General features: G+C 71.2%; 46 protein-coding genes. 25 read left to right on the top strand and 21 right to left on the bottom strand.

The window, feature by feature from the left end:
* A partial coding sequence (locus tag E1266_RS06160) for an HAD-IC family P-type ATPase (RefSeq protein ID WP_207945452.1) occupies positions 1-1,421 on the bottom strand: 1,421 nt, incomplete at its 3' end.
* A gap of 275 nt (positions 1,422-1,696) precedes the next feature.
* Here E1266_RS06160 and E1266_RS06150 point away from each other — a divergent pair.
* The 4 genes from E1266_RS06150 to E1266_RS06135 all read left to right on the top strand — a co-directional run bounded on the left by E1266_RS06150 (position 1,697) and on the right by E1266_RS06135 (position 4,134).
* Complete coding sequence (locus E1266_RS06150; RefSeq protein WP_132044626.1) at positions 1,697-2,392, top strand: 3-oxoacid CoA-transferase subunit A; 696 nt, start codon at positions 1,697-1,699, stop codon at positions 2,390-2,392.
* Complete coding sequence (locus E1266_RS06145) at positions 2,392-3,030, top strand: 3-oxoacid CoA-transferase subunit B (RefSeq protein WP_132044624.1); 639 nt, start codon at positions 2,392-2,394, stop codon at positions 3,028-3,030. Before E1266_RS06150 ends, E1266_RS06145 begins: the two co-directional genes overlap by 1 nt.
* A gap of 176 nt (positions 3,031-3,206) precedes the next feature.
* Positions 3,207-3,818 carry a hypothetical protein gene (locus tag E1266_RS06140; RefSeq protein ID WP_132044622.1) on the top strand — a complete coding sequence of 204 codons (612 nt, stop codon included), beginning with the start codon at positions 3,207-3,209 and terminating at the stop codon, positions 3,816-3,818.
* Positions 3,808-4,134, top strand: coding sequence for a hypothetical protein (locus tag E1266_RS06135; protein ID WP_132044620.1), 327 nt, complete (start codon positions 3,808-3,810; stop codon positions 4,132-4,134). The genes E1266_RS06140 and E1266_RS06135 overlap by 11 nt, the downstream gene beginning before the upstream one ends.
* Before the next feature lie 67 nt (positions 4,135-4,201).
* Here E1266_RS06135 and E1266_RS06130 read toward each other — a convergent pair whose 3' ends face one another.
* Complete coding sequence (locus tag E1266_RS06130; RefSeq protein WP_207945451.1) at positions 4,202-5,074, bottom strand: hypothetical protein; 873 nt, start codon at positions 5,072-5,074, stop codon at positions 4,202-4,204.
* Positions 5,075-5,239: 165 nt separating this feature from the next.
* On the opposite strand from E1266_RS06130, the gene E1266_RS06125 reads away from it, so the two are divergent.
* The 4 genes from E1266_RS06125 to E1266_RS06110 all read left to right on the top strand — a co-directional run bounded on the left by E1266_RS06125 (position 5,240) and on the right by E1266_RS06110 (position 13,411).
* A complete protein-coding gene (locus E1266_RS06125) occupies positions 5,240-5,830 on the top strand; it encodes a methyltransferase domain-containing protein (protein ID WP_243718258.1) in 591 nt (196 codons plus the stop codon).
* 108 nt (positions 5,831-5,938) lie between these two features.
* Positions 5,939-6,862, top strand: a complete 924-nt coding sequence (locus E1266_RS06120; RefSeq protein ID WP_132044616.1) for an ATP-binding cassette domain-containing protein — start codon at positions 5,939-5,941, stop codon at positions 6,860-6,862.
* A gap of 58 nt (positions 6,863-6,920) precedes the next feature.
* On the top strand, positions 6,921-7,769 hold the full coding sequence (locus E1266_RS06115; RefSeq protein ID WP_132044614.1) for an ABC transporter permease: 849 nt from the start codon (positions 6,921-6,923) through the stop codon (positions 7,767-7,769).
* 161 nt (positions 7,770-7,930) lie between these two features.
* Complete coding sequence (locus E1266_RS06110; RefSeq protein WP_132044612.1) at positions 7,931-13,411, top strand: carboxyl transferase domain-containing protein; 5,481 nt, start codon at positions 7,931-7,933, stop codon at positions 13,409-13,411.
* Between the two features lie 37 nt (positions 13,412-13,448).
* Here the strand turns inward: E1266_RS06110 and E1266_RS06105 are convergent, their stop codons facing one another.
* Genes E1266_RS06105 through E1266_RS06095 form a run of 3 tightly spaced genes read right to left on the bottom strand, consistent with a single transcriptional unit; the run spans position 13,449 to position 17,319 of the window.
* On the bottom strand, positions 13,449-15,368 hold the full coding sequence (locus E1266_RS06105) for a DUF6807 family protein (protein ID WP_132044610.1): 1,920 nt from the start codon (positions 15,366-15,368) through the stop codon (positions 13,449-13,451).
* Positions 15,365-16,411, bottom strand: coding sequence for a mandelate racemase/muconate lactonizing enzyme family protein (locus tag E1266_RS06100; RefSeq protein ID WP_132044640.1), 1,047 nt, complete (start codon positions 16,409-16,411; stop codon positions 15,365-15,367). The genes E1266_RS06105 and E1266_RS06100 overlap by 4 nt, the downstream gene beginning before the upstream one ends.
* A gap of 20 nt (positions 16,412-16,431) precedes the next feature.
* Complete coding sequence (locus E1266_RS06095; RefSeq protein ID WP_132044608.1) at positions 16,432-17,319, bottom strand: NAD(P)-dependent oxidoreductase; 888 nt, start codon at positions 17,317-17,319, stop codon at positions 16,432-16,434.
* Between the two features lie 145 nt (positions 17,320-17,464).
* Between E1266_RS06095 and E1266_RS06090 the strand changes: the two genes are divergently transcribed.
* The 7 genes from E1266_RS06090 to E1266_RS06060 all read left to right on the top strand — a co-directional run bounded on the left by E1266_RS06090 (position 17,465) and on the right by E1266_RS06060 (position 26,122).
* The gene (locus E1266_RS06090) at positions 17,465-18,433 is read left to right on the top strand and encodes a LacI family DNA-binding transcriptional regulator (protein ID WP_132044606.1); all 969 of its coding nucleotides are present in this window, start codon (positions 17,465-17,467) and stop codon (positions 18,431-18,433) included.
* Positions 18,430-19,446 (top strand): aldose epimerase family protein, encoded by a 1,017-nt coding sequence (locus E1266_RS06085; RefSeq protein ID WP_207945450.1) that lies wholly within the window; start codon positions 18,430-18,432, stop codon positions 19,444-19,446. The genes E1266_RS06090 and E1266_RS06085 overlap by 4 nt, the downstream gene beginning before the upstream one ends.
* Positions 19,447-19,654: 208 nt before the next feature.
* A complete protein-coding gene (locus tag E1266_RS06080; RefSeq protein WP_132044604.1) occupies positions 19,655-20,653 on the top strand; it encodes a sugar ABC transporter permease in 999 nt (332 codons plus the stop codon).
* A gap of 103 nt (positions 20,654-20,756) precedes the next feature.
* Positions 20,757-21,527, top strand: coding sequence for a carbohydrate ABC transporter permease (locus E1266_RS06075; RefSeq protein ID WP_229808409.1), 771 nt, complete (start codon positions 20,757-20,759; stop codon positions 21,525-21,527).
* Between the two features lie 44 nt (positions 21,528-21,571).
* Positions 21,572-22,831 carry an extracellular solute-binding protein gene (locus E1266_RS06070; protein ID WP_132044600.1) on the top strand — a complete coding sequence of 420 codons (1,260 nt, stop codon included), beginning with the start codon at positions 21,572-21,574 and terminating at the stop codon, positions 22,829-22,831.
* Positions 22,832-22,954: 123 nt separating this feature from the next.
* The gene (locus E1266_RS06065) at positions 22,955-24,238 is read left to right on the top strand and encodes a Gfo/Idh/MocA family oxidoreductase (RefSeq protein WP_132044598.1); all 1,284 of its coding nucleotides are present in this window, start codon (positions 22,955-22,957) and stop codon (positions 24,236-24,238) included.
* A 345-nt stretch (positions 24,239-24,583) separates the two neighbouring features.
* Positions 24,584-26,122 (top strand): pectate lyase, encoded by a 1,539-nt coding sequence (locus tag E1266_RS06060; RefSeq protein WP_132044596.1) that lies wholly within the window; start codon positions 24,584-24,586, stop codon positions 26,120-26,122.
* A 137-nt stretch (positions 26,123-26,259) separates the two neighbouring features.
* Here the strand turns inward: E1266_RS06060 and E1266_RS06055 are convergent, their stop codons facing one another.
* Positions 26,260-26,598, bottom strand: a complete 339-nt coding sequence (locus E1266_RS06055) for a HEAT repeat domain-containing protein (RefSeq protein WP_207945449.1) — start codon at positions 26,596-26,598, stop codon at positions 26,260-26,262.
* 138 nt (positions 26,599-26,736) lie between these two features.
* Here E1266_RS06055 and E1266_RS06050 point away from each other — a divergent pair, with 138 nt between their 5' ends.
* On the top strand, positions 26,737-27,015 hold the full coding sequence (locus E1266_RS06050) for a zinc ribbon domain-containing protein (protein WP_165965950.1): 279 nt from the start codon (positions 26,737-26,739) through the stop codon (positions 27,013-27,015).
* Positions 27,016-27,064: 49 nt separating this feature from the next.
* Positions 27,065-28,312 carry a formamidase gene (gene fmdA, locus E1266_RS06045; protein WP_132044592.1) on the top strand — a complete coding sequence of 416 codons (1,248 nt, stop codon included), beginning with the start codon at positions 27,065-27,067 and terminating at the stop codon, positions 28,310-28,312.
* A gap of 22 nt (positions 28,313-28,334) precedes the next feature.
* Here the strand turns inward: fmdA and E1266_RS06040 are convergent, their stop codons facing one another.
* Positions 28,335-30,359, bottom strand: a complete 2,025-nt coding sequence (locus E1266_RS06040; RefSeq protein WP_132044590.1) for a CocE/NonD family hydrolase — start codon at positions 30,357-30,359, stop codon at positions 28,335-28,337.
* Between the two features lie 36 nt (positions 30,360-30,395).
* Positions 30,396-31,670: a biotin carboxylase gene (locus E1266_RS06035; protein WP_132044588.1), complete on the bottom strand. Its 1,275-nt coding sequence runs from the start codon at positions 31,668-31,670 to the stop codon at positions 30,396-30,398.
* Between the two features lie 204 nt (positions 31,671-31,874).
* On the opposite strand from E1266_RS06035, the gene E1266_RS06030 reads away from it, so the two are divergent.
* Positions 31,875-33,434 carry a cellulose binding domain-containing protein gene (locus E1266_RS06030; RefSeq protein ID WP_132044586.1) on the top strand — a complete coding sequence of 520 codons (1,560 nt, stop codon included), beginning with the start codon at positions 31,875-31,877 and terminating at the stop codon, positions 33,432-33,434.
* Positions 33,435-33,703: 269 nt separating this feature from the next.
* Positions 33,704-34,186 carry a DinB family protein gene (locus E1266_RS06025; protein WP_132044584.1) on the top strand — a complete coding sequence of 161 codons (483 nt, stop codon included), beginning with the start codon at positions 33,704-33,706 and terminating at the stop codon, positions 34,184-34,186.
* Between the two features lie 209 nt (positions 34,187-34,395).
* Here the strand turns inward: E1266_RS06025 and E1266_RS06020 are convergent, their stop codons facing one another.
* The 3 genes from E1266_RS06020 to E1266_RS39255 form a co-directional block, all read right to left on the bottom strand.
* Positions 34,396-35,727 carry a potassium transporter TrkG gene (locus E1266_RS06020; protein ID WP_279436305.1) on the bottom strand — a complete coding sequence of 444 codons (1,332 nt, stop codon included), beginning with the start codon at positions 35,725-35,727 and terminating at the stop codon, positions 34,396-34,398.
* A gap of 188 nt (positions 35,728-35,915) precedes the next feature.
* Positions 35,916-37,535, bottom strand: a complete 1,620-nt coding sequence (locus tag E1266_RS06015; protein ID WP_132044580.1) for an HNH endonuclease — start codon at positions 37,533-37,535, stop codon at positions 35,916-35,918.
* Positions 37,536-38,198: 663 nt separating this feature from the next.
* Complete coding sequence (locus tag E1266_RS39255) at positions 38,199-38,345, bottom strand: Scr1 family TA system antitoxin-like transcriptional regulator (protein WP_243718255.1); 147 nt, start codon at positions 38,343-38,345, stop codon at positions 38,199-38,201.
* Between the two features lie 276 nt (positions 38,346-38,621).
* On the opposite strand from E1266_RS39255, the gene E1266_RS06005 reads away from it, so the two are divergent.
* The 5 genes from E1266_RS06005 to E1266_RS05985 all read left to right on the top strand — a co-directional run bounded on the left by E1266_RS06005 (position 38,622) and on the right by E1266_RS05985 (position 44,933).
* Positions 38,622-38,912 carry a hypothetical protein gene (locus E1266_RS06005; RefSeq protein WP_132044578.1) on the top strand — a complete coding sequence of 97 codons (291 nt, stop codon included), beginning with the start codon at positions 38,622-38,624 and terminating at the stop codon, positions 38,910-38,912.
* Positions 38,909-40,441 carry a hypothetical protein gene (locus E1266_RS06000; protein ID WP_132044576.1) on the top strand — a complete coding sequence of 511 codons (1,533 nt, stop codon included), beginning with the start codon at positions 38,909-38,911 and terminating at the stop codon, positions 40,439-40,441. Before E1266_RS06005 ends, E1266_RS06000 begins: the two co-directional genes overlap by 4 nt.
* Before the next feature lie 10 nt (positions 40,442-40,451).
* Complete coding sequence (locus E1266_RS05995) at positions 40,452-41,339, top strand: phosphorothioated DNA-binding restriction endonuclease (RefSeq protein ID WP_132044574.1); 888 nt, start codon at positions 40,452-40,454, stop codon at positions 41,337-41,339.
* A gap of 245 nt (positions 41,340-41,584) precedes the next feature.
* Positions 41,585-43,156: a cellulose binding domain-containing protein gene (locus tag E1266_RS05990; protein ID WP_243718254.1), complete on the top strand. Its 1,572-nt coding sequence runs from the start codon at positions 41,585-41,587 to the stop codon at positions 43,154-43,156.
* A 10-nt stretch (positions 43,157-43,166) separates the two neighbouring features.
* Positions 43,167-44,933, top strand: a complete 1,767-nt coding sequence (locus E1266_RS05985) for a glycoside hydrolase family 18 protein (protein WP_132044570.1) — start codon at positions 43,167-43,169, stop codon at positions 44,931-44,933.
* Between the two features lie 90 nt (positions 44,934-45,023).
* On the opposite strand, the gene E1266_RS37810 is transcribed toward E1266_RS05985, so the two are convergent.
* The 10 genes from E1266_RS37810 to E1266_RS05935 all read right to left on the bottom strand — a co-directional run bounded on the left by E1266_RS37810 (position 45,024) and on the right by E1266_RS05935 (position 55,112).
* Positions 45,024-45,908 carry a hypothetical protein gene (locus tag E1266_RS37810; protein ID WP_165965949.1) on the bottom strand — a complete coding sequence of 295 codons (885 nt, stop codon included), beginning with the start codon at positions 45,906-45,908 and terminating at the stop codon, positions 45,024-45,026.
* A 14-nt stretch (positions 45,909-45,922) separates the two neighbouring features.
* Positions 45,923-47,200, bottom strand: coding sequence for an MlaD family protein (locus E1266_RS05975; RefSeq protein WP_132044568.1), 1,278 nt, complete (start codon positions 47,198-47,200; stop codon positions 45,923-45,925).
* The gene (locus tag E1266_RS05970) at positions 47,197-48,210 is read right to left on the bottom strand and encodes an MlaD family protein (protein ID WP_132044566.1); all 1,014 of its coding nucleotides are present in this window, start codon (positions 48,208-48,210) and stop codon (positions 47,197-47,199) included. The genes E1266_RS05975 and E1266_RS05970 overlap by 4 nt, the downstream gene beginning before the upstream one ends.
* Complete coding sequence (locus E1266_RS05965; protein WP_132044564.1) at positions 48,210-49,241, bottom strand: MCE family protein; 1,032 nt, start codon at positions 49,239-49,241, stop codon at positions 48,210-48,212. Before E1266_RS05965 ends, E1266_RS05970 begins: the two co-directional genes overlap by 1 nt.
* Positions 49,238-50,269, bottom strand: coding sequence for an MlaD family protein (locus tag E1266_RS05960; RefSeq protein WP_132044562.1), 1,032 nt, complete (start codon positions 50,267-50,269; stop codon positions 49,238-49,240). The genes E1266_RS05965 and E1266_RS05960 overlap by 4 nt, the downstream gene beginning before the upstream one ends.
* 76 nt (positions 50,270-50,345) lie before the next feature.
* Positions 50,346-51,425 carry an MCE family protein gene (locus E1266_RS05955; protein WP_132044560.1) on the bottom strand — a complete coding sequence of 360 codons (1,080 nt, stop codon included), beginning with the start codon at positions 51,423-51,425 and terminating at the stop codon, positions 50,346-50,348.
* 1 nt (position 51,426) lies between these two features.
* Positions 51,427-52,461 carry an MlaD family protein gene (locus E1266_RS05950; protein ID WP_132044558.1) on the bottom strand — a complete coding sequence of 345 codons (1,035 nt, stop codon included), beginning with the start codon at positions 52,459-52,461 and terminating at the stop codon, positions 51,427-51,429.
* Complete coding sequence (locus tag E1266_RS05945; RefSeq protein WP_243718253.1) at positions 52,458-53,324, bottom strand: ABC transporter permease; 867 nt, start codon at positions 53,322-53,324, stop codon at positions 52,458-52,460. The genes E1266_RS05950 and E1266_RS05945 overlap by 4 nt, the downstream gene beginning before the upstream one ends.
* Positions 53,324-54,109 (bottom strand): ABC transporter permease, encoded by a 786-nt coding sequence (locus tag E1266_RS05940; RefSeq protein ID WP_132044556.1) that lies wholly within the window; start codon positions 54,107-54,109, stop codon positions 53,324-53,326. Before E1266_RS05940 ends, E1266_RS05945 begins: the two co-directional genes overlap by 1 nt.
* 352 nt (positions 54,110-54,461) lie before the next feature.
* On the bottom strand, positions 54,462-55,112 hold the full coding sequence (locus E1266_RS05935) for a nitroreductase family protein (protein ID WP_243718252.1): 651 nt from the start codon (positions 55,110-55,112) through the stop codon (positions 54,462-54,464).
* A 130-nt stretch (positions 55,113-55,242) separates the two neighbouring features.
* On the opposite strand from E1266_RS05935, the gene E1266_RS05930 reads away from it, so the two are divergent.
* On the top strand, positions 55,243-56,433 hold a 1,191-nt coding region (locus E1266_RS05930), incomplete at its 3' end, for an acyltransferase (protein ID WP_132044552.1).

Raw genomic sequence — 56,433 nt, 5'->3', positions numbered from 1 at the left:
GCCACCCCCAGTTCCCCGACGCCCTCCTCGGTCAGGAGGTAGGGGCCGCCGACCCGGACCCGCCGTCCGGCGACGGCGGCGGTGACGCCCAGGGCCGGGGACGAGCTGAAGTCGTCGGCCTGAGGCACGTCGAGTTGCCGCTCACCGGCGGCGCGGACGATCGCCTTGGCGAGCGGGTGCTCGCTCGGCGTCTCGGCGGCGGCGGCCGTCGCCAGAACCTCTTCCCCGGTGAGCCCGTCCACCGGTTCGACGGCGATGACGACGGGCTCGCCCCTGGTCAGGGTGCCGGTCTTGTCGAACAGCACGGCGTCCACGGTGCGCATGCTCTCCAGGGCCAGCCGGTCCTTGACCAGGACGCCGCCGCGCGCGGCGCGCTCGGTGGCGATGGACACCACCAGCGGGATCGCGAGGCCGAGGGCGTGCGGGCAGGCGATGACCAGGACGGTGACGGTGCGGGTGACCGCGTCGTCGGCGTAGCCCAGCAGCCCCCAGACCGCGACCGTGAGGACGGCCGTGCCGAGCGCGAACCAGAACAGCCACCCGGCGGCCGTGTCGGCCAGCCGCTGCGCCCGCGAGGTCGAGTTCTGCGCCTCCGCCACCAGGCGCTGGATGCCGGCCAGCGCGGTGTCCTCACCGGTGGCGGTGACCTCGACGCGCAGTCCCGAGTCGGTCGCGACCGTCCCGGCCACGACCCGCTCGCCGGGGCCGCGGCGGACGGTGCGGGACTCGCCGGTGACCATCGACTCGTCCATCCCGGCCTCACCGCTGACGATCAGCCCGTCGGCCGGGATGCCGCCGCCCGGCCGCACCAGCACCACGTCGCCGACCCGGAGGACGCTGGGATGGACGGTGACGAGCTCCTCGCCCTCGTAGCGTTCGGCCTCGTCGGGCAGCAGCGCCGCCAGCGAGTCCAGGGCGGAGCCGGCCCGCGCGAGCGACCGCATCTCGAGCCAGTGCCCGAGCAGCATGATCACGATCAGCAGCGCCAGCTCCCACCAGAAGTCCAGGTGCTCGGCGAGGAGGCCCAGCCGGGCGCCCCACGACGCGACGAAGGCGACGGTGATGGCCAGCGAGATCAGCAGCATCATTCCGGGCTTGCGGGAGCGCACCTCGTCGACGGCGCCGGTCAGGAACGGACGGCCGCCCCAGACGTACATCACCGTGCCCAGGAGCGGGGAGATCCACATCACCCAGTCCGCGTCCGGCAGCCCGTAACCCAAGATCGAGGCGAAGGCGCTGGAGAAGCCCACCACCGGCACGGCCAGGACGAGCATCACCCAGAACAACCGCCGGAACTGCCCCACATGGTCCCCGTGCCCCTCATGCCCCCCGTGCCCACCTGCATCGTGGACGTGCTCAGGGGCCGCCGCGGGCGGGGAATCGACCGTCCCTTGCTGGTGGTCGTGGCTATGGCCGGTCATGGACGCGCCTCTCTGTCCGTTATTGGTCGGCCGACTAGCACGGGCCGCGCTCCAGCCGCTGGATACCGGCATACCCCCGCAGGGTGGCACAAGCGACCCACCGGCCCCTCTCCCACCCTCGCGCACCGCGCCCTGCCGCCCCAAGACGCCTTCCACCTGCCGATAGGCCGTCCGGTTCGCCATAGGATCTACCGTGACGCCGCCCACCGGTCGCGGCTCGTGCTGCCGTTCACGAAGCCCACCGCGGCGGAGAACCCCTTCTCTGGAGGAGCAGCGTGAGCAAGGCCCAGATACTCGCGTCACCGGACGAGGCGGTGCGCGTCGTCAAGGACGGCGACACCGTCCTGGTCGGCGGCTTCGGCTTCGCCGGCATGCCGTTCGACCTGATCGACGCCCTGATCCGGCACGGCGCGGGCGACCTCACCATCGTGTCCAACAACGCCGGCAACGGTGAGGTGGGCCTGGCCGCCCTGCTGAAGGCCGGCCAGGTCCGCAAGGTCGTGTGCTCCTTCCCCCGGCAGGTCGACTCCTACGTCTTCGACGACCTCTACCGCCGCGGGGAGATCGAGCTCGACGTCGTCCCCCAGGGCAACCTCGCCGAGCGGATGCGGGCGGCCGGAGCGGGCATTGGAGCGTTCTACTGCCCGACCGGCGTCGGCACGCCGCTCGCCGAGGGCAAGGAGACCCGCACGATCGACGGGCGCGACTACGTCCTCGAATACCCCATCCGGGGGGACGTCGCCCTGATCACGGCGCACACCGCCGACACGATGGGCAACCTCGTGTACCGCAAGACGGCCCGGAACTTCGGCCCGGTGATGGCCACCGCCGCCGCGACGACCGTCGTCCAGGTCTCCTCGATCGTGGACGCCGGGCGGCTCGACCCGGAGGCCGTCGCCACCCCCGGCATCTACGTCGACCGCGTCGTCCAGGTCGAACCACGCCACTACACCGTGCAGGGAGCCCGCTGATGCCACTCGACCGTGACCAGCTCGCGGCCCGCGTCGCGCAGGACATCGCACCGGGCAGCTTCGTCAACCTCGGCATCGGCCAGCCCACCAAGGTCGCCGACCACCTCCCGGCCCAACTCGGCGTCGTCCTGCACACCGAGAACGGCATGCTGGGCATGGGCCCGGCCGCCACCGGCGACGAGGTCGACCCCGACCTCACCAACGCAGGCAAGGTGCCCGTCACCGAACTGCCCGGAGCCGCGTACTTCCACCACGCGGACTCCTTCGCCATGATGCGCGGCGGCCACCTCGACGTGTGCGTCATGGGCGCCTTCCAGGTCTCGGCGGGCGGCGACCTCGCCAACTGGGACACCGGCGCGCCCGGCTCGATCCCAGCCGTCGGCGGCGCGATGGACCTGGCGATCGGCGCCAAGCAGGTCTACGTGATGATGACGCTCTTCGCGAGGGACGGCAGCCCGAAGCTCGTACCGGCCTGCACGTACCCCCTCACGGGCGTCGGCTGCGTCAGCCGCGTCTACACCGACCAGGCCGTCTTCGAGATCACCCCCGACGGCGTCCGCGTCCTGGAGTCGTTCGACCTCTCCCTAGACGACCTCCGCACCCGCCTGGACATCCCGCTCCTGACCGCCCCCTCCTGACCGCCCCCGGCGAGCGCGTCCCCACATGACGGAGACGCGCTCGCCAACGCGGCACCGCTATACGCCATATCCCGTCGCCCAGGCTCCGATTCCGGCCGTGGCCGGAATCGTCCATGGCCTTCATATGGATGATATGTCAGCATTCCTGGTAGGTGCCGGTCGCGTGAGGTGAAGCGATGTCGCATATACCTCCCACCCCGCTCGGATATGCCGAAGCGGCGAAGGAAGTGCGGACGATCGCCGCGCCGCTGCTGACCGCGGCCGCCCTTTCGCTGACCGGAGTGGTGGCCGCGGCGAATGACGAGAATTTTCGCTGGCCGGGGCTTACCCTGCTGGTCCTCGTCATAGCGTCCTTGCTGTTCGTGGCCAGCATGCAGTTGCATTTCTACGCCCGCCAGTACCTGTACTCGATCGCCGACATAGAGGACTGGTACGGGAGCCGGATCTCCGGCGAGGAGCCCAACCTCTACGAGGCTCTGCTCGCCCAGCAGGGAGACGACTTCGGCAAGTGGAGAAGGTTCAACAACGGTGCGACCAACTCCTTCAACGCGGGCACTCTGCTGCTCGCCTCCGGCATCGCCCTCGCCCTCATACCGCAGGTGGGCAGGGAGATGGAGTGGAGATGGTCAGCGGTCGCACTGCTCGTGGCCTGCACGGTCATAGACCTGATCTGGATCGTCTACCTGTACTTCGAGAGCGGCAGGTACGCGTTCAAGGTCAGCGAGAGAATGCTTCGCGCGGTGAACCGAGATCCCGAAGTGGAACCAGGAGGCGACAATGAGCACTGAGGCCACCATCCTGCCGGGCTTCCCACCGCTTTCCGGGAAGGGAGCCGACTGCCGCGGCCGCAACTGCCCGATCAAAGTCGCCAAGCCGCTCAAGGGGGACACCATCGAGGCTTGGCACACGGCCCTCGAGAACGGCCAGGAGTCGGCGGCGGCCCACCTGCAGCAGTTCAATGCGCATGTCCAGCACAAGAATGACTGCAGGTTCCGCAACCTGCCTCCGTCCGTGCACCATTGGGCCCGCTCGCGAGGCAAAGGCTACGACGACCTCGTGAGAGAGGCGGAGCGGCTGGAGAGCATGGGTTACCACCTCTCCTGAGGCCCCGCCATCGGCGCTCCGGTGCGAATGAGCACGTCCGGGTCCGCCGGTGAGGCGCTTCCCATGGCTATGTCGTGCCGTCGCTCTCCGTCCGGCCGGGCCGGCCGTGATCGTAGGGCAGCTCGGCGGCACGGTCGGCCAGCACATCGGAGATGCGCTGGAAAAGGTCCCATTCGCCTTCGCGGTCCGGTAGCGGGTAGTGCATCGCCCGCACGAGGTCGAAGCGGTGCAGGTCGTAAACGACGTGCATCAGTTGCGCGTACGCCTGGGCGGTCGTCACCGCGCCCTTGTAGGCCAGGGCCGCCGCGCCGAGTGATCCGGCGGGCAGCCACCACACGCCGGATTCGTCGTACACGGCCGCTCCTGACGCGGCGGCGCAGGCCAGGAAGCTGTAACAGAGGTTGACGGAGGTGTCCAAGGTGTCGCGAGCGGAGTTCACCGCGGACGCGAGGGATCGGGAGATCTGCGGATAGATGCGGGGCCAGGACGCCAGCGTCGTCAACCCGTAACGTTCGCCCGCGCGCATCTCGCCCGCGCGCAGCGCGTTGCCGAGCGCCGTGGGGAGCAGCACCTCGTACGGCGGCAGGGCGGCCAGGCGGCGCGCTCCGTCGGCGCGCACCCGCTCGCGGCCGGCGTCCCGGACGATGCCCTCCGCCCGCCGCCACCTGCGGCGCTGGTACCGCACCAGCACATCGGCAAGGCGAGCCGCGGGCGCCCAGCGGCCCCAATAGCCCTCCAGCATCCGGACCGCCCGGACCTGGAAGGGGTGGAGGAGCAGCCCGAGGACGGCGGCGCAGGCGCAGATACCGAGGACGGTCCCGGCGATCCCCGCCGGGGTGTGCGGAGCGGCGTCCGTCCAGCGTCCGTGCCCGGAGAAGGCATCGGCCCGGATCAGCGTCCAGAGACACGCGACGAAGATGGCGTGCGGAACGAATCCCACCGACAATGCCCGTCGCACTGAGCCCGTCCTCCCCAGCCGTCACAGGAGGACAAGTTAGGTGATCAGGCGGCCCGCCCGTCAGGGCGCGGCATCCGCCAAGCCCGACTCCCCACCGGATGACGACCCGCTGCGCCTCCCGGTACCGCCCGTGCGATGATCAAGTGGATGACGAACTACGCCCGTATGTACCGGTTCGGGGTTGCGCCGTGGGAGCGCTATGGGAAGGCGGCCGCGGAGAGCATCGCGTCGCTTCTGGACCGTGAAGAGGCCGAGCGTCCCCGTCCCCCTGGCCGGGCCCTCGACCTCGGTTGCGGCCGTGGCCAGTTCACGCCGGAACTCGCGCGCAGGGGGTGGGACGCGGTGGGTGTCGACTACGTGCCCGCCGCGATCGAGGCCGCCCGCAAGGGCGGCGAGGGAGTCACCTACGTCGTCGGAGACGTGACCGATCTGTCCTCCGACCTGGGATCGTTCGACTTCTTCTTGGACATCGGCTGTTTCCAGGGGTTCGACACGGAGGGCCAACGGGCCGAGGGCCGCGGCGTCACCGCTCTGGCCAAGCCCGAAGCTACCCTTCTGATGCTTGCGTTCGGTCCTACCCGTCTGCGCTCGCGCATCGGCGGCGTCTCCCAGGCAGAGGTAGAGGCCGCCTTTCCCGACTGGGCCCTACTTGACGTCCAGCCCGCGGAAACCGCCGGCCTGGGCTGGCCCATGAACAAGACCGCCCCCCAGTGGTACCGCCTGCGCCACCGTTCCTGACTCTCCACCTCCGCTCGCCGGTGTGTCTTCGGGTACTTCGGGGGGCGTAGTCGGGGTGTCGTCCTCTGTAGGACGACTCTGAGGGGTGCCGGCGGTCACGATCGGTGCATGAGTGGGAATGTGGATGGCCAGGGTTCGGTGGCCGTGCGTACTGAGGGGTTGACCAAGAGGTACGGGGAGCAGGTCGCTGTTGATTCGGTGAGTTTGACCGTGCGGCAGGGGGAGGTCTACGGCTTCCTGGGGCCGAACGGGGCCGGGAAGACGACGACGCTGCGCATGATCCTTGGGCTGATACGGCCGAGTGGCGGGTCGGCGACCGTGCTGGGGCGGCCGGCGGGTGGCGCGGGTGTGAACCGGCAGGTCGGTGCGCTGGTCGAGGGGCCGGGGTTCTACCCGTATCTCAGCGGGCGCGACAACCTGCGGGTGCTGGCGCGCTATCGCGGTATCGGTGACGGCGGCGTCGGGCGGGTGCTGGAACGGGTCGGGCTCGCCGAGCGGGCGTCCGACGCGTTCAAGGCGTACTCCCTCGGGATGAAGCAGCGGCTCGGGGTCGCCGCGGCGCTGCTCGGTGATCCCGGGCTGCTGGTCCTCGACGAGCCCACCAACGGGCTCGATCCCGCGGGCGTCGGGGACATGCGGCGGCTGCTGACCGAGCTGGCCGCCGCGGGGCACACGGTGCTGCTGTCCAGCCACATGCTGAGCGAGGTCCAGGAGACGTGCGACCGGGTCGGGGTGATCAACCGGGGGCGGCTCGTCGTGGAGGCCACGGTCGGGGAGCTGCGGGGTTCCGGCGGCCTGCGGGTGCGGGCCGAGCCCATGAGCACCGCGCTGGACGTGAGCAGGCGGCTCGCCGGGGACGACGTGACCGTCGACGACGGGGCGCTGCTGCTGCGCGTCGACCCCGGCCGGGCGGCCGAGGTGACGCGGGCGCTGGTGGCGGCCGACGTCGACGTCCACGAGATACGCCCGGTCGAGCGCTCGCTGGAAGAGGTCTTCTTCGAGATGACCGCGGACCAGGAGGCGGCCCGGTGAGCACCCTGCCTTCGGCTGCGCCTATGACGACACAGACCGCGGACGAGGAGGTGGCACGATGACCGCGCTGACCGCGAGTACGCGTGCGGAGGTTCTGCGGCTGCGGCGATGGCCTGCCCTGTGGACGCTGGGCGGGGTGTGGCTGCTGCTGAACATCACCTTCGGTTACGTGTTCCCGTATCTCTCGTACAGGAATGGCGGCGGGTTCGCCAATGAGGGGGCCGACCCCAGGCAGTTGCTCGCCGACGTCATGCCGGAGAGCGTTCCCGTAGCGGTGGTGCAGGGGATGCCCATGTTCGGTGGGGCGATCCTGTTCGCGCTGGGCGCCCTGACCGCGGGCAGCGGCTACGGGTGGGGGACGTGGAAGACCGCGTTCACCCAGGGCCCGGGACGTTCGGCCGTGCTCGGCGGCACCCTCGCCGCTCTCGGCGGCGTCGTCGTCGCCGTCGTGCTCGGGACGTTCGCCATAGACCTCGGCATCGCCGCGTCGCTCGCCTCTGTCGAGGGTCAGGGCATCGTCTTGCCGGCCGCAGGGGACGTGGCGCGCGGGCTGGGCGGCGGTGCCCTGATCCTGGCCCTGTGGACGGCCGCCGGTCTGGCCGTCGGCACGCTCACCCGCAATCCCGCGCTCGCCGTGGCGCTGGGGCTGGTGTGGACGCTCGCGGTGGAGAACCTGCTGCGCGCGGTGTCGTCCCTGCTCGACTGGCTGGGGCCGATCACGGACGTCCTGCCGGGGACGGCCGCGGGGTCGATCGCCTCGGCGGTCGGGGGGAACCCGGTGTCGGAGGGCGGCTCCCCCGGCGTGGTCGACAACCTCGGCGGCGGCGCGGCGGTCACCGTGGCGCTCTGCTACCTCGCGGTCTTCGTCGTCGTCACCGGAGTGCTCGCGCGCCGCGACGTCGCGTGACCGCCCGCGGCGCTGCTTTTTGAAGGTTCTCCACAATTCGAGCGGCGCAGCATGAGTCGTGTCCGGCATGGCGCCGCGGCCGGGTGGACGGAAAAGTGATACCTGCCGCGACGGTCATGCCGCGGTGCGCGCAGCGTCGGTCTGGAGAAGGGCTCGGTCGGGTGTTCAGTCGTGTCGCCATCGTCAACCGTGGTGAGGCCGCCATGCGGCTCATCCACGCCGTGCGGGACATCACCGCGGAGACCGGGACGCGGATCGAGACCGTCGCCCTGCACACCGACGTCGACCGCACCGCCACGTTCGTCCGCGAGGCGGACCTGGCCTACGAGCTCGGGCCGGCGTCCGCGCGTCCCTACCTCGACATGAAGGTGCTGGAGCGCGCGCTGGTGGAGACCGGGGCCAACGCCGCGTGGGTGGGCTGGGGCTTCGTCGCGGAGGACCCGGCGTTCGCCGAGCTCTGCGAGAGGCTCGGCGTCACCTTCGTGGGCCCGAGCCCGGACGCGATGCGCAAGCTCGGCGACAAGATCGGCGCGAAGCTGATCGCCGAGGAGGTCGGGGTCCCGGTCGCGCCGTGGAGCCGGGGGCCGGTCGAGACGCTCGACGCCGCCCTCGCCGCGGCGGAGAAGATCGGCTACCCGCTGATGCTCAAGGCGACCGCGGGCGGCGGCGGCCGCGGCATCCGCGTGGTCGCGAACGCCAGTGAGCTCACCGACGCCTACGAGCGCACGAGCCAGGAGGCCGCGCGGGCGTTCGGCAGCGGCGTCGTCTTCCTGGAGCGCCTCGTCACCGACGCCCGGCACGTCGAGGTCCAGGTGATCGCCGACGGGCAGGGCACGGCGTGGGCGCTCGGCGTCCGCGACTGCTCGGTGCAGCGGCGCAACCAGAAGGTCATCGAGGAGTCGGCGTCGCCGGTGCTGGACGCGGCGCAGGCGGCGGAGCTGAAGGCGTCGGCGGAGCGGCTCGCCCTCGCGGTCGGCTACCGCGGCGCGGCGACCGTCGAGTTCCTCTACCACCCCGGTGACCGGCTGTTCGCGTTCCTGGAGGTCAACACCCGCCTCCAGGTCGAGCACCCGATCACCGAGGCGACCACCGGGTTCGACCTCGTCAAGGCGCAGCTGCACGTGGCGGCGGGCGGCCGGCTGGAGGGCGACCCGCCGGCGGAGCGGGGGCACGCGATCGAGGCCCGGCTGAACGCCGAGGACCCCGACCGCGACTTCGCGCCGTCCCCGGGCCGCATCGCGCGGCTGGACCTGCCCGCCGGGCCGGGCATCCGGGTCGACACCGGCGTCAGCGAGGGCGACACCATCCCCGCCGACTTCGACTCGATGATCGCGAAGATCATCGCCTACGGCGGCGACCGCGCCGAGGCGCTCGGCAGGCTGCGCCGGGCGATGGCGCAGACCACCGTGATCATCGAGGGCGGCGCGACGAACAAGAGCTTCGTGCTCGACCTGCTCGACCGGCCCGAGGTGATCGACGCCAGCGCCGACACCGGCTGGATCGACCGCGTCCGCGACGAGGGCGGGCTCGTCACGCACCGGCACTCCGCCGTCGCGCTGGCCGCCGCCGCCATCGAGGCGTACGAGGAGGAGGAGCGCGCCGAGCGGCAGCGGCTGCTGTCGACGGCGTTCGGCGGACGCCCCCAGGTCCAGCACGAGAGCGGGCGCCCCCTCGACCTCAAGCTCCGCGGCGCCGCCTACCGGGTGCGGGTCGCGCGGATCGGCGCCGACCGGTTCCGCGTCGGCGTCGAGACCGGGAGCGGCGGCGACGGCGCGGTCCGCACCGCCGACGTCGAGCTGGAGCGCTTCGACCGGCACACCGGGCAGATCATCGTCAACGGCACCCGGCACCGCCTGCTCACCGGCACGCACGGCCCGGTCCACCTGGTCGAGGTCGACGGCGTGACGCACCGCGTCAGCCGCGACGAGGGCGGCGTGATCCGCTCCCCCGCGCCCGCGCTGGTCGTGGACACGCCGCTGAAGGCGGGCGCCGAGGTCGAGGCGGGCGCGCCGATCCTGGTGCTGGAGAGCATGAAGATGGAGACGGTGCTGCGGGCGCCGTTCAAGGCGCGGCTGAAGGAGTGCGCCGTGTCCGTGGGCAGCCAGGTGGAGACCGGCGCGCCGCTGCTGCGGCTGGAGCCGCTCGCCGACGACGACGCCGAGACCGAGGACGTCTCGTCCGGGGCCGTCGAGCTGGACCTGCCCGCCGCGCCCGCGGAGGTCCCGGCCAGGGTGCGGCTCACCCGCGCCCAGGAGGACCTCCGCAGCCTGCTGCTGGGCTACGACGTCGACCCGCACGACGAAGGCCGGGTGCTGGACGAGTACATGGCCGCGCGCCGCGCCGCCGTCGCGGCGGGCCACCAGCCGCTGGCCGAGGAGCTCCGGCTCATCGACGTGTTCGCCGACCTCGCCGAGCTGAGCCGCAACCGCCCCGCGGGCCGCGACGCGGCCGCCGACGGGGAGGGCCACGTCCACAGCGCGCGGGAGCACTTCCACAGCTACCTGCAGAGCCTGGACGTCGAGCGGGCCGGGCTGCCGGAGGCGTTCCAGGCCGAGCTCGCCACGGCCCTCGGGCACTACGGCGTCACCGACCTCGAACGCTCCCCCGGGCTCGAGGCCGCGGTGTTCCGCATCTTCCTCGCGCAGCAGCGCGCGGCGGCCGACGCGGCGGTCATCGCGTCGCTGCTGCGCACCTGGCTGCGGGAGCCGCCGCCGGAGGAGGCGCTGCGCGAGCCCGCCGGCCTCGCGCTGGAGCGGCTGGTCGCCGCGACGCAGGTCCGCTTCCCGGTGGTGTACGACCTCGCGGCCGGCGTGGTGTTCGCGTGGTTCGCGCAGCCGCTGCTGCGCCGCAACCGCGCCCGCGTGTACGCCGACGTCCGCCGGCACCTGCGGCACCTGGACGCGCACCCCGACTCACCCGACCGCGCCGAGCGCATCGCCGAGATGGTGCGCAGCACCGAGCCGCTGGTGCGGCTGCTCGGCCAGCGCCTCGACCGCCACGACCGGGACAACTCGGTCATGCTGGAGGTCCTGACCCGGCGGTACTACGGCAACAAGGGCCTCACCGGCGTCCGCACAACCGAGTCCGCGGGCTGCGCGTTCGTGGTCGCCGAACGCGACGGCAAGCACCTCGTCTCCGCCGCGGTCGGCTTCGACGCGCTCGCCGGCGCGCTGCGCGGGCTCGCGGAGCTGGCGGGCGGCGTGGACGCCCTCGACGCCGACATCTACCTCTCCTGGGAGAACCAGCCGGAGGACTACGACGCGATGGCTGCGGCGCTGCACGACGTCATCAGCGCGCACCCGCTGCCGGAGAGCGTCCGCCGCGTCACCGCCACCGTCGCGGGCAGCAGCGGCGCGGTCATGCACCACCACTTCACGTTCCGCCCGTCCGCCGCTGGGATGGCCGAGGAGCGGCTGATCCGCGGCCTGCACCCGTACATCGCGCAGCGGATGAAGATGGAGCGGCTGAGCAGGTTCGACCTGACCCGCCTGCCGTCGTCGGACGAGGAGGTCTACCTTTACCGGGCGGTGGCGCGGGAGAACCCCTCCGACGACCGGCTCGTCGCGTTCTCGCAGGTGCGCGACCTGACCGAGCTGCGCGACAACGACGGCCGGCTGCTCACGCTGCCGACCGCCGAGTACACGATCGCGTCCTGCGTCGACTCGATCCGCCGGGCCCAGTCGCGGCGGTCGTCGAAGAACCGGTTCCCCACCAACCGGATCGTGATCTACGTCTGGCCGCCGAGCGGGCTCACCCGCGCCGAGCTGGAGACGCTGGCCAGGCGCGTCGTGCCGACGACCGCGGGCGCCGGGCTGGAGGAGATCCTGCTCATCGGGCGGCAGCGCGACCCGGCGACCGGCGAGCTGCGCAAGATCGCGGTGCGGGTCGCGTACGACGCCGCCGGCGGCACCAGGCTGCGGGTCGGCGAGCCGACGGACGACCCCGTCGAGCCGCTCGACGGCTACCGGCAGAAGGTGCTGCGCGCGAGCAGCCGCAACACGGTGTACCCGTACGAGCTGACCCGGCTGCTCGGCGACTTCACCGAGCACGACCTGGACGACGCCGGCGCGCTGGTCCCGGTCGACCGGCCGAAGGGGCGCAACACCGCGGCGATCGTCGCGGGCGTCGTCACCACGAAGACCCGGCTGCACCCGCGCGGCGTCACCAGGGTCGTGCTGCTCGGCGACCCGACGAAGGCGCTCGGCGCGCTGTCGGAGCCGGAGTGCCGCCGCGTGATCGCCGCGCTGGACCTGGCGGAGCGGATGCGGGTGCCACTGGAGTGGTACGCGCTGTCCGCGGGCGCCAAGATCTCCATGGAGTCCGGCACGGAGAACATGGACTGGGTCGCCGCCGCGCTCAAGCGGATCGTGGAGTTCACCCAGGACGGCGGCGAGATCAACGTCGTGGTCGCGGGCATCAACGTCGGCGCGCAGCCGTACTGGAACGCCGAGGCGACGATGCTGATGCACACCAAGGGCGTCCTCGTGATGACGCCGGACTCGGCGATGGTCCTCACCGGCAAGCAGTCCCTCGACTTCTCCGGCGGCGTGTCCGCCGAGGACAACTTCGGCATCGGCGGCTACGACCGGGTGATGGGCCCGAACGGCCAGGCGCAGTACTGGGCGCCGAACCTCGCCGCCGCGCGGGACGTGCTGATGTCGCACTACGCCCACACCTACGTCGCGCCGGACGAGGACGCACCGCGCCGGGCCACCACCACCGACCCGGTCGACCGCGACATCTCCGACTTCCCGCACGTCGTGCCGGGCAGCGACTTCGGCACGGTCGGCGAGATCTTCTCCGCCGAGGCCAACCCGGACCGCAAGAAGCCGTTCGACATCCGGACCGTGATGCGGGCGCTGTCCGACCAGGACCACCCGGTCCTGGAGCGCTGGGCCGGGATGGCCGACGCGGAGACCGCGGCCGTCCAGGACGTGCACCTCGGCGGCATCCCGGTGTGCCTGCTCGGCATCGAGTCGCGGTCCGTGCCGCGGCGCGGCTTCCCGCCGACCGACGGCCCGGACGCCTACACCGCGGGCACGCTGTTCCCGCGGTCGTCGAAGAAGGCCGCGCGGGCGATCAACGCGGCCAGCGGCAACCGGCCGCTGGTGGTGCTGGCGAACCTGTCGGGCTTCGACGGCTCGCCCGAGTCGATGCGCAAGCTCCAACTGGAGTACGGCGCCGAGATCGGCCGCGCGATCGTGAACTTCCGCGGGCCGATCGTGTTCTGCGTGATCTCGCGGTACCACGGCGGCGCGTTCGTGGTGTTCTCCAAGGCGCTGAACCCGAACATGACCGTGCTGGCGGTGGAGGGGTCGTTCGCGTCGGTGCTCGGCGGCGCGCCCGCCGCCGCGGTGGTGTTCTCCGGCGACGTCAACGCCCGCACCGCCGCCGACCGGCGGGTGCGGGACCTGGAGGCCCGCGTCGCCGTCGCCGGGGGTCCCGAGCGGGCCGTGCTGGCCGCCGAGCTTGAGGAGCTCCGCACGGTGGTCCGCGCGGAGAAGCTCGGCGAGGTGGCCGCGGAGTTCGACCGCGTCCACGACATCCACCGCGCGGTCCAGGTCGGCTCGGTCGACGCCGTCGTCCGCGCCGCCGAACTGCGTCCCCGCGTCATCGAGGCGATCGAGGCGCGCCTGAGCTGAGCACCCGTACCGAGAGCCCTGGCGTCATGCGAGGCGATCAGGGCCCGCCCGGTGACGGGGCGTGGGCGCTGACCGCTTCGCGGGCCTGGCCCGGGGTGAGCCGTCCGTCGGCGACGACGACGGTGAGCGCCCGGGTCAGGCTTTCCGCGACGGTCAGCGGCTTCTCCCAGGCCAGGGCGGGGCCGACGCCGGGGTACTGGGCGACGCGCACGAACCAGGGGTCGAGCCCGGCGGTCTGCACGAACACCAGGCTCCACACGTCCGAGACCAGTGCCAGCCAGGGCGTGACGCTGCCGTGCACGGCCTCCTCCCCGGCCGCCTCGCCGGTGAAGACGGCCAGCCCGGCGGAGTTCTTGGGCGCCCGCCAGAAGAACCCGCCGTAGCCCGCGCCGGCGCGGCCCTTGCACGCCGAGCTCTGCAGGACGAGGGGCTTCCCGGTCCGGCCGGTCAGCGTGAACGCGAAGTCGAGCGCCCACGCGTCTCCGGCGGGACGCGCGGTCAGCGTCCGTTCCTCGGCGGCGAGGACGGTGCCGTCCGGGCCGGCCCAGTCGAGGGCGTCGGCGTAGCCGCCCGGGATCGGCCGGAGCGTGCGGCGCCGCTGCCGCCCGTGATTGGGAAGCATCTTCGGCCCCTCGTCGCGGACGTAGGTGGAGCCGCCCCAGAAGTTGGCCCCGTCCACGTCGGCGATCGCGACGCCCGCCCCGAAGTGGTGGACGTGGTCGTCCGGCTGGGTCTCGGTGACGACGGTCCCGCCGAGGGTCCGGACGGGGTGCAGGTGGGGTCGCGGGGCATCGGTGGCCTGGAGGTCCCCGCGCTGGATGTAGGAGGCGACCTCCCGCGCGCCCACCCGCAGCGCCGTCTCCGGCCACGGTTCCCGGACCGCGCCGAGGCTGCCGGGGAAGCCCAGCTCGGAGAGGGTCGCGAGGTCCCGCGCCGCGCGGACGGCCAGGCCCTCGATGCCGGGGAGCACCAGCCGGGACGGTTCCGTCCGGACGAACCGCTCCCCGACCGGACGCGGTGGCGGGGCGAGCCGGATCGCGTCGAGCAGCCGGGTGAAGCCGCCGGTGCGCGCGAGCGGCACCAGGAGCGGCGTGCCGTCACGGATGTGCGCGAGGAGGTCGCCGAGCAGGTCGGTCCGGCCGAAACCGGTCCGGACGCCGTCAACCTCGATCTCGTCCAGGGTGTAGAAGAGCCGGATCGACCGGGTATCGCCGTGGAGGTGCAGGTAGGGCTCGGTGCGCCGGGCGGAGCAGAGCGAGACGGTGATCGCGATGACCGTCCCGTCCGCGAGGCGCAGCCGGGCGCTGGAGGTGTCGTCGGACTCGATCGCGTTGGCCCGGAACAGCTCCAGCTCGATGCCGCCGACGGAGTCGACGGTGTCCGCTCCGGCCACCGCCAGGGCGGAGGCGACGGCGTGGGCGAACGGGTTGGTGAGGGCGCCGTCCATGACGTCGACCCCGTCGAGCCGCCGCCGGCCCGCCCACGGCGAGCGGGTGAAGTACGAGAACGGCCGGGTCCACGCCCCCGCGACCCCGATGGCGCGGAGCGGCTCGCCCAGCAGCCCCCGCGCGGCCGGGATCGCGTGCGAGCCGAGCGACTGGAAGCCGACCTGGCAGCCGAGCCCGGTCTCGGCCACCGCGGCGGAGATCGCGCGGAACTCCGCGACCGACGGCGCGGGCGGCTTCTCCAGCAGCACGTGCGCCCCGGCGCGCAGCGCGGCCGCGGCCAGCGGCGCGTGGGTGTGGATCGGGGTGGCGATCACCGCCGCCTCGGCCCCGGTCTCCCGGATCAGCGCGGGAAGATCCGGCCCGCTCGGCACGTCCAGCCCCGGCGGCGGCGCGATGTCGCACACTGCGGCCAGCTCGGCCCGCCCGGCCGCCGCCAGCCGCCGGACGTTCTCCAGGTGGTTGCGCCCGTAGCCGTTGACCCCGGCGACGACGACCCGCACGGGCCTCACGGCGCGGCCCACCGGGTCGGCGCGCCCGTCGCCCGCAGCTCCGCGCCGGTGATCTCCACCGGCGGCGGGCCCGCGAGGAGCCCGAGATCGGTGAGCGTCGCGTCCTCCGGCACCTCCACCATCGCGGGATGGTGCAGGGCGAGGGCGAGCTGGCCCGACAGCTCGGTGAGCAGGTGCGGGTAGACCGGCACGCCGAAGACGCGGGCGAGCTCGGCGATGCGCAGGAACGGGGTGATCCCCCCGACCCGCACCGCGTTCGGCTGGACGACGTCGCACGCACCGGCGGTCAGCAGGTCGCGGAAGCCGTAGGTCGTAGTGACATTTTCGCCGACCGCGACCGGCGTGCCGATGCCGCGGCGCAGCTCGACGTGCGCGGCGAGGTCGTCGGCGGGCAGCGGCTCCTCGATCCAGAAGATGTCGAACCGCTCCAGCGCCCGCAGCGCGGTCCGGGCCCGGTGCAGGTCCCAGCGCTGGTTCGCGTCGATCATCAGCGCGGTGCCGGGGCCGACGACCTCGCGGACGGCCGCGACCCGCGCGACGTCCTCGGCGAGCGAGGGCCGCCCCACCTTGACCTTGACGGCCGGGTACCCGGCGGCGGCCCAGCGCCCGGCCTGGGCGGTCAGCTCGTCCAGCGGGTAGTGCAGGTTGATCCCGCTGCCGTAGACGGGGACGGCGTCGCGCCGCGCCCCGAGGACGTCCACCAGCGAGCGGTCACCGCATTCCAGGTCCCACAGCGCGAGATCGACCCCCGCCATCGCGATCGGGACGATCCCGGCCCGTCCCGCCTCGGCGAGATGCGCCGAGAGCCTGTCCCACACGACGCCGGGGTGCGCCGGGAGCCCGATCACCGCATCGCGGACATCGTGCTCCAGCAGCGCCTCCACCGCGTGCAGCCCGATCTGCGGCGTCCAGGAGATCCCGGTGCCCGACCGCCCGTCGTCCAGCGTGAGCGTGACGAACAGGACGTGGTTGCACGGCACGTCCGCGCCCCAAGGCCGGGCCAGCGGCACCGACCGCGCCACTACCGAAAGGTCCTTGATCATGGAAGTCACGGGCGCCGCCCTCAGACGAGCTCGGTGCGCCAGCTGCGCTTGGCGGTCCAGCCGAGCAGCCGCTCGGCCTTGGCGGAGGAGAACGCCGGGGAGGGGCCGGTAAGCGCGCCGGCGGCCCCGGCGGTCGCGGGGAAGAACCGGGGCAGCAGCTCGGCCAGCGGCTCGCGGGCCAGCGCGTCCCCGGCGCCGGCGAAGAACACCTCGCCGTTGCGCTCCAGCCGGGGCAGCTGGGCGAGCAGGGCGCCGATGAACTCGCCGGCGTCCCGGGCGTCGAGGTAGTTGAACAGCGACACGCTGCCGATCTCCGGCCGGTCCAGCCGCTCGCGCAGGGTGTGCCCGGACTGGGTCGGGGCGCCCTCCCACTCCTCGGGCGCGATGACGAAGCAGGGGCGGAACGCGGCCATCCGCGTACCGGCGGCCGAGCGGGCGAACGTCTGCATGGTCTGCTCGGCGACCAGCTTCGACAGGCTGTAGACGTTCCAGGGCCGCGGCGGGTGCTCCTCGTCCAGCGGCAGGTACGCGGGCGTCCAGCCGCCGGGCGCGCCGTAGCCCAGCACCGTGGGGCTGCTCGCGACGACCAGCTCCGGCACGCCCAGCGCCACCGCGGCCGCGCAGACGTTGAACGCCAGCTGGGTGTTGACGCGGAACGTCGTGGCGTCCGTCCGGCCGAACGGCACCGCGATGGCGGCGAGATGGACGACCGACTCCGGCCGGAACCGGGTGATCGCCGAATGGGCCTCGCCGAGATCGGTGAGGTCGGCGGGCAGGGTCTCGGCGGCCTCCCGCGGGGTGCCCGGGGCGCTGTCCACGCCGATCACCTCGTGTCCGGCGGCCGCCAGCGTGGTGACGACGCTGCGGCCCAGCCGGCCCGCGCTTCCGGTGACGAGCACTCTGCTCACCGCATGGACTCCTTCGCGTGCTGCAACCAGTTGCAGTAACGATCGCTCCCCAAGCCCCCACCCGTCAAGGCATCAGCGCCTTACCAGTACAAACGGTCGCAGTGATCACTCCGAACTTGCAAACGGTTGCGTTAGGGTGGACGCCATGGCAGTGACTATCCGGGACGTCGCGCACGCGTCCGGCGTGCACGTGTCGACGGTGTCGCGGACGTTCTCCGCGCCGCACATGGTGAACGCCGAGACGCGGACCCGGGTGCTGGCGGTGGCGGAGCGGCTCGGCTACCGGCCCAACCGGGCGGCCCGGTCGCTCACCACCGGCCGGACGAGCAACCTCGGGCTGATCGTCGCCGATCTCGCGAACCCGTTCTTCCCCCCGCTGATCAAGGCCGCCCAAGCCGCCGCCCGCGCCCGGGACTACCACCTGTTCGTCGCCGACACCGACGAGGATCCCGCCAAGGAGGAGGAACTCGTCCTGGCGTTCTCCAAGCAGGTCGACGGCATCGTGCTGTGCAGCCCCCGGTCGTCGAACAAGGCGCTGGAGAAGCTGGTCAAGACGATCCCGTTCGTCCTGGTCAACCGGCGGCTGCGCGGGGTGACGACCGTGGTGATGGACGTCGCCCGCGGCGCCCGCACGGCGATGGAGCACCTCGCCGGGCTGGGCCACCGGCGCGTCGCCCTCGTGTCGGGGCCGTCCGGCTCGTGGACGAGCGGCGAGATCCGCAAGGCCGTCACGGACATGCCCGGCGTCGAAACGGTCGTCATCGGCCCCAACGCGCCGACCGAGGAGGGCGGCGTCACCGTCGCCGGCCAGGTCGCGGCGTCGGGCGTGACCGCCGTGCTCGCCTACAACGACCTCGTCGCCATCGGGCTCATCGAGGGCCTGGAGGAACTCGGCGTCGGCGTCCCCGGCGACATCAGCGTCATCGGCATCGACGGCAGCATCACCGGACGCCTGTACCGGCCCAAGCTCACCACGGTCGCCATGCCCACCGCCGACGCCGGGCGCATGGCCGTCGACCTGCTCATCACGTCGATGAGCGCGGCGGCCGTCCTGGAGACCCACCTGGTGGTCCGCGAGTCCACCGCTCCCCCGAAAGGATCCCCACCCCCATGACGATGACAGGTCACGACGCCTTCGGCGTCACCCCGGGAGGCGAGCAGGTCGACCGGTACGTGCTGGACAACGGACGGCTGCGCGTCGCGGTCCTCACCCTCGGCGCGACCGTCCAGCGGCTGGAGGTGGCCGACGGCACCAACGTGGTGCTCGGCCTGGACTCGGTGGACGACTACCTGAACCGCAGCCGGTACTTCGGCGCGGTCGTCGGACGGTACGGCAACCGCATCGGCCATGCCCGGTTCACCCTCGACGGCAAGGAGTACCGGCTCGCGGCGAACGACGGCGCGCACAGCCTGCACGGCGGCGTCCGCGGCTTCGACAAGCGGGTGTGGCGGGCCGAGCCGGCGGGCCCGGCGGACCTCCTGCTGAGCCTGGTGAGCCCGGACGGCGAGGAGGGCTACCCCGGCGAGCTGACGGCGAGCGTCCGGTACCTGCTGGACGGCGACACGCTGCGGCTGGAGTACCGCGCGACGACCGACGCCCCGACCGTGGTCAACCTGACCAACCACTCCTACTTCAACCTGGCCGGGGGCGGTGACGTGCGCGGTCACGTGGTGATGCTGGAGGCCGGCCACTACCTCCCGGTGGACGAGGGGAAGATCCCCACGGGCGAACTGGCCCCGGTGGCGGGGACGCCGTTCGACTTCACCGAACCGGCCCGCGTGGACGCGCGGCTCGACGGCCGCTACGACCACTGCTACGTCTTCACCGCCCCCTCGGGTGCGGACCCCGGCGACCGCGACGGCGAGCCCGTCCTCCGGGGCCGGGCGACGGTCACCGACCCCGGCAGCGGCCGTTCGCTGGAGGTCGCCACCTCCGAACCGGGCGTGCAGTTCTACACCGGGCACATGCTGGACGGCGCCGCCACCCCGTTCGGCCCGTTCGCGGGCCTGTGCCTGGAGACCCAGCGGTTCCCCGACGCGCCGAACCGGCCGGCGTTCCCGTCGGCGGTGCTGCGCCCCGGGGCGACGCACGTCTCGGTCACCGAGTACCGCTTCGGCGTCTCCTGATCCGACTGCAAACGGTTGTAGTAACAAGCGGCACGGCCAGAAGTCTTCTCGCGACCTTCCGTCCGCGGAGATAGCGCTGACCTGTCAGAACAGCGAAACCGGTCATCGCGGACAGTGAGGAATCTCACTGCAAAGGGTTGACGACATCTCCGCCAGCGCGCTAAGAAAGCGCTATCTCAACACCCTCCGACCCACCGAAGGGCGAGTGATGACGCTTAGGCCCGCCGCGGCCGGCCCGGCGACGGAGACGGCCGAGCCGCCGGTCACGTCCTCCCGCGTGGAGACGGGCGACCGCCCGCCCGGACGCCGCAAGAAGAGTTCCCGCGCCCGCGCGCAGGCGTGGACCGCCTACCTGTTCCTGGCGCCCTGGTTCCTCGGCCTGTTCGCCATCACGCTCGGCCCGATGATCGCGTCGCTGTACCTGTCGTTCACCGACTACAGCCTGCTGAGCGAGGCGCAGTGGGTCGGCCTGGACAACTACGACACGATGTTCACGGCCGACGACCGCTACCTCAACTCGCTCAAGGTGACGACCGTCTACGTGGTGGTCTCGGTCCCGCTCCAGCTCGCGTTCGCCCTAGGGCTGGCGCTGGCGCTGGACAAGGGGCTGCGCGGCCTGTCGTTCTACCGGTCGATGTTCTACCTGCCGTCGCTGCTCGGCGGCAGCGTGGCGATCTCCATCCTGTGGCGCAAGATCTTCGGGACGGACGGGATCGTCAACACGTTCCTGGGCTGGTTCGGGTACGCGGGCCAGGGCTGGGTCACCAGCCCGGACACCGCGCTGTGGACGCTGATCATCCTGCACGTATGGACGTTCGGCGCCCCGATGGTGATCTTCCTGGCCGGACTCCGGCAGATCCCGCAGAACCTCTACGAGGCGGCGCGGGTCGACGGGGCCGGGCGGATCCGGCAGTTCCGCTCGATCACGCTGCCGCTGCTCACGCCGATCATCTTCTTCAACGCCGTGCTCGAAGTGATCAAGTCGTTCCAGTCGTTCACCCAGTCGTTCGTCGTCAGCGGCGGCACCGGCGGACCGGTCGACTCGACCCTCTTCTACACGCTCTACCTCTACCTCAAGGGCTTCAAGAACTACGAGATGGGATACGCGGCCGCCATGGCGTGGGTGCTCCTCCTCATCATCGGGGCCCTGACCGCCGTCAACTTCCTCATGTCTCGATTCTGGGTCTTCTATGGCGACGACAAGTAAGCGGGCGACCGGCGGGACGGCGGCGGGCGGGCGCGTGCCGATCCTGTTCCGCCCGGCCTCGCGGCTGACCAAGCACGTCCTGCTGATCGTGTTCGGGCTGTTCATGCTCTACCCGCTGCTCTGGATGCTCTCCAGCTCGGTCAAGCCGGAGGAGCTGATCTTCCGGGAGCCCGGCCTGGTCCCGTCCGAGGTGACCGCGGAGAACTACTCCGGCGGCTGGGACGCGCTCAAGCACTCCTTCGGCTACTACATGTGGAACTCGGCGGTGATCACCGGGCTGGCGGTCGTCGGCAACCTGCTCGCCTGCTCGCTGGCGGCCTACGCGTTCGCGCGGCTGGACTTCCCGTTCAAGAAGCTCTGGTTCGCGATCATGCTGGTCTCGATCATGCTGCCGCACCACGTGACGGTCGTGCCGCAGTACATCGCGTTCAACAAGATCGACTGGATCAACACGATCTGGCCGATCGTCGTGCCGAAGTTCCTGGCCACCGACGCGTTCTTCATCTTCCTGATGGTGCAGTTCATCCGCACCCTCCCCCGGGAGCTGGACGAGGCCGCGGCGATCGACGGCGCGGGGCACTTCCGCACGTTCCTCCAGGTGGTGATGCCGCTGTGCGTCCCCGCGCTCGCCACCACGGCGATCTTCACGTTCATCTGGACGTGGAACGACTTCTTCACCCAGAACCTCTACCTCACCAATTCCGACAACCTCACGGCCCCGGTCGCGCTGCGCCATTTCATGGACACGAGCGGCGATTCCTCCTGGGGGCCGATGTTCGCGATGTCGATCGTCTCGATCGGCCCCATCTTCGGCTTCTTCCTGGCCGGCCAGAAATACCTCGTCCGAGGCATCTCGACCACCGGCCTCAAGTAACGGCCCTCCACAACCCCCACCCCTGTCCCCCGGAGGTAAAGCAGATGAAGCGCATTCTGGCGGCCGCGGCCGCCACCCTCCTCGCGGTGTCGGCCACCGCGTGCGGAGGCGGCGACGACGGGTCCGGCGGCAAGACGAAGGTCGTCTTCTCCTACTGGGGCAACGACTCGCGGCAGAAGCTGACCGAGGCGGCCATCGCCGAGTTCGAGAAGAAGAACCCCGACATCGACGTCGAGGGCGACTTCTCCGACTGGGACAGCTACTACGAGAAGCTCGCCACCAAGACCGCGGCCGGGGAGGCCCCGGACGTCATGTCGATCGAGATCCGCGGCCTGGCGGAGTTCGCGAACCGCGGCATCCTCGCCGACACGGCCGGGAAGGTCGACACCGCCGGCCTCGACCAGGAGGTCCTCAAGGCCGGGCAGGTCGACGGCAAGCAGTTCGCGATCCCCACCGGCGTCAACGCCTTCCCGATGATCGTCAACGAGAAGACGCTGGAGGAGCACGGCCAGCAGCTCCCGGACGACAAGACGTGGACCTGGGACGACTACATCGCCGCGTCCCAGAAGGTGACGGAGGAGAGCGGCGGCGAGATCTGGGGCACCGAGTACAACGAGAACCCCGCGTTCCTGCAGATCTTCGCCGCGCAGCGCGGTGAGCAGTTCTACGCGGGCGGCAAGGTCGCGCTGACCGAGCAGACCGTCAAGGACTGGTGGGCCCTGCTGCAGAAGATCATCGACAGCAAGGCCGGGCCGGGCGCCGCCGAGATGCTGGAGACCGGCACCAAGGTCGACCAGGCGCTGCTCGCCACCAACAAGAGCGCGTTCGGGAGCTGGTGGAGCAACCAGCTCGACGCGCTGACCAAGGGCTCCGGCCAGGAGCTGAGCCTGCTGCGGATGCCGAAGTCGCCGGGCGCCACCAGCTCCGGCATGTTCCTGCAGCCGGCGATGTACTACACGATCTCGGCGAAGAGCGAGGAGGCCGCCGCCGCGCAGAAGTTCGTCGACTTCCTGGTCAACGACCCGGCCGCCGGCGCGATCCTGCTCAGCGACCGCGGCCTGCCCACCAACACCGCGGTCATCACGGCGATCAAGGACAAGCTGTCGCCGGCCGACCAGAAGGTCCTGGCCTTCATGGACTCGATCAAGAGCGACCTCAGCCCGATCGTCGTCCCGCCGAAGGGCGCGATGGAGATGGAGGACATCCTGAAGCGCGCCACGGACTCGGTCCTGTTCGGCAAGGCGAAGCCCGACGAGGCCGCCAAGACCTTCCTGACCGAGGCCAACAACGCGCTGTCCCCGTGACACCCTCGGCGTTCCGGTAACCCCGACGAGCCGTGCGGCCCGTGAAACGGCCGGGCCGCACGGCTCCCCCACCCCGCCCGCCCCTGTTCCGACGGGCGCCCCTGATCCTGGAGTTCCCGCATCATGCGATACGCCTTCGTCGGGCTCGGCCACCGGGCGCAGATGTACGTCGACGCGCTGCTCGGCGAGTGGTGCGACACCGGCGAGATCGTCGCGCTCTGCGACCCCAACCGGACCCGCCTGCGCTACTACCTCGACCTGATCGGCCGCGACGTCCCGTGCTTCGCGCCCGAGGAGTTCGGGAAGATGCTCGGGACCGCCGACGCCGTCGTCGTCGCCACCGTCGACTCCGTCCACGCCCGCTACGTGGTCGCCGCCCTCGACGCGGGCAAGGACGTCGTGGTGGAGAAGCCGCTGTGCACCACCGCCGAGGACTGCGCGGCCATCGCCGCGGCGGCCGAGCGGAGCACCGGCAGGCTCGTCGTCACGTTCAACTACCGCTACGCGCCGCGCAACAGCGCGGTCCGCCGGGTGATCGCGGACGGCGCGATCGGCGAGGTCACCTCGGTGCACTTCGGGTGGTCGCTCGACACCGTCCACGGCGCCGACTACTTCCGCCGCTGGCACCGGGACCGGGCGAACTCGGGCGGGCTGCTGGTGCACAAGGCCAGCCACCACTTCGACTTGGTCAACTGGTGGATCGCCGACGCCGCCGCGTCCGTCTACGCCCAGACCTCGCTGCGCTTCTACGGCGCCGGGAACGCGCGGGCGCGCGGGCTCGCCGGCCGGCCCGCGCGGGCCTTCGACGCCCCGGGACTCGGTACGGACCCGTTCCTGCTGGACCTTTCCGCCGATCCCCGGCTGAAGCGCCTGTACCTGGACGCCGAGCACGAGGACGGCTACCTCCGGGACCAGGACGTGTTCGGCGAGGGCGTGACCATCGACGACAACATGTCCGTGCTCGTCCGATACGAGGGCGGCGCGCTGCTCACCTACTCCCTCAACGCCCACGCGCCCGCCGAGGGGTACCGGGTCGTCGTCGACGGCACCGCCGGTCGGCTGGAGCTGGACGTCACCGAGCGGGCGTGGACACCGCCGCACGCGGCGATCGACCCGACCGCGTCGGGGAAGGAGCACGCCGAGGGCGCGTCGGAGCGGCTCGTCCTGCACCGGCACTGGCGGCGGCCGGAGGAGATCGCGATCGAGGGGGGCGCGGGCGCGCACGGCGGCGGCGACGTCCTGCTGCTCGACGACGTGTTCCGCGGCCCGTCGGACGACCCGCTCGCCCGCCAGGCGGGGTACCGCGCGGGCGTCGCCGGCGTGCTGGTCGGCGTGGCCGCGAACCGCTCGGCGGCGACCGGCCTCCCCGTCCCGCTCACGGACGGCGGCACCCGGCTGGCCGGCTGACCCGGCCGGGGGCGCGAAAAGGCGCCGGCGACCATTGTGCCGCGCGCTTCATTCAACGCTGCCCGCCAATTGCAATCCGCAGTTATTCGTGAAATGAATGAAAGCCGTTGACGTGGCAGAGGTCACAGTCTACCTTATGTGAAAGCGCTTTCTGAAGCACGCTCCCCGCCATGTCCGCCGCCGCACCGCCGCAGCGGAATTCGCCGCACAAGGGGCTGATCCCATGCGCCCGTGCTCCCACCTCCAGATCCGCTCACCGCCCCGCGCGCCCATCAGGAACGCCATTCGGGGATGAGACCGGGCCACCGGTCGAATGATCATCAGGAATCGAAAGGAGAGGTGAGGATGAGAAGAGCAGTCGCACTGCGACTATCCGCGGCGTCGGCGTCGCTGGCCCTCGCGACCACGGCCGGTGTCGTCCTGTCGATGCCCCAGGTCGCGGCGGCGGCCGGTACCGTCACCGGCTACGCGACCCAGAACGGCGGGACCACCGGCGGCGCGGGCGGGCAGACGGTCCGCGCCGGCACCGGGACCGCGATCCACGCGGCCCTGTGCGGCCGGGCGAGCAGCAGCACCCCGATCACCATCGAGGTGGAGGGGACCATCAACCACGGCAACACGAGCAAGGTGTCGGGCGGCAGCTGCAACACCGCCGACGGAGTGATCGAGCTCAAGCAGATCAGCAATGTGACGATCATCGGGGTCGGGGGCGGAGCCGTCTTCGACCAGGTCGGCATCCACATCCGCGAGGCCAGCAACATCATCATCCAGAACGTGACCGTCCGGAACGTCAAGAAGTCCGGCTCGCCCACGTCGAACGGCGGGGACGCCATCGGCATGGAGAGCGACGTCCGCAACGTCTGGGTGGACCACGCCACGCTGGAGGCGTCCGGCGGTGAGGACGAGGGCTTCGACGGCCTCTTCGACATGAAGAACAACACCCGGTACGTGACCCTGTCCTACAGCGTCCTGCGGAACTCCGGCCGCGGCGGCCTGGTCGGCAGCAGCGAGAGCGACCTGTCGAACGGGTTCATCACGTACCACCACAACCTGTACGAGAACATCGACTCCCGCACGCCGCTGCTTCGCGGTGGCACGGCCCACATCTACAACAGCCACTTCAAGAACATCAGCAAGTCCGGCATCAACTCCAGGGCCGGGGCGCAGGCCAGGGTCGACAACAACTACTTCGAGGACTCCAAGGACGTCCTCGGCACCTTCTACACCGACCAGGCCGGGTACTGGCAGGTCAACGGCAACATCTTCGACAACGTGACCTGGTCGAGCCCGGGCGACGACAACCAGCCCGCCGGCCCGGACCCGCGGTCCAACACCAGCGTCGGCATCCCCTACTCCTACAGCCTGGACAGGGCGGACTGCGTGCCGGACGTCGTGAGCCGGACGGCGGGCGCCGGCAAGGGCCTGCGCGTGTCGGACGGCAACTGCACGCCGCAGACGCCGACGCCGACCCCGACCGACCCGGACCCCACCCCCACGCCGACGCCGACCGTGCCGGGCGGCACCAACCTGAGCATCGGGGCGGGCTCCGACGGCTCCAGCAAGGCCTCCGGGACGAGCTACGGCAACGTCCGCGACGGCGACATGGGCACCTACTGGTCACCGGCCGGCTCCACCGGCGCCATCTCGATCAAGTGGGGCTCCGCCACCACGGTCTCCTCGATCAACATCCGGGAGGCGTCGGGCTCGGCGGGCAACATCGGCTCGTGGCGCGTGCTCGACCACGATTCGGGCACGGTGCTGGCCTCCGGCAGCGGGGCGGGCGCCATCGCCGTCCCGCGCACCACCCTGCGCAAGATCACCTTCGAGATCACCGGCTCGTCCGGCACCCCGCGGGTCGCCGAGTTCGAGACCTACGCCGGCTGAGCTCCCACCCGATCACCCCACCCGATCACGCGAACCCTCCGCACGACCCGCTCGCCCGGCCGGTCCGGCCCGCCCCGGACCGGCCGGGCGAGCGGCCGTACGCGGTCCCGCACGCAGGGCGTCCGGCATCTGGCGCGTCAGGCGATCCAGCCGTCCTCGCGCGCCCGCTCCAGCACCTGCTCCGCCTCGCGGCTGTCGAGCATCTCCAGGCCGCGGACCGCCCAGAACCGCAGTGACTCGTCGGGACTCTCCAGCTGGTCGCGGAAAACGCCCAGCGCCTCCGGGGCGCGGGCCTCGGCGATGAGTTCCAGCAGCAGGCAGCGCAGCCCGTCGTCCGCCTCCGCCGCGAACTCCCCGATCAGCTCGCCCGCGTAGGCGTCGGCGTGCTCGCGCAGGAAGTCGAACGCGCCCTCCCGTGCCTGGGGGTCCGTCTTCCGCATGACCTGCATGGCCTGATCGAAACGCCGCCGCGACATGGGCACCACTGTACGGCCGGACACCGACACCGGCTGAACACACCGCCCAAATGCCCGCATTCCGGGCCTGACCTGGCCTTTTCGTTTACCGGCACCTCCCGGCGGAATAGTCCGCCACAGATGGATTGGAGGCTGCCCATGGCCATCTACCAGTACCGCTGCGAGAAATGCGGGGCGTTCGACGTCTCGCGCCCGATCGGCACCGCCGCCGCCGCGGAGGTCTGCGCGGACTGCGGCGGTGCGGCGGCCCGCGTGTTCGGCTCGCCGTACCTCGCCCGCACGTCCCGCCCGCTCGCGAGGGCGCTCCAGGCCCAGGAGGCGAGCGCGGACGAGCCGCGGGTGGTCAGGCGGGCGCCTTCCCGCGAGTCCGCGGCACCGCCCGCCGATCCCCGGCACGCGCTGCTGCCACGTCCCTGAGCCTGCCGAGGCCGTCCACACGGCCCGATGACTCTCTTCGGAGGAAGCCATGCCCGAAGTCGTGTTCCGCGTCGACCAGTCGAAGTCGATGCGCGACCAGGATGTCCCCGGCCATAACCGGTGGCATCCAGATATACCCGCGGCGGTCACCGTCCGTCCCGGGTCGGAGGTCCGCATCGAGTCCCGGGAGTGGATGGACGGCCAGGTCGGCAACGACGACTCGGCCAACGACATCCGGGACCTGAACCTCAACGTCAACCACATGCTGAGCGGCCCGATCGCGGTGGAGGGCGCCGAGCCCGGCGACCTGATCATCGTCGACATCCTCGACATCGGCCCCGTCCCGCAGGAGACCGGCCCGATCGCCGGCCAGGGCTGGGGCTACACCGGGATCTTCGCCAGGGGCAACGGCGGCGGGTTCCTCACCGACTGGTATCCCGACGCGTGCAAGGCGATCTGGGACTTCCACGGCCAGATGGCCACGTCCCGCCACATCCCCGGTGTCCGGTTCACCGGCATCACGCACCCCGGCCTGTTCGGCAGCGCGCCGTCCGCGGACATGCTGGCCCGCTGGAACCGCCGCGAGCAGGCCCTCATCGACACCGACCCCAACAAGGTGCCGCCGCTCGCCCTGCCGCCCGAGCCGGCGGAAGTGCTCGCGGGCACCCTCACCGGCTCCGACCTGGAGCGGGTCGGACGTGAGGGCGCCCGCACCGTCCCGCCCCGCGAGAACGGCGGGAACCAGGACATCAAGAACTTCAGCCGGGGCGCGCGGGTGTTCATGCCCGTCTACGTGCCCGGCGGGCTGCTGTCCACCGGCGACCTGCACTTCAGCCAGGGCGACGGCGAGATCACGTTCTGCGGCGCGATCGAGATGGGCGGGTTCATCGACGTCCACCTCGACCTGATCAAGGGCGGGATGGAGAAGTACGGGGTGTCCACCAACCCCGTCTTCATGCCCGGCAACGTCGAGCCCCGCTACGACGAGTTCATCTCGTTCATCGGCATCTCCGTCGACCACCAGACCGACACCAACCACCACCTGGACGCCACGCTGGCCTACCGGAACGCGGTGCTGAACGGCATCGAGTACCTGAAGAAGTTCGGGTACACGGGCGAGCAGGCGTACCTGCTGCTGTGCGCGGCGCCGATCGAGGGGCGGCTCAGCAGCGTCGTCGACATCCCGAACGCCTGCTGCTCCCTCTACCTGCCCACGGCCGTCTTCGACTTCGACGTCCGGCCCACGGCGGACGGGCCCGTCCGCGTGGACCGGGGCCAGTGCGCCACGGCCGACTGACCGGCCCTGAGTGATCCACCGCTCAGAGGTGGTCCCGCGGGATGACGATCGACCAGTTCCGGGAGTGGACGCGGTTGCCGCGCTCGTAGGCGTCCAGTTGCGCGTGGAGGTGGAAGTCGGTCTCGGTGGAGGTCAGCTTGGTGCGGGTCTCCGTGTGGACCTCCCAGTCGTCCCGGACGAAGCCCATGCGCCACTGGACGTCGCCGAAGACGGAGGTGAAGTCGTCGCCGGTCCAGCCGTAGGTCTCGGTCACCCGGCGCGCGATCTGCATGTCGATGTCGTCGATGCGGACGACGCCAAGGTCTTTCACCACGTGGAGCGCCGAGTTGTAGGTGACCAGGTCGCGGGCCACCGTCCAGCCTTCCTCGCCCGACTTCAGCAGTGTCGTCGGGACGGGCGGCGTCCCCTCCGGCTCGCCGAAGGGGCTGACCTGCGGTTCGTCGGGCGCCTTGATCGGCCGCACCGGCAGTTCGAGGTGGCAGGCACCGGTGTAGAGCGCCAGGCGGACCGGCCGTGGCGGCGGCCAGGCCAGCGGCCAGTACGACGTCGAGATCGACAGGCGGATCCGGTTTCCGGGCGGGAAGGCGTGCGCCATGCCGTTCAGCGTGACCCGGACCTCGTACCGCTGCCCGGGTTCGAGGCGCCGGGGCATGTCGTGGCCCGTCCGGTGGGTGAGGTTGAGCAGCCCGTAGGTGACGCGGGTGGCGCGGCCGTCCGGGGCCACGTCCGACAGGCGGACGGCGACCATCGCCTCCGGGTTCGTCACCGCGAGCACCAGCCGCACCACCGGGGAGCCGAGGACCTCGCACCGCCGGTCGAGGATGTCGCTGTCGAACACCAGTGACCCGCCGTCCTCCTCGCGCTGGTCGTAGGGGAGGTCGGGCGGCGCGTTGTAGGAGCACCACTTGCCGGCGAACTGCCCCACCGACAGCGGGGACTCCACGGTCAGCTCCTCGCGCGGCACCTTCTCGCCTTCCGCCGCGATGCGGGTGCGCTCCAGCGGGAACCTGCGGATGGGGATGCGGGGCGACGGCCAGGACGCCTCGCCCACCCAGCGTCCCGGACGCTTCTGGTACGCGGTGGACGGCGGCACCGTGTCCTGCATGTAGATGCGCAGGCGCGGCTCATCCATGACGCCGTTGTCGACGCCTTTGAGCCAGTGGTCCCACCAGCGCACCAGCTCCTGCAGGAAGCCGATCGCCGGGCCGGGTTCGCCGAGGTGGGGGTACTTGTGCGACCAGGGGCCGATCAGCCCCATGGTGGGCGCGCTGAGGTTGGCGAGGACGCGGAACACGGCGTTGGAGTAGCCGTCGGCCCAGCCGCTCACCGCGAGCACGGGGCACTGGACGTCGGAGTAGTTCTCGGAGATCGAGGCGTGCTGCCAGAACTCGTCGCGGCGCTGGTGCCGGAGCCAGTTCGCGAGCCACAGCCCGCTGTGCTCCAGGCGCTCGTGCCACATCTCGCGCCACCGGTCGCCGACGACCGCGGGGTCCGGCGGGCACGACGTGTAGGCGAACATCGTGGACGCCCACGAGAGGTTGTCGCTCAGCAGGCAGCCGCCCATGTAGTGGACGTCGTCGGCGTACCGGTCGTCGCTGAAGCACAGGGCGGCGATGGCGCCGAGGCTGGGCGGGCGGCGCGCGGCGACCTGCAGCGCGTTGAACCCGCCCCAGGAGATGCCCATCATCCCCGCGCGGCCGTTCGACCAGGGCTGGGCGGCGAGCCACGCGAGGATCTCCTCGGCGTCCCGCAGTTCGCGTTCCAGGTACTCGTCGGTGAGAACGCCCTCGGAATCGCCCGTACCGCGGATATCGACTCGCACGCACGCATAACCGTGACCCGCCATGTACGGGTGATGAATGGAATCCCGAACCGCCGTTAAATCCCTTTTACGGTAAGGGATGAATTCCAGGATGGCCGGGACCGGCTCGTCGTCCGAGCCGACCGGCCGCCAGATGCGCGCGGCGAGCCGTACGCCGTCCGAGACGGGAATCCATACGTTCTCGTCCTCCCGCACCGCATAGGGCAGTGACGTCACCGTGCGCATCCTGTCCCTCCCCTGGTGGCTCGCTCCCGGCCGGGCCTACTCGTCGATCTCGATCGGCAGCCGCGCAAGGCACCGCTCGTAGCGGGCCGTCAGTTCCGCCTCGTCCGCGGCGCCGGTGAAGATCTGGCCGATCTCGTAGCTGTAGCTGTCCTGCAGCGGCAGTTCGGACAGCCGGTCGCCGGGCCGCACGGACACGTTCACCATCGTGCCGGGGATCTCCCGCTCGACCGCCGCGATCTCCTCGGCCGTGGGCACGCGCCGGACGACGCCGTCGGTGAACCGCTTGACGAACCATTTCGCGGCCACGGCGTACTCACCGCCGCCCGGCCGCGCCAGTTCCGGGTCGAGCCCCAGCGCGAGCCGGACCATGTACTGGTGGTTGGGCACGCCGTCCACGTGCAGGAACAGCGGGGCGTGGGACTGGGAGTGCCGGGGGTTGACCTCCAGCAGGCCGATCGCGTCCCGCTCCCGGTTCCAGAAGTACTCGACGTTGAAGGTCGTGGAGTCGAGCCCGATGCGCTCGATCACCCGCGTGGTGGCGCCGACCATCCGCTCGACGACGTCGCCGGGCAGGCAGGACGGGTACCGGTAGCGCAGGAACGTCGGCCGGCCCGGGTAGGCGATGGAGTCGACGACGCCGTAGACGTGCACCTCCCCCTCGAAGCGGCAGCCCTCGACCGTGACCTGGGCGCCCTCCATCGACTCCTCCGCGAGGCAGGCCATGCCGCCGACCCGGGCGATCTCCGGCGGGAGGTCGAGGCGGGCCAGGACGGACTCGAACGGCCTGCCGAGGTGGCCGATCCCCGCGCGGATCGCGGCGACCGCCCGGTCGAACTCGTCGTCGTCCGCGACCAGGTACGCCAGGACCGCCGCCGCCGACTTCACCGGCTTGAGCCACATCGGGTAGCGCACGCCCGGCGGCGGCCGCGCCCGGCTCGCCCGGATGTCCACCAGCCCGAACGCGGGCACCTCGTCGATCACCTCGCGCTGCTCGATGCGGCTCCAGTACTTGTGCTCGCACTTCACGACGGATTCGAGGCTCGACGAGCGCAGGCCGTACCGGGCGCACAGCACCGGGACCATCGTGGTGACGGGGAAGTCCCAGAACCCGATGATCGCGTCGATCGGCCCGTCGAACGCGTCGAGCTGCTCCTGCGCCCGCTCCACCACCCGGTCGAAGTCAATCTCGGCCATCCGCAGCTCCCGGCGCGTCATCACGCCGTGGAAGCGGTAGTCCGAGCGGTGCGGAAGCGCGTGGAGCATGCGGAGATTCGGCTCGTCCAGCCCCAGCACGAACACGTTGCGCGGCATGCTTCGTCCCCCTTCGCGGAAGGTTTCCGCTGACGGCGCGTCCAAACGGCCGGGGGGCTTGCGGAGCGGGGAAAACGCGATTACCGTTCGGGTCACTTATAGGAAACTTTCCTATTGGTTCAAGGTCGAACCGCCCACCCGCCACCCATCGCGGCACCGCTCGGGGGACCCCGCTCACCCACCCCTCCTACCCCGGGAGCGATCTTGCGAAGAACCCTTCTTCCCGGCTTCCTGCTCACCGCGCTCTGCTCGCTCGTCCTCGCCCTGCTCGTCCCCGCCCCGGCGAACGCGGCCGCGGTGACGGCGACGTTCGCCAAGTCCGCCGACTGGGGCTCGGGCTACGAGGCCAGGTACACGGTCAAGAACGACACCGGCTCGGCGATCTCCTCGTGGACGGTGGAGTTCGACCTTCCGTCCGGCTCCAGCGTCGGGACGTACTGGGAGGCGCTGCTCACGCAGTCCGCCGGGCACGCCACGTTCACCAACCGGTCCTACAACGGGAACGTCGCGCCCGGCGCGTCGGTCTCGTTCGGCTTCATCGTCAACGGCTCGGGGACGCCCCTCAACTGCACGATCAACGGCGCCCCCTGCTCCGGCGGCGACCCCGGAGAGCCGGGAGCACCATCCGCACCCGGCGCACCCACCGTCACCGCGCGGACGGACACGTCCCTCACACTCTCGTGGTCGGCCCCGTCCGGCTCGGTCACCGGTTACCGCGTCTACGAGGGATCGGCCGTCCGAGCCGCCACGTCCGCGACGAGCACCACCATCACCGGCCTGGCCGCCTGCTCCAACCACACCTACACAGTGAAGGCGTACAACTCCGCCGGAGAGTCCGCCGCGAGCGCCCCGGTCACCGCCACCACGACCGGCTGCACGACACCGGACGTCACCAGGCACGCCGCGCCCTACCTGTACATGGGGTGGGGCGACCCGCCGAACCCGTCCACCGTCATGAACAGCACGGGCGTCAAGTGGTTCACGATGGCGTTCATCCTGTCGGGCGGCGGCTGCACCCCCGCATGGGACGGCAACAGGCCCCTGCAGGGCGGCGCCGACGCGCAGGCGATCGCGCAGATCCGCGCGGCCGGCGGTGACGTCCTGCCATCGATCGGCGGCTGGTCCGGCAACAAGCTGGGCCCGAACTGCGCCACCCCTGAGGCCCTCGCCGGCGCCTACCAGCAGGTCATCGACGCCTACGACCTCAAGGCCATCGACGTCGACATCGAGAACAGCGACGAGTTCGAGAACGAGGCCGTCCAGGACCGCATCCTCAACGCCCTCAAGATCGTCAAGCGGAACAATCCCGGAATCCAGACGATCCTGACGTTCGGCACCGGCACCGGCGGCCCGAACTACTGGGGGACCCGCCTGATCAACCGCGCCGCCGAACTCCAGGCGAACGTGGACATCTTCACGATCATGCCGTTCAACTTCGCCGGCGGCTCCGACATGTACGGCAGCACGGTCAGCGCGTCCGAGGGCTTGAAGAACGCGCTGAAGTCCGCGTTCGGCTGGTCCGACGCGACCGCCTACTCCCACATGGGCATCTCCGGCATGAACGGCCTGTCCGACCAGCGAGAGGTGACCACTCCAGGGACCTGGACGCAGATCCGCGACTGGGCCGACTCCCGCGGCCTGGCGAGGCTGGCGTTCTGGTCGGTCAACCGCGACCGCCCCTGCCCCACCGGCGGCGTGGCCCCCAACTGCAGCGGCATAGACCAACAGAACTGGGAGTTCACCCGCATCACCGCGGGCTTCTGACCCGCCCTGCACCGCGGCCCGCGTCCCCGCCCGGCGACGCGGGCCGCACGCATGCGCCGACCCCACGTCGAGCGCGCTGTCCCCGGGGCGAGCTTGCTAGAACCGCAAGGTCTCGTGCCAGATCACGGCGTGCCGAGCAAAACTGAGCGCGACCAGACCGAAGGGCGGTCACATCCCGGGACGGTGTCCACGCCGGATCACACGGCCCGGGCGACATCACGCGACATGCCCTGCACGCGACATGACCGTCCCGTCGAAGGAGACCAGCCATGCCCACCACCCACCGCCGCGACGCCCCTCCGCCCAGAACCGGAAACAGCGAAGCCGAGGTGTTGCGCGGCTTCCTCGACTACCTGCGGACGTCGATCGCGGCGAAGGTCGAAGACGCCCCCGAACCGCAGGTCAGGACGGCCGGGGTAGCGTCCGGCACGAACCTGCTCGGCCTGCTCGAACACCTCACGTTCGTAGAGCGCGCGACGTTCCTCGGAGACAAGGTCACCAACTGGCAAGCGACGTTCGAGGCCGCGCCCGGCGACACCGTGGCCGACGTAGTGGCCCGCTACCGCGAGGCGGTCGAGCGCGCGAACGAGGTCCTCGACGGCTGCACCGACCTCGGCGCACCAGTCCCCCGACCGGGGCGGCCCGCCCCCAGCGTCCGATGGGCCCTGACCCACATGATCGAGGAAACCGGCCGCCACGCCGGCCACGCGGACATCCTCCGCGAACTGATCGACGGCGCCACCGGCCGCTAGAGCGTGTCCGGTAGATCTCGGGTGAGGTCACGGAGCCAGATCTTGTTGGAGGCGACGTCGACGGTGCCCCCAGATGGGCGGGGGCCGGACCGCAACGCGCACCATCGCCGCTCCCAGCGGCATCGCCGTCACCGACGATCACCAGGGCGGTGAAGCTGAAGCGCCGCCCGCCCCTGACGACCTCGCGGGCATGGGCGCCAAGGCGTCGATCAGCCGACGATGGGGCGTTCCTCCGGTAGTTCGTAGCGGTGGGCGCGCTCGCGCAAAGCGAGCGCGGTGGCGAACGTCAGTGGCCCGATGCGTCCCAGGAACATCAGGGCGATCAGCAGCAGTTGCCCGGTGTCCGGAAGATCGGCGGTGATGCCGGTGGACAGGCCGACCGTACCGAACGCCGAGGTGACCTCGAAAAGCACCCGGTCCAGCGAGTACGGGGTCAGGGCCAGCAGCGCGAACGTCATGGCGGTGACCAGGCCGACGCTCAGCAGCACGATCGCCAACGCCTGACGCTGCGTGCCTTCGGGGAGTCGCCGGTGACCGACGTTCACCCGCGCCTCGCCACGCATCTCGGCCCACAGCACGAAGCCCAGCAGCCCGAACGTGGTGACCTTGATTCCGCCGGCGGTTCCGGCGCTACCGCCTCCGATGAACATCAGCACGTCGGTGGCCAGCCAGCTCTCGGTCCGCATCTGGGCTACGTCGATGGTGTTGAAACCGGCGGTGCGCGGCATGACCGCCGCCGCGAAGCCCGCCAGCCACCGCGACGGCCGCGACATCGCGCCCAGGGTTGCGGGGTTGTCCCACTCGGCCATGGTCAGCACGAGCGTCCCACCGGCCAGGAGCAGGGCCGTCATGGTCAGCGTAACCCGGGTGAGGATCGTCCACCCGCTGGGACGCCGCCAGTGCCGCGCCAGATCGAAGACGACGGGGAAGCCGAGCCCGCCGACGATGACCGCCGTGCAGATCGTCAGATTGATCCAGGGATCGGTCGCGAACCGGACGAGGCTGTCGGGCCACAAGGCGAACCCCGCGTTGTTGAAGGCCGACACCGCATGGAACACCCCCAGGTAGAGGGCACGGCCCAAAGGTTCGCCGTGGCCCAGCACCAGCCGGGCGGTCAGCACCCCGGCGACCAGCGTCTCCGCCACCAGGCTGAACAGGACCACGTTCCGCACGACGCGCCGCACGTCGGCCATCCGCATGGTCTTGGTCTCCGCCTGGGCCACCATCCGGGCCCGCAGCCCCAGCCGGCGCGACAGCAGTATCGCGAACAGGGTGGCGAGCGTCATCAGCCCCAGACCGCCCACCTGGATCAACCCCAGGATCACCAGCTCGCCGAACGTCGACCAGTAGGTGCCGGTGTCGACGGTGACCAGCCCGGTCACGCACACCGCCGACGTCGAGGTGAACAGCGCGTCCAGCCAGTGCGCCGACCCCGCGCCCGCCGTCGCCTGCGGAAGCGACAGCAGCAGCGTCCCCGTCACGATCGTCACCGCGAACCCGCTGACCACGACCTGGGCAGGGTGCTGAAAGCGCTCGAGCAGCGCCGACCCTCGCGGCCTGCGAGAGGGGACCAGACGAATTCGCGGCGACAGAACGGCTCCTTAGGCAACACCCTCTTCACCCGAGCACATACCACCACACTCCGCCCCGAACGCAGCATCCGGGAACCGGCTTGGCGAAACGTGCCCGGAGCCCGGGGCTCCGTTCAGCGAGGCCGAGCGCCGCGCGTCTACTGACGGTCGGGGCGGACGATGTACCAGGCTCCCGCCGGGGTCGTCCACACGAGCACCCCGGGCCAGACATGGTGAAGGTTCCAGCCGGGACTCTGCTTCAGTCGGTGGTGCCTCCGGCAGAGCGGCGCCAGGTTGCAGCGGCAAGTGATGCCGGGGCTCCACGGCACGGTGTGGTCGAGGTCGCAGCGATGGGAGGCCCGGTTGCAGGTGGGGAACACGCACGTCGCGTGCCGCTTCTCGATCTCGCGACGCAGACTCGCTGGAGGACGGTACCCGGGCCTCCCGTGCCGCTCGGCATCTCCCTGGCAGAGCGCATCACGCTGCGGGGCGAGCCGCCGCGCGATCTTCCGCACCGCGAGGTCGACCGCGCCGGGCAGTTCGGTACCGGCGGTACGGTCGCGCAGGTGACCAAGCCGCCGCTCAAGCATCGCGACCACTCCTGTAACACCAGGACGGGACAAGTCGTCCACTGAGCGCGCCCTCGGACCTGCGGCGGCACCGATCGACACGACCGGCGCCGTGCCCCCAACCGCCCCGACCACCGCGATGTCGGCCACCCCTTCAACGCCACCGACGCACTCGGCGGTTCGAGGGTCGGCGGCCGCGAAACGGCCGTGCGCCTGGGACGGCGGGTGGCTGTCCATGGCGGGCGGCACCTGGGCCGTGGTGCGCCGCGCAGTCGGCCCGGGCGGCAGGGACGCGGCAGATCGTCCAGGCGTCGGAACGCGGGGGGCCGCCTGGGGCGTCGTGGGCTGCTCGGGGGGACAGTCGGCGGAATCCGGATGGTGAGCTGACGCGGAGCGGCCGGGGTCGGGGTCGGGGTCGGCGGCTCTGGCGAGGACGGCGGCGATGGCCTCCGGCAATGGGGCGCCGTTGAGAAGGCTGGTGGCCAGGTCGGCGCGGATCTGGTGTAGCGGGCGCGTGTCCCCGTCGACCTTGAGGCCGTGGGCGGCGGCGGTGATCTTGTTGTAGATGCCGTGGGCGTCTTCGGCGGCGAGGTCGCATAGCGCCAGGTCGGCGGTGCCGGACGGAGTGTCCCACAGCTCCAGGCGCCGCTGCCGTATCGCCTCCCGCCTGCGCTCCTCCATGGCCTCCGGAGCCAGACGCTGAACGATCCGCCTGATGCGGCGCCGCAACTGTCCCGTGGTCTGACTGGAAGCCTTCTCCAGCGCGGCGGCCTCGACGCGCTGAGTCACCTCATCGGAAAGGTTCTCGGTCGTGTCGCAGATGACTCGGGCCTTGGCCATGTCGATCCGGCCGGCTTCCAGGGCGTCGCCAGTGGCGGTCAGCGGGCCGGTCAGGCGTTCGGCCAGGTGGACGAGGGTTGCGGCGGCGTTTCCGGTGACGGTCAGCGCGGCGGCGACCTCTTCGGTGACCGACTCGTGCGCGGAGAGGACGCGGTAGTCGGGGTCGCCTGCTTCCTCAGCGGCATCGCGGCGCCGAGTCAATTCGGCTATCGCGGCCAGTTCGCGAGCCTGGGCCCAGGAGGTCTGCCGACGTGCGGCGGCAGCGACCTGCAGGAGTTCGTCGTCGTTCAGGTCGGCCAGGTTCTCTTTGCCGCCGGACAAACAGATGGCCAGTTGCGGGCCGGGCGGGAACCAGTCCCGGTTTCCCATTCACGTCCGCCACCGACCATCTCAGGGCCTTTGAAGACTTCAACATCATCGAAGACTTCGAGTTGTGCGGTCAACACCGGGGTTCACCTCCCAACCTCTATTCGACCATCCCCCATAATAGGGGAAGACCGCATTACCCCACGGGGACAATCTAGACACGCCACATTATTGTCACCGCATTTCTTTCCGTCTGCGACGCCGATTAGGACATTCCTTGCGGTAGGCGATCATCCAACGGTCGTCGCGGGCTGAGGACGGCTTTATCGGGATGGGGTGGTTTCTGTAGGTGGACGGCTGAGGTGCCTTCCGAAGGCGGACAGCGACCGTTTCCCATTGCTGCCGACTGCTGGCACGTTGGTTGCGATTGTTGGGCTTGGGTTATGTGCTCGGGTGACAGCCAGGTGCGGGGAGCGACCCGAAGCGCGCGCTACGCGCGCGCCATCAACGGCCCCAGCCACCCACCCTCGTCGCCGACAGCTTTTCCCGCGCGAAGCGCGGCGCCCACAGCACCACGCGCCGAACCCGCAGAAGAACATCCGAACCGAACCGACCACCGCAACCAACGTGCCAGCAACCGTCGACAACAGGACGGACGTCGCCACCTACGGGAGGCACCTCAGCCGCCCACCACGGTCACCGCACTAAACCGATAAAAAGGCGACCTCAGGTCGTGACGAGGGCCTCGATCTCCTCTTCGGTGTCGCCCGGACGGCCGGCCCGGTGGAGTTCGCGTGCGTAGTCCGGTGTTTGGAGCAGGCCCGGTATGCAGAGCCCCTCGTACCAGCGAATCATGGAGGTCTTCTTCTCCACCTCCAGGTACTCCGCGGATCCGGTCGGGTACCGATGGGCCTTCTTGAAGTCGAGCGTCCGGAGGAGCGCGCCACCGCTGTCGAGTTCGCGGTCGCACGCTTCCGCGAACGCGACGGAAGCGGCGAGCTGGCCGGTCTCGGCCCCGGAGATCAGCGACTCCGAGAAGTTGATCCGTTCGGCGAGCTGGGCCTGGGTCAGTCCGGCCCGCCTGCGGTAATGGCGCAGCTCGCGGCCCCAGATGGCCTGCGGGCTGTAGGCTCCGAAGAGGTCACATCCATGCCGACGACCGTGTCAGCGCCCGAGGTCCCGACTCTCGCCCTCGACCCCACCGACCAGGCCCCTCGCCTCGCGCGGGCGTTCCTCGCGGAGCGGTTCCGCGAATGGGGCGTCGCCGACGACTACGTCGGACGGCTGGTGGTCTGCGAACTCGTCACCAACGCCTACCTGCACGGGGAAGGCCCGATCGTCGTCCACGTCTTCAAGAACGAGCACGACGGCGGGGTCGTCATCGAGGTCTGGGACGCCGGTGAAGGGGTGGCCGACCGGCCCGGAACTGCGGGAACATGATCGGTATGTCGCGTTTTCAGCACCAGGCCAAGCTTGCCCCCGTCCCCCGCCCCTTGGCGGACGAGGTGGTCCGCGCCCTCATGGACTGCTTGGAGGGGCTGTCGTTCACTGGTGGTCGGCTTGACATCGGTGAAGACTTCGACGGCGACATCGACGTGCGATTGACCGAGGGTGAACATCTCACCACCGGCGCCCGCTACCGAATCGAGCTGCTTGAAGGTGACGGCGAGCAGCTCACTCTCGACGTGAGGCTCGTGTCCTGGGACAGGGCGGGGGAATCCCGAATCGAGATAACGTCCGGTCTGGAAGGGCACGTCGTGAACGCGCAGATAGAACTGCGCATGGCCGGGCAACGAGTGCATACCTTCCGCGTCGAAGGCGACTACCAGGGACCGGGGTCAGGGCTGCTTCGCAGGCTTCAGCGCGCGAAGTGGGAGGCCGAGGTGTGCTTCGAGGAATGGTGGTCCGTGCTGGGCCAGCGAATCTCGCCCATTTCCCTGCGTGTCCAGCACCCCTTGGCGTTGGCGTCCTTCCGGGGCGATCGCGGAAAGGACGTGGACGAGCGCTGGAGCGTCGAGAGCACCCTGCGGTTCCGCGGACGCTGGGTCGCGCGCCCGGTGGCCGCGCTCGGTCTTCTCATCATGCGGGGCCGCGTCCGCCGCGTTCTCCGCAAGAATTTCGAGAAAGCGGAGGCCGCATGGAACGACGCCGTGCCCGGCATGGCGGAACGCGGGTGGCAGGAGCGGGTCACCGTGCGGCATCAGGTGGAGGTCAGGTCCGTCTCGCGCGAATGGGTCGAGGATTACGTGGCCGCCCTCCACCGCCACATCGGAGAACTGCGCGTCGAAAACGGACGGCTCACGGATACGGCCGCCGATATTCGACTCCTCGAAGGCGAGCACATCAAGCCCGGCGCGCGCTACCGCATCGCCCTCGAAGAGAACAGCGAGACACAGCAGAACGAGACCGGCAAGAGCAGGCGAACCGGGGCGCTGGACGTCAGCGTGACCGCCTGGGATGCGGACGGCCCCAGCCGGATCGAGTTGAACAGCCCGGAGAACGCGCAGACCGGATGGGCCGAACTCGACAGCGCGGCGAACCCGACCCGCGTCCGGGCCGTGTTCGACGGGGCGTTCGAAGAGATCACGCGGCTCCAGGTGACGGCCGAGGGAGACCTTGAACGCTGGTGGGCAGGCGTCGGCGGTTCTGGCGACGACAGCCCGGCCTTCACCGCCAAGGTCGAACAGCCCCTCGGGGAGGGGATCTTCTCCATCGCGGGCTCACCGGGCCGGGACGGCCGCTGGAAGCTGGACGTCTCCTTCACCGCCGAGGGGCGCGGCTGGGCACGCCCGCTGATCGCCGTGGCCGGGCTGCTGTCCGGCAACGCCATTCAGGAAACGTTCGCGTCCACGACCGACGAAGCGGCCACCGACTGGGACGACACCATCTCGAAGGCGATCGAGGCGGGCCCCGACCTGGCCCTTCACCAACTCCTGAACGGAGCCGCGGCCACCGCCAAGCCGGATTAGGGTGGCGGAGGTGGACTGGGTGGAGCGGGTTCTCGGCGTCAGACGCTACTCGCGCCATGGTGAACGCGCTCCGCACAAGCCCCTCCTCCTGCTTTACGCACTGGGACGATTCCGCAACGAAGGACCCGACCCGATCGAGTTCTCGGCGGCGGAAAAGGACCTCGATCGGCTGCTCCGGGAGTTCGGACCGCCCCGCCCGACCAGCCCGGGTTATCCGTTCCACCATCTGACGAATGACCGCCTTTGGGAGGTCACGACGGCCGATGGCGGGGGAAGTCCGGGTCCGAATGTGGGGCCGTTGCGGGCGCTCCACGCGCGCGGCCGGCTGCACCCTGAGCTCACCGCCGCGCTCCGCAAGGATTCGGCATTGCTGGCCCATCTGGTGCGGGCCCTGCTGGACGCCAACTTCGCCCCTTCGCTGCACGCCGACATTTGCCAGATGGTCGGGCTCGACCTAGAGGACGCGGAGCTGCCGTCCCATGTGAGCGACGAGTTCGGCCGCCGCGATCCGGCGTTCCGGCCGGGTGTGCTGGAGGCGTACGAGTACTGCTGCGCGTTCTGCGGTTACGACGGCTGGCTGGACGGTGTCGCGGTCGGGCTGGACGCCGCGCACGTGCGGTGGCGGACGTTCGGCGGCCCCGACGACCTGGGCAACGGGATATGCCTGTGCGCGCTGCACCACCGGCTCTTCGACCGCGGTGTCGTGGGCCTGGCGACCGACCGCACGATCACGGTGTCGCGCAAGTACATCAGCCGTGCCGCGACGTCCCGCAGCATGGTCCTCGACCTCGCGGGACGGTCGGCGCGGAAGCCGCAGTCCGGTCTGGTCCCGGTCGAGCGCGAGCACATCGAGTGGCACGCGAGGCAGGTCTTCCGAGGGGCCGCACGCGCCGCCTGACTGTCGGAATCTGCCGGTCAAAGGCCGCTGATTCGACTACTCCTGCCTAACTTCCCCACCGGTCGCGCTGGTTCGGCGTGCGAGCTGGGCTGGTTTCCCAGGCCCGCCCCATCGCGCCGCGAAGGGGGTTGATCCAGGTCATGGCCGGTGGTTACCGTACAAAGAACTTATAGGAAACCTTCCTAACGATTAGCGACTCGGGGTTTCGGGGGAACCGGCCGGCCGTCCTACCGATGGAGTCAGACGTGCGTCCCCGCTCCGTACTCACCGCCCTCACCGTCCTCCTGATCGCCTTCCTGGCACCGCTCGGCGCGAGCGCCCACGCGGCGGCGGCCCCGTCCGCGACGTTCGGCAAGACCTCCGACTGGGGCTCCGGCTGGGAGGGACGGTTCACGCTCACCAACGGCTCCAGCACCACGATCAACGGATGGCGGGTCGAGTTCGACCTGCCCGCCGGGACGTCCATCGGCACCTACTGGGACTCCCTCCTCACCAAGGACGGGCAGCACCACACGTTCCAGCACCGCGAATACAACGCCACGATCCCCGCAGGCGGTTCGGTCACGTTCGGCTTTCTAGGGAACGGTCCCGGCGCCCCAGAGAACTGCACGTTCAACGGCCGGCCCTGCACGGGCGACCCGCAGGAGCCCGGCGAGCTGGGCAGACCAGGCACGCCGACCATCACCGCCCGCACCGACTCGTCCCTGGCCCTGTCCTGGCAGGCCGCCACCGGCGCGCCCGCCGGATACCGCGTCTACGAGGGCTCCGACCTGCGGACGACCGTCACCGGAACCACCGCCACGATCTCCGGTCTGACGCCCTGCTCGACGCACAGCTACACGGTCCGGGCCTACGACGCCGACGGCGAATCGCCCGCCAGCACGGCCGTGACCGGCACGACGACCGGATGCGCGACCGGCCCGCTCCCCCGCCACTTCCTCACCGGCTACTGGCACGACTTCGTCAACCCCGCCGAAGAACTGAGGCTCTCGCAGGTCCCGGACGAGTACGACCTCATCGCGGTCGCGTTCGGCGAGGCGACGACCCGTCCCGGCGAGGTCACCTTCCGGGTCGACCCCGAACTGTCGGCCGCACTGGGCGGATACACCGACGCGCAGTTCAAGGCGGACCTCGCCGCGCTCCAGAACGACGGCAAGAAGGTCATCCTGTCGGTCGGCGGCGAGAGGGGCGCCATCCGCGTCGCCGACGCCGCCTCCGCGCAGCTCTTCGCCGACTCCGTGCGCGGGCTCATGACCGAGTACGGCTTCGACGGCGTCGACATCGACCTGGAGAACGGACTCGACCCGACCTACATGGAGCAGGCGCTTCGGACGCTGCACGCCGCGACCGGCAGCGGCCTGATCATCACGATGGCGCCGCAGACGATCGACATGCAGTCCACCGCCGGGTCGTACTTCCGGCTCGCGCTGAACATCAAGGACATCCTCACCGTCGTCCACATGCAGTACTACAACTCGGGCACCATGCTCGGCTGCGACCAGAAGGTGTACGGGCAGGGGACGGTCGACTTCATGACCGCGCTGGCGTGCATCCAGCTCGAGAACGGGCTGCGCCCCGACCAGGTCGCGCTGGGGCTCCCCGCCGGGCCGGGCGCGGCGGGCGGCGGGGTGGTCGCACCGGCGATGGTCAACGACGCCCTCGACTGCCTCGCTAAGGGCACCAACTGCGGATCGTTCACACCGTCCCGGACGTATCCCGGCATCCGCGGCGCAATGACGTGGTCGATCAACTGGGACGTGACGAACGGCGGCGCCTTCTCCAGGACCGTCGGCCCGCACCTGGACACACTTCCGTAGAGGGGCCGTGATGAAGAGGATCTGGGTCGTGGCGGCCATGGTCACCGGGCTGCTCGTCGGGGTCACCGGCCCCGCGCAGGCGGCGAACGTGCTGGCCAACGCCGGTTTCGAGAGCGGGTCGCTCGCGAATTGGACATGCTCCGGCGGGTCGGTGGTGACCGCCCCGGTGCGGACGGGGTCGTTCGCGCTCGCGGGCGGAGTGACCGCGGGTGACACCGGCCGGTGCACGCAGACCGTCAACGTTCAGCCGAACACCGCATACGAACTGTCCGCGTGGGTGCGCGGCAACTACGTCTACCTCGGTGTGGCCGGCGGGACGTCCACGTGGACGCCCTCGGCCGCCGACTTCACGAAGCTGACGGTCTCTTTCACCACGGGCGCGAACCAGACGTCCGCGGAGATCTACCTCCACGGCTGGTACGGCAACGGGACGTACTACGCCGACGACGTCGTCCTAGACGGCCCAGGTGGCGAGCCCCAGCCGGGAGTACCCGGCACCCCCGGCGCACCTAAGGTCGATACCGTCACCGACACCGCCATCTCCCTCTCGTGGACCCCGGCCACAGGGGACGTGACCGGTTACCGCGTCTACGAGGGCTCCACCCTGCGCGCCACCGTGTCCGGGACGAGCACCACCATCTCGAACCTCGCGGTATGCAGCTCGCACAGCTACACGGTCGCCGCCTACAGCGACGCCGGCGAATCCGCAAGGTCCGCGACCGTAAGCGCCCGGACGAGCGGCTGCGCCGACACCGGACTCCCGAAGCACGCGCTCATCGGCTACCTGCACGCGAGCTTCGCCAACGGTTCCGGGTACGTGCGGCTGGCGGACGTCCCGGACGCCTGGGACATCATCAACCTCGCGTTCGGCGAGCCGACGTCGCCCACATCCGGCGACATCAGGTTCACCCGCTGCCCGATGAGCGAATGCCCGAACGTGGAGAGCGACGCCGAGTTCACCGCCGCCGTCCGCGCCAAGCAGGCGCAGGGCAAGAAGGTGCTGATCTCGATCGGCGGCCAGAACGGCCAGGTGCAGCTCACGACGGCCGCCGCGCGGGACGCGTTCGTCCGGTCGGTCTCCGAGATCATCGACCGGTACGGGCTGGACGGCCTGGACATCGACTTCGAGGGCCACTCCCTCTACCTCGACGCGGGCGACACCGACTTCCGCGCCCCAACCACACCGGTGATCGTCAACCTGGTCTCGGCGCTGCGGTCGCTGAAGGCCCGGTACGGGGACGACTTCGTCCTGACGATGGCGCCCGAGACGTTCTTCGTTCAGGTCGGCCACCAGTTCTACGGCCCCGGCACCGCGGGCGGCGACAACCGGAGGGGCGCGTACCTGCCGGTGATCCACGCCATGCGCGACGACCTGACCGTCCTGCACGTCCAGGACTACAACTCCGGTCCCGTCATGGGGCTGGACGGCCAGTACCACACGATGGGCGGCGCCGGTTTCCACATCGCGATGACCGACATGGTGAAGGTCGGGTTCACGGTCGGGAACACCGGCCGCACGTTCCCCGGCCTGCGCCCCGACCAGATCGCCTTCGGCCTGCCCGCCGCCGTCAGCGCGGGCAACGGCCACACCCCGCCCGCGCAGGTGCACCAGGCGCTGAACTGCCTGGTCAAGGGCCAGGACTGCGGTTCGTACACCCTCCGCGGCGGGACGTCACCGGCCCTGCGCGGGCTGATGACCTGGTCGATCAACTGGGACCGCTACCACGGATGGGAGTTCATGAACAGCCACGAACCGTTCCTCAACGCCCTCCCATGAGACCCCGGCCCGCGGCCGCCGGGGTCTCGCTGAGCTCAGGGCCGGTGCCATTCCCCGCACCTGCGTGGCACCGGCCCTGTTCCGTTCCGCTCACGGGCTCGGGTCGGGGGACGGGACGCCCGCGTCCGGCTTCTGCTGCTCGCCGTCGGGGTTGGTCATGGTCTCGTTCGCCGCGCCGACCGAGGTGACCTCGGTGACCTTCCACTCGTCGCCGCGGCGCGTCAGCCGCATGTCGAGGTAGGAGCCGAGGACGCGGCGGGTGCCCGCCGTGCTGGTCACCTCGGAGTCCATCACGACGACGGCCTTCGCGGTGCCCGCCTCGATCTCTTCCAGGTACACGGTGCGGACCGTCGCGGTCGCGCTCGCCTTCAGCTTCGTGATGACGCCTTCGAGGCCGCCGGTGAACGCCTCGTCGTAGGTCTTGGCGAAGTCGTCCGACGCCAGCCCGAGGACCCGGTCGCGCGCCGCCTGGAGCTTGGTGTGGTCGTAGCTGAGCAGCGCCTCGCCGAACTCGGCCGCGCTGGACCGGACCTCCCGGCGCTCCGCGTCCCGCTGCGCCGCCTGGTCGGCCTGGTACCACTGCAGCCCGGCCGTGACCACCGACCCGACGAGCGCCACCGCGACCGTCGCCCTGACCAGCCCCGCCTTGCCCGGCATCCGCGCCCACGCCCGCTTGCCGGCGACCGCCGCACCGGCCTCGCCGGACTCCTTCTTGACGCCCTTCACCTTGAGGGGCTTCTTCTCCTCGGCGGGCTCGTCGGGCTCGTCGGGCTCGTCCTTGGACGCCCCCTCCTTTGAAACAGCCTCGTCCTTGGCGGGCTCGTCCTTGGCCTCAGCCACTTCCTTGGCTGGCTTGTCGTCGACGGCTTTCTCCTCGCTGGAGGTCTCGGCCGCCGCGGTGGCCTCGGCCGGCTCGGAGTCCGCGGTCCCGGTCTCCTCCGGCTTGGTGGGCTTGGTGGTGTCGGTCCTGCTCACGGGTCCTCCGGGGCTCAGTCGGTACGGCGCCGGACGAGGGCGCGCAGTGCGTTGCAGGCGGTGGCGAGGACGATCACGCCGCCGAGCACGGGCGGCAGCAGCGGCAGCCAGCGTGCGGACGGGTGGTCCTCGGTGCCGCTCACCGGCCGGAGGTCGGCGTTCGGCGAGGTGCCGGCGGCACCGGGGCCGGGCCGCGTCCCCGGCGTGGGCTTGATCTTGGCGGCGGCCGCCGCGACCTCCGGGTCCTTGACGTTGGCCTCGCAGTAGGTGAGGCGCGGCGCGGTGGGCTTGGCGACCGGGGTCGTGTACTCGGTCGCCGCCTTGGAGCCGGTGAGGGTGATGACGGGCGAGACGCGGATGTACCTGCCGGTGGGGTCGACGTCGGTGACGTCCGCCACGAGGGCCCGGAGGGTCGGCACGAGCCGCAGCACGTGGGTGATCTTCTGCTGGTTCTCGGCCGTCATCAGCGGCGCGGTGGGCGTCGCCGCCGCGCTGAGGAGGCAGTCGAGGCCGGGACGGGCCTCCTGGAGGAGGGCGTGCATGTTCCGCATGGCGCCGGGGCCCTCGTCGAGGACGCTGTTCAGGTCGCGGGTCGACTGCCGCAGGGCCGTGCTGAACAGCGCCAGGTCGTTGACGCCGGACGCGATGTCGCCGCGGTGGGCCGTGAGCGTGGCGGTGAGGCGGGTCAGTTCGCGGGACATGGCGTCCAGCGTTCCGGCCTCGGCGGCGAGCGTGCCGGTGAGGCGGTGGGTGTCGGAGATCATGTCGTGCAGGTCGGTACCGCGGCCTTCGAGACCGGAGGCCAGTTCGTGGACGAGGGTGCGGGTGTCGCGCGGGTCGACGGCGTCGAGGGTGCCGCTGAGCCCCTCGAACAGCTGCTTGTAGTCGGTGGTCCCGGCGGTGCGGGAGATCGGGATGTGGTCGCCGTTCTTCAGCGTCCGGGACCCGTCCGTCTTGGCCGGGGTCAGCTCGATGTACGGCTCGCCGATCGCGGACTTGCGCAGGACCCGGGCGCCGACGCCGGCGGGGATCCGGGCCTCGCGGCGGATGTCGAGGGTGACGGCGACGTGGTCGCCCTCCAGCCTGATGTCGCCGACCTCGCCGACGGCGACGCCGAGGTGGGTGACCTCCAGGTCGCCGTGCAGGCCGGGCGAGGTCTCGAAGTCGGCCGTGACGGTGAAGGGCCGTTCGAGCGCGTCGACGTGGATGAGGCTGCGCACCGCCCACACCGTGAGGGCGATGCCCAGCAGGACGAAGAAGACCAGGTTGACGGCGACGCGGGGATATCTCATGAGCGCGGCCTCAGCAGTCCGTTGAGGTCCTGCCGCCCGCCGGACGCCGCCGTGGCGGCGGCGCTGGGGTGCGGCAGGAAACCCTTGATCCACAGGAAGAGGAGGGCCTGGCCGCTGTGCGACACGGAGGGGCCGCGCAGGAAGTCCAGGACCGACCCGGTGAGGGCCTTCAGCTCGTCGCGTCCGCGCAGGGCGGCGGTGAGCAGTTCGTCGGCGCGGGCCAGGAGGGCGGCGAGCCGCGCGGCGTGCCGCTGCTGCACGTTGCCGTTGACCGAGGTGGCCAGTTTCAAGAGCGCCTCGATGGTGCGTTTGAGGTTGTCGCGGTCGTCCTGCAGCCGGCCGGTGGCGAGTTCGACGTTGCCCGGCAGTCGGTCGAGCTCCTTGGAGCCCTTGCGGAGCGAGGTGCCGAGCTGCGCGAGCGAGTCGAGCGCGCGGCCCAGGTCGTTGCTGGCCGCGGCGTACTGGTCGCCGACCTCGGTGGCGCGGGCGATGAGCGTGTTGAGCTTGCGTCCCCGGCCGCCGAGCGCGGTGGCGGACTCGCCGCTGATCGTGGCGATGTCCTGGCCGCCGAGCGCGGCGAGGAGCGGCCCGACCTTCGCGCTGATCTGCTCCAGGTCGGGCTGGACGGCGGTGCGGTCGATGGCCTGCCCGGACGCGAGGTACGGGCCGGTGTCGAGGCGGCGGCCGGGCGCGAGGTCGAGCCGCACGTAGTTCTCGCCGAGCAGGGACGACTTGGCGATCGTGGCGGTGGTCCCCGTGGGGATGCGCCGGTCGTCGCGCAGCGACATGGTGACGCGGGCGCGGTAGCCGTCCAGCCGGACGGCGGTGACGGTGCCGACGCGGATGTCGGCGACCTGGACGCTGTGCCCCGGGACGAGGCTCTGCACGTCGTCGAAGGTGGCGTGCAGGGTCATGTCGCCCTTCGGCGCGCCCGCCGTCCGCAGGGAGCATCCCCCGAGGCCGACGATCAGCGCGGCGACGAGCGCGCAGGTCACGAGTCTCCGTGTCATCACGGCCCTCCCGGCGGCGGAGCGCAGTCGCCGAGGTCCCGGTTGCCCTCGGCGCAGGGGACGGTGCCCCAGCCCAGCGCGGTGAAGAGCGGCTGGAGCCACGCCCGGACGGTGCCGTGCACGACGACGCGGATGGTGGCGACGTGGTTGCGGCGGTCCCACGCGTCGACGGCGACGTCGGCGAACCGGCCGAGGCTGTCGATGGCCTGCGTGAGGCCGGCGACGTTGCCCTTCAGCGTCAGGATGATGTTGGACAGGTCGGCGACGGTGCTCGGCAGCGTCTCCCGGTAGGCGGTGACGAGCACCTCGCTCTTGCGGATCGCGGCGGCGAGGCCGGCGATGAAGTCGCGCAGCGCCCGGCGTTCCTGGGCGAGGGTGCTGCCGGTGGTGGAGAAGGACCTGAGCAGGTCCGACAGCTTCTTGTCGCGTGCGTTGAGGTCGGCGGCGAGGTGGTGCAGGCCGTCGGCGAGGGAGACGATGCGCTTGTCCTGCGCGGCGAGGTCGCGGGTCAGCTCGGACGTGTTCTGCAGCGCGTCGTTGATGCCGTCGCCCCGGCCGCGCAGCGATTCGGCGGCGCGGTGCACGGCGGGCCCGAGGGCGCTCCCGTCGATCGACTCGTTGAGCTTGGCGAACGCGGCGAGCGCGTCGTCGATCTCGATGGGCAGCTCGGTGCGCTCCTGCGGGATGACGGTGCCCGGCTCGGCCTTCGCCATGCCGGGCTTCCAGACGGGGTGCAGGGTGACGAACCGCTCGCCCAGCGCGTCGGCGGACTCGATCACGGCGTGCGCGTCGGCCGGGACGGGCACGGAGCGCCTGACCTTCATGTCGACGCGGACGCGGTGGCGTTCGCTCTTGATGGCCGTGATGGTCCCGGCGTCGGCGCCCATCACCTTCACCTGGGACTCCTTGTAGAGCGACGGAGCCGAGGCGAAGTACACGGTCATCGGATAGGTGGGCTCGGACACCACCCCGCAGCCGCCGAGCGCGGCGGTCAGCACGAGGGCGGTGGCGGCCGCGAGCGGACGTTTCATCGCCGTGCCTCCGGGGGTGCGAGATCGGCGAGGCCCGCGAGGTCCTGCGGGGACAGCGGGCCGAGGCCGGTGGCGAGGACCTCCAGCCAGGGACCCTGCCCGCCGGTGCCGGCCAGCCCGGACAGCGTCGGCCCGGCCCAGGCGAGCAGCGTGTTGAAGTCGCCGGTCGCGGGGCGGAGGGTGCCGAGCGTGCCGCGCAGGTCGGCGACGAGCGACAGCAGCTTCGCCTGCTGCCGGTCGATGACCCGGGTGAGGCTCTCGACGGTGCGGCTGCCGCTGCCGAGGAACGCGGACAGCTCGGCGCGGCGCTTGCGCAGCTCGTCCAGCATGATCTGGACGTTGGTGAGCAGCCGGGACAGCTCGGCGTCCTTGGCCTTGGCGAGCTTGAGGACGCGGTCGCCGTTGTCGAGCAGCGCCTTGATCTGCGGCTCGGACTCGTTCACCGTCTCGGCGAGGTCCGCGAGGTTGGACAGGGCGTTGCCGAGCCTGCCGCGGTCCTCGTCGCCGATGCCGTTCAGCTCGGCCACGATCTTGTTGATCGCCCGCGTGTCGAGCTTGGACACGGTGCGGGCGGAGTCGTCCAGCACGCTGTTGATCGTCGTGGGCACCTGGGTGCGTGCGAGGGGGATGCGACGCTCGTCCTCCGGCATGTCGGCCAGGTGCGGCTCGGCGACCGGGCCGGACAGCCGCAGGTACCGCCCGCCGAGCACGTTGGCGACCTTGATCTCCGCGCGGGTGGCGGGGCCGAGGTCGATCTCGCCGTCCACCTTCCAGCCGACCACCACCTGGCCGCGGCGGTGGTCCGGCTCCACGGACGTGACCTCGCCGACCCGGACGCCGGCGACCCGCACCTCGTCCCCGGCGCGCAGGTTGCCGGTCTCGGCGAAGACGCCGGTGATGGTGTAGCGGTCCTGGAGCAGCCCGCGGGTGCCGACGAGGTAGACCGAGGCGACGAGCGCGATCAGCGTGCCCGCCGAGACCAGCCCGACCGTGATCCGGTTCCGGTCCCGGAAGGATTTCATCCCCATCAAGACCCCCCGGGCAGCGTCATCGTCCGCACCTGACCGGCGGCGATCCGGTCGCGGCCGGCGCGGCGGCAGGACTTCATCCCCACTTGGACCCCCCGACGATCAGGTTCTCCAGCGCCTCCGGCGTGTTGACGCTGTGCGCGCCCTCGCGGGGGCCAGGCAGCCGCGTCGGGTACGGGCAGGGCGGCGCCGCGAGCGACAGGCACGGCATGGCGGCCTCCACGAACTGGCCGTTGTCGACGGCGGCGAAGATGTTGCGGAGCTTGGGCGTCACCGACTGGAGGAGCTGGAGGACGGCGGCGCGGTTGCGGCCCACGCCGGCGCTGAAAGCCGAGAGCCGCTCGATGACCTGGCCGAGCTCGCGTTCGTTGCGCGCGAGGACGGTGTCCGACGTCCGGGTGAGGGCGGCGAGCTGGACGAGGCTGCCGTCGATGAGCTTGCGGTTGTCGGCGAACGCGTCGCTGAGGCTGACGAGGTCGTCGACGGCGGACCCGATCTGCTTGTCGCGGCGGGCGATGATGCCGGTGACGGTGGCGTAGTCGTCCAGCATCCGCTTCAGCATCGCGCGGCGCCGCGCGATCGACGCCGACAGCACGTCGATGTCGGCGATGAGGCGGTCGATGTTCTCGGCGTTGCCGTCGAGCGCCTGCGAGAGCGACACCAGGACCGTGTTGACCTCCTTGACGTCCAGGCTGCGGACGAGGGGGCCGAGCTGCTCGATCAGCGCGCTGCCGTCCACGACGGAGCGGGTGCGGGTGATGTGCGCGCCGGGCCGCATCTTCTCGGGGCTCCTGCCCGGCAGCAGGTACACGACGCGGCGGCCCATGGCGTCGCGCCAGCGGATCGCGGCCTCGGTGTCGGAGGGGACCTGCACCGTGTCGCGGACGGTGAGGGCGACGCGGGCCTTGCCGTCCACCACCTTGACCTCGTCCACCCGGCCGACCGGCGCTCCGGCGATCTTGACCTCGTCGCCCTCCAGCAGGCCGCTGGCGTCGTCGAACGTGGCGCTCACCTGCCAGCCGCCCTCGGTGTCGACGCGGGCGATCTGCATCCCGATGAACGCGGTGAGGACGCCGGTGACCGTCACGAACGTCGCCAGGCGGACGACGAGGCCGGCGCGGGCGCGGGCCTGCGCGCTGCCGGGGAACCTCGCCATGTCACCCACCTCCCGGGGCCGGGACGGAGCCGCTGGGACCGCACAGCCCGAGGAGCAGCCCGCACGGGTCGGACGGCAGGAGCCCCTGGGAGCGGATGTAGTTCTTGCCTTCGACCCCTTGCAGCGACGTCAGCTCGCCGTAGAGGGGCAGCAGCTGGTTGCCGGTGCGGACGGCGTTCCCGACGAGGCCGAGCTGGGCGTAGATGATGCGGGCGGTGCGCTCGGAGGACCGGAACGCATGGCCGAGCTGCCCGCCGCGCTTGTCGAACCCGTGCGCGGCCAGCAGCGACACGTCCGACAGGCCGTCGGCGAACCCGGCGAGCCTGCCGTTGCCCTGCGCGGCCGCGTCGATCACGGTGTTGGTGTTGCCGGAGATGCCGGTCAGCTCGTCGCCCTTGTCGGACAGGGCGCCGGCGAGGGCGGCGCCGTCGCCGATGAACCGGCGGGCGTTGCCGCGGTTGCGGTGCGCGACGTTCAGCAGGACCCCCGTCTGGTCGATGGTCTCCCCCAGCCGGACGCCCTGCCCGTCGAGGCCCGCGGCGATCGTCCGCACGATCGTCTGGACCTCCCGCGCGTCGACCGAGCCGAGGGCGGTGTCGGCGCGGGCGAGCAGGTCCGACAGGTCGCGCGGGTCGGAGGTGCGGGCGATCCGCGCCCCGGACGCCAGGTAGGGGCCGGTGCGGGAGTGCGCGCCCGGGAGCAGGTCGACGTACTTGGGGCCGAACGCCGACGCGGGGACGATGGACGCGGTGACGGTGTCGGGGACCCGCGTGCCCTTGTCCAGCCGGAGGGTGAGGCGCGCCCGCCCGCCGCCGGTCAGCCCCACCTCCTCCACCGTCCCGACGGTCACGCCGCGGATCTTCACGGGGGCGCCGGTGCCGAGGCCCTGCCCGGCGCGGCCGAACTCGGCGGTGAGCACCGTCCCGGGGTCGCGGCCCGGGCGGGCGATCAGCACGTACAGCGCCGTCGCCAGCACCGCGAGCGTGACCGCGCTGATCAGCAGGCGGCGGGGCAGCGGGATCTCGTCGTTGATCATCCGGTGAGCCTCACGGTCGCGCCGCTGCCCCAGAACACGTAGGACAGCAGCAGGTTCAGCACGACGATGACGATGATGGACAGCCGGATCGCGCGGCCCGCGGCGCGGCCCACGCCCGCCGGGCCGCCGGTCGCGTAGTAGCCGTAGTAGCAGTGGATCGTGATCACCGCGAAGGCGAACACCCCGACCTTGATCGCGCTGTAGACCAGGTCGATCGTCGGCAGGTAGAGCCGGAAGTAGTAGTCGTACACGCCGGGCGCCAGGTCGAAGAAGCCCGTGCTGATCAGCCGCGTCGCGAAGAAGCTGGCGAACAGCGCGATCAGGTACAGCGGGACGAGCGCGATCAGCGCCGCCACGACGCGGGTGCACACGAGGTAGGCGAACGACCCGATGCCCATGACCTCCAGGGCGTCGATCTCCTCGGAGATGCGCATCGCGCCGAGCTCCGCGGTGAACGCCGACCCGCACTGCGCGGCGAGCGCCACCGCCGCGATCACCGGGGTGATCTCGCGGACGTTCGCGAACGACCCGACCAGGCCCATGAACGACTGCGCGCCGATCGACTGGAGCCCGGTGTAGCCCTGCAGCCCGACCTCGGTGCCGACGAAGAACGCCATCGTGAAGATGACGAAGATCATGCCGCCGCCGACGACGCTGGCGCCGACGCCCACGACGACGTCGCTGACGTGCCGGGCGATGGTCCTGGTGTACTTGCGGCGCAGGATCAGGTCCCGCACCGAGTACAGCAGGATGCGGTAGACGAACACCGGCCACTGGGCCAGGTCGCCGGAGCGCTCCAGCGCCGTCGACCCGGCGCGGACGGCGCGCGGGGCGACCTTCTCCATCACGGGCAGTCCGGCCATCAGATCCTCGGCGGGAACGCGACGAAGTACACCGTCGTGATCACGTAGTTGAGGGCGAACACCAGCAGGAACGCGACGACGATCGCGCGGTTCACGGCGCGGCCGACGCCGACGGGGCTCGCGGCGCAGGTCATCCCCATGTAGCAGGCCACCACGGCGGCCACGACCCCGAACAGCCACGCCTTCAGCAGCGTCACCAGCAGGTCGGACGTCTGGAGCAGCGACACCGCGCCGTCGAAGTAGGCGCCGGGCGTGACGTCCTGCAGCAGGACGTTGAACACGAAGCCGCCGGCCGCGCCCGACACGATGACCAGGGACGCCAGCAGCGTCGAGACGAGGCTGGCCGCCCAGAGCCGGGGGGTGACGAGGCGGTGGACGGGGTTGACCGCCATCGCCTCCATCGCCGACAGCTCGTCGCGGATCCGGCGGGCGCCCATGTCGGCGGTCATCGCCGAGCCGCCCGCCCCCGCGATGATCAGCGCGGCGGCGATCGGCGCGACCTCGCGCACCAGGCCGACCACGACGGCGCCGCCGGTCGCGGACTGGGCGCCGAGCTGGGCCGCGAGCTGCCCGACCTGGAGGGCGACCGTGGCGCCGAGCGGCAGCGACACCAGGATCACCGGCAGGCTCGTCACGCGGGCGAGGAACCATGCCTGCTCGACGAACTCCCAGACCCAGTTCCGCACGTCCCACGTCCGGCGGACGGCCTCAAGGGCGATGACGAACAGCTCGCCGACCTCGTCGAGCAGGCCGTGGACCCGCCGCGGGATGTCGATGGCGGACATGGGACCTATCACTTCCTTCGCGGTGGCGGCGTCCTGCGCAAGTACGCACTTACCTACAACGTAAGCACATACTTACAGGCGTCCGGGCGGCGGTGTAAAGCGGTATGGCCGAAGAGAACCGGCGGACCCCGCGTGCGTCTGGCGCGAAGACGTGGATCACGCGGGGCCGCCGGCGGTCTGCGGACTCGGCGGCCGTCGGCCCGCCGCCCGATGATGCATGACCTTAGAGGCTTATTGGCGCTGCGGCAATAGCTTATTGGCGGTGCGCCAATAAGAGACCGGCCGGATACGGTCCGGGACGCGTGCGACGTCCGGGGCCCGGCGGACCACCGGGGCCCGGACCGGTGGCCGCCTACCAGCGGTCGACGTGCAGGACCTCGTCGAGGGGGACGCGCGGGGCCGGGCGGAAGGTGTCGCCGGTGTAGTAGGCGGTGGGGATGAGCGCGCCCTGCCGCACGTCCTCGGGCAGGCCGAGCAGTTCCGCCACCTCGGACTCGTAGGTGAGGTGCAGCGACGTCCACGCCGTGCCGAGGCCGCGCGCCCGCGCCGCGAGGGCGTAGCTCCAGACGGCGGGCAGCAGCGAGCCCCACAGACCGGCCTGGTTGCCCGCCGGGAGCTTCCCGCCGTGCAGCCGCAGGCACGGGATGACCAGCACGGGCACGTCGCCCATATGCTCCGCGAGGTGGGCGGCGCTGTCGCCGACGCGGCGCTGCACCTCGGCGCGGCCGGGGTCGTCCTTGTACAGCGTGGCGGCCGAGGCGCCGGAGGACGCGTAGGCGCTGAACGCGCGCCGGTAGTGCTCCCCGATCGCGGCGCGGGTCTCCGGGTCGGTGACGACGATCCAGTGCCAGCCCTGCCGGTTGCTCCCGCTCGGCGCCTGCAGCGCGACCTCCAGGCACTCGCGGACGAGGTCGAGGGGCACGGGGCGGTCCAGGTCGAGGCGCTTGCGCACCGTGCGGGTGGTGGTGAGCAGTTCGTCCGGGTTCAGCGGTAGCGTCGTCATGATTGTCATGGTGCCCCAGTGCCGCCCGGGAACCGCCGTCAGGACCTGGCGATCTTGGAGTTCAGCCGCGTAGTCAAGCCACTCCACCTAGTCTGTCGGGATGGGTGCTGCTTCGGGTGTTTCTTCCTCTATGTCCAGACTAGGGTGGCTCGACGCGCTGCGCGGAGGGGCCGCCCTGGCCGTGGCGCTGCACCACGCGAGCTACGTGTACCTGCCCTCGGTCCGGACGTGGCTGACCGACTGGTTCGATCCCGGCAGATGCGGCGTCCTCGTGTTCTTCCTGGTCAGCGGCTACATCATCCCCGTGTCGCTGGAGCGGCGCGGAAGCGTGCGCAACTTCTGGATCGGCCGGTTCTTCCGGATCTACCCGCTGCTGGCGGTGACGTGCCTCCTCGCGGTGCTCCCCTTCCTGCTGGGCGTCCTCGGGCTCCGGGCGGGCCTGGAGCAGTACTCCCCCGCGACCGCCGTCCTGGCGCACATGACCATGCTGCAGGACCTCCTCGACGTCCCCAACGCGATGAACGTGCTGTGGACGCTCTCGTACGAGATGGCTTTCTACCTCCTGATCGTCGCGCTGTTCGTGGTGGGCGGGCACCGGCGGTCCGCGTCGGTCTCCCTCGTGCTGACGGTCGTCGCGCTGGTCGCCGTCTCGCTCACCGCGACCGGGCTGCTGACGGGCGCGTACGCGCCGAGCGCCCTGCTATCGCGGACGGCGGGCGCCGGCCCGGTCGTCGCGGTGACCGCGGCGGCACTGGTGGTCGCCATCGCGGCGGCGGTGTCGAAGCGTCCCGCGCCGCGGGTGGCCGGCGGGCTGCTCGGCGGCCTCATCGCCCTCGTGCTGGTGACGGTGAACGGCCGCATCGGCGCCTGGGAGGGCCTGATCATGCTGGCGGTCATGTTCCTCGGCACGGTCGTCCACCGCGCCGAGCACGGCCAGATCACCCGGCGCACCGGTGCCCTGACGGCCGCCGCCGTCCTGGCCGGGGCGGTCGCCGCCGGGACGTGGCACAACGCCCAGGGCGGGCCGCACGCGCAGCTCGTCTGGTCCGGGGCCGTCCTCCTGGCGGCGGCCACGTTCGCGCTGGCGTGGCGGTTCCGGGACCGGCGCTTCCCCCGCTGGGCGACCGGCCTCGGCACGATCAGCTTCTCGGTGTACCTGCTGCATCCGCTGCTGCTCATGGTGGTGGTGCAGTTCCTGGAGATCCCGGCGCGGCAGGACCTGCTCGGCCTGACGCTCTTCCTCGTGGTGCTGGTCGCGCTGAGCTGGGCGTCCCACCGCTGGATCGAGGCCCCCGCCCAGCGCCTCGGCCGCCGCCTCACC

Source organism: Actinomadura sp. 7K534 (assembly GCF_004348575.1).
Taxonomy (GTDB): Bacteria; Actinomycetota; Actinomycetes; order Streptosporangiales; family Streptosporangiaceae; genus Spirillospora; species Spirillospora livida.
The sequence above is the reverse complement of the archived record's forward strand: the minus strand, read 5'-3'. Positions and strand labels throughout refer to the sequence as shown.

Bases quoted from the DNA above. Each gene is read 5' to 3' on its own strand.
- E1266_RS06145 (WP_132044624.1), top strand. From the start codon at position 2,392: ATGCCACTCGACCGTGACCAGCTCGCGGCCCGCGTCGCGCAGGACATC.
- E1266_RS06140 (WP_132044622.1), top strand. From the start codon at position 3,207: ATGTCGCATATACCTCCCACCCCGCTCGGATATGCCGAAGCGGCGAAG.
- E1266_RS06135 (WP_132044620.1), top strand. From the start codon at position 3,808: ATGAGCACTGAGGCCACCATCCTGCCGGGCTTCCCACCGCTTTCCGGG.
- E1266_RS06125 (WP_243718258.1), top strand. From the start codon at position 5,240: ATGACGAACTACGCCCGTATGTACCGGTTCGGGGTTGCGCCGTGGGAG.
- E1266_RS06120 (WP_132044616.1), top strand. From the start codon at position 5,939: ATGAGTGGGAATGTGGATGGCCAGGGTTCGGTGGCCGTGCGTACTGAG.
- E1266_RS06115 (WP_132044614.1), top strand. From the start codon at position 6,921: ATGACCGCGCTGACCGCGAGTACGCGTGCGGAGGTTCTGCGGCTGCGG.
- E1266_RS06100 (WP_132044640.1), bottom strand. From the start codon at position 16,411: ATGATCAAGGACCTTTCGGTAGTGGCGCGGTCGGTGCCGCTGGCCCGG.
- E1266_RS06090 (WP_132044606.1), top strand. From the start codon at position 17,465: ATGGCAGTGACTATCCGGGACGTCGCGCACGCGTCCGGCGTGCACGTG.
- E1266_RS06085 (WP_207945450.1), top strand. From the start codon at position 18,430: ATGACGATGACAGGTCACGACGCCTTCGGCGTCACCCCGGGAGGCGAG.
- E1266_RS06080 (WP_132044604.1), top strand. From the start codon at position 19,655: ATGACGCTTAGGCCCGCCGCGGCCGGCCCGGCGACGGAGACGGCCGAG.
- E1266_RS06075 (WP_229808409.1), top strand. From the start codon at position 20,757: ATGCTCTACCCGCTGCTCTGGATGCTCTCCAGCTCGGTCAAGCCGGAG.
- E1266_RS06070 (WP_132044600.1), top strand. From the start codon at position 21,572: ATGAAGCGCATTCTGGCGGCCGCGGCCGCCACCCTCCTCGCGGTGTCG.
- E1266_RS06065 (WP_132044598.1), top strand. From the start codon at position 22,955: ATGCGATACGCCTTCGTCGGGCTCGGCCACCGGGCGCAGATGTACGTC.
- E1266_RS06060 (WP_132044596.1), top strand. From the start codon at position 24,584: ATGAGAAGAGCAGTCGCACTGCGACTATCCGCGGCGTCGGCGTCGCTG.
- E1266_RS06055 (WP_207945449.1), bottom strand. From the start codon at position 26,598: ATGTCGCGGCGGCGTTTCGATCAGGCCATGCAGGTCATGCGGAAGACG.
- E1266_RS06050 (WP_165965950.1), top strand. From the start codon at position 26,737: ATGGCCATCTACCAGTACCGCTGCGAGAAATGCGGGGCGTTCGACGTC.
- fmdA (WP_132044592.1), top strand. From the start codon at position 27,065: ATGCCCGAAGTCGTGTTCCGCGTCGACCAGTCGAAGTCGATGCGCGAC.
- E1266_RS06040 (WP_132044590.1), bottom strand. From the start codon at position 30,359: ATGCGCACGGTGACGTCACTGCCCTATGCGGTGCGGGAGGACGAGAAC.
- E1266_RS06035 (WP_132044588.1), bottom strand. From the start codon at position 31,670: ATGCCGCGCAACGTGTTCGTGCTGGGGCTGGACGAGCCGAATCTCCGC.
- E1266_RS06025 (WP_132044584.1), top strand. From the start codon at position 33,704: ATGCCCACCACCCACCGCCGCGACGCCCCTCCGCCCAGAACCGGAAAC.
- E1266_RS06015 (WP_132044580.1), bottom strand. From the start codon at position 37,535: ATGGGAAACCGGGACTGGTTCCCGCCCGGCCCGCAACTGGCCATCTGT.
- E1266_RS06005 (WP_132044578.1), top strand. From the start codon at position 38,622: ATGCCGACGACCGTGTCAGCGCCCGAGGTCCCGACTCTCGCCCTCGAC.
- E1266_RS06000 (WP_132044576.1), top strand. From the start codon at position 38,909: ATGATCGGTATGTCGCGTTTTCAGCACCAGGCCAAGCTTGCCCCCGTC.
- E1266_RS05985 (WP_132044570.1), top strand. From the start codon at position 43,167: ATGAAGAGGATCTGGGTCGTGGCGGCCATGGTCACCGGGCTGCTCGTC.
- E1266_RS05975 (WP_132044568.1), bottom strand. From the start codon at position 47,200: ATGAGATATCCCCGCGTCGCCGTCAACCTGGTCTTCTTCGTCCTGCTG.
- E1266_RS05970 (WP_132044566.1), bottom strand. From the start codon at position 48,210: ATGACACGGAGACTCGTGACCTGCGCGCTCGTCGCCGCGCTGATCGTC.
- E1266_RS05965 (WP_132044564.1), bottom strand. From the start codon at position 49,241: ATGAAACGTCCGCTCGCGGCCGCCACCGCCCTCGTGCTGACCGCCGCG.
- E1266_RS05960 (WP_132044562.1), bottom strand. From the start codon at position 50,269: ATGGGGATGAAATCCTTCCGGGACCGGAACCGGATCACGGTCGGGCTG.
- E1266_RS05955 (WP_132044560.1), bottom strand. From the start codon at position 51,425: ATGGCGAGGTTCCCCGGCAGCGCGCAGGCCCGCGCCCGCGCCGGCCTC.
- E1266_RS05950 (WP_132044558.1), bottom strand. From the start codon at position 52,461: ATGATCAACGACGAGATCCCGCTGCCCCGCCGCCTGCTGATCAGCGCG.
- E1266_RS05945 (WP_243718253.1), bottom strand. From the start codon at position 53,324: ATGGCCGGACTGCCCGTGATGGAGAAGGTCGCCCCGCGCGCCGTCCGC.
- E1266_RS05940 (WP_132044556.1), bottom strand. From the start codon at position 54,109: ATGTCCGCCATCGACATCCCGCGGCGGGTCCACGGCCTGCTCGACGAG.
- E1266_RS05935 (WP_243718252.1), bottom strand. From the start codon at position 55,112: ATGACGACGCTACCGCTGAACCCGGACGAACTGCTCACCACCACCCGC.